This window comes from Streptomyces sp. PTL18, from assembly GCF_059510295.1.
In genome coordinates this window covers 57,672-112,895 of the sequence record NZ_JCAJZO010000019.1, presented here as the reverse complement: position 1 = coordinate 112,895, position 55,224 = coordinate 57,672, and the positions used below count along the sequence as shown (strand labels likewise).

General features: G+C 71.9%; 54 protein-coding genes, 1 tRNA gene and 2 pseudogenes (2 of these 57 running past the window's edge). 28 read left to right on the top strand and 29 right to left on the bottom strand.

The genetic code is table 11. From position 1 onward, the window contains the following. A protein-coding gene (locus AC5WS8_RS28880; RefSeq protein WP_496106428.1) for a PP2C family protein-serine/threonine phosphatase crosses the window boundary here: on the bottom strand, window positions 1-587 show its 5' end (the start). 787 nt of this gene lie to the left of the window's left edge; only the first 587 of its 1,374 coding nucleotides appear in the window; its start codon is at window positions 585-587; the stop codon falls past the left edge of the window. 114 nt (window positions 588-701) lie between these two features. Between AC5WS8_RS28880 and AC5WS8_RS28875 the strand changes: the two genes are divergently transcribed. Next, window positions 702-1,538, top strand: a complete 837-nt coding sequence (locus tag AC5WS8_RS28875; RefSeq protein ID WP_496106427.1) for an SAM-dependent methyltransferase — start codon at window positions 702-704, stop codon at window positions 1,536-1,538. 379 nt (window positions 1,539-1,917) lie between these two features. Continuing rightward, a complete protein-coding gene (locus AC5WS8_RS28870) occupies window positions 1,918-2,370 on the top strand; it encodes a DUF6098 family protein (protein WP_496106426.1) in 453 nt (150 codons plus the stop codon). Window positions 2,371-2,447: 77 nt separating this feature from the next. Here the strand turns inward: AC5WS8_RS28870 and AC5WS8_RS28865 are convergent, their stop codons facing one another. Continuing rightward, window positions 2,448-2,621 (bottom strand): CsbD family protein, encoded by a 174-nt coding sequence (locus AC5WS8_RS28865; protein WP_496106425.1) that lies wholly within the window; start codon window positions 2,619-2,621, stop codon window positions 2,448-2,450. A gap of 203 nt (window positions 2,622-2,824) precedes the next feature. Between AC5WS8_RS28865 and AC5WS8_RS28860 the strand changes: the two genes are divergently transcribed. Further along, complete coding sequence (locus AC5WS8_RS28860) at window positions 2,825-3,703, top strand: SCO6745 family protein (RefSeq protein ID WP_496106424.1); 879 nt, start codon at window positions 2,825-2,827, stop codon at window positions 3,701-3,703. Between the two features lie 25 nt (window positions 3,704-3,728). Here AC5WS8_RS28860 and AC5WS8_RS28855 read toward each other — a convergent pair whose 3' ends face one another. From AC5WS8_RS28855 to AC5WS8_RS28845, 3 genes are all read right to left on the bottom strand, one after another. Then, entirely contained in the window at window positions 3,729-4,196 is a 468-nt protein-coding gene (locus AC5WS8_RS28855) for a hypothetical protein (protein WP_496106423.1), read from the bottom strand. Between the two features lie 97 nt (window positions 4,197-4,293). Beyond that, entirely contained in the window at window positions 4,294-4,860 is a 567-nt protein-coding gene (locus tag AC5WS8_RS28850) for a cysteine hydrolase family protein (RefSeq protein WP_496106422.1), read from the bottom strand. Between the two features lie 87 nt (window positions 4,861-4,947). After that, the gene (locus AC5WS8_RS28845) at window positions 4,948-5,838 is read right to left on the bottom strand and encodes an LLM class F420-dependent oxidoreductase (protein WP_496106421.1); all 891 of its coding nucleotides are present in this window, start codon (window positions 5,836-5,838) and stop codon (window positions 4,948-4,950) included. A 296-nt stretch (window positions 5,839-6,134) separates the two neighbouring features. On the opposite strand from AC5WS8_RS28845, the gene AC5WS8_RS28840 reads away from it, so the two are divergent. Both AC5WS8_RS28840 and AC5WS8_RS28835 read left to right on the top strand, forming a co-directional pair. Next, entirely contained in the window at window positions 6,135-6,974 is an 840-nt protein-coding gene (locus AC5WS8_RS28840) for a universal stress protein (protein ID WP_496106467.1), read from the top strand. 200 nt (window positions 6,975-7,174) lie between these two features. Continuing rightward, window positions 7,175-7,858, top strand: coding sequence for an OsmC family protein (locus tag AC5WS8_RS28835; RefSeq protein WP_496106420.1), 684 nt, complete (start codon window positions 7,175-7,177; stop codon window positions 7,856-7,858). A 334-nt stretch (window positions 7,859-8,192) separates the two neighbouring features. On the opposite strand, the gene AC5WS8_RS28830 is transcribed toward AC5WS8_RS28835, so the two are convergent. After that, window positions 8,193-8,843 carry a DUF4360 domain-containing protein gene (locus AC5WS8_RS28830; RefSeq protein ID WP_496106419.1) on the bottom strand — a complete coding sequence of 217 codons (651 nt, stop codon included), beginning with the start codon at window positions 8,841-8,843 and terminating at the stop codon, window positions 8,193-8,195. A gap of 228 nt (window positions 8,844-9,071) precedes the next feature. After that, on the bottom strand, window positions 9,072-10,088 hold the full coding sequence (locus AC5WS8_RS28825; protein ID WP_496106418.1) for a LacI family DNA-binding transcriptional regulator: 1,017 nt from the start codon (window positions 10,086-10,088) through the stop codon (window positions 9,072-9,074). A 673-nt stretch (window positions 10,089-10,761) separates the two neighbouring features. Here AC5WS8_RS28825 and AC5WS8_RS28820 point away from each other — a divergent pair. The 14 genes and pseudogenes from AC5WS8_RS28820 to AC5WS8_RS28755 all read left to right on the top strand — a co-directional run. Further along, entirely contained in the window at window positions 10,762-12,642 is a 1,881-nt protein-coding gene (locus AC5WS8_RS28820) for a sensor histidine kinase (protein WP_496106417.1), read from the top strand. 56 nt (window positions 12,643-12,698) lie between these two features. Next, window positions 12,699-13,154, top strand: coding sequence for a roadblock/LC7 domain-containing protein (locus AC5WS8_RS28815; RefSeq protein WP_496106416.1), 456 nt, complete (start codon window positions 12,699-12,701; stop codon window positions 13,152-13,154). Beyond that, the gene (locus AC5WS8_RS28810) at window positions 13,151-13,528 is read left to right on the top strand and encodes a DUF742 domain-containing protein (RefSeq protein WP_496106415.1); all 378 of its coding nucleotides are present in this window, start codon (window positions 13,151-13,153) and stop codon (window positions 13,526-13,528) included. Before AC5WS8_RS28815 ends, AC5WS8_RS28810 begins: the two co-directional genes overlap by 4 nt. Further along, window positions 13,506-14,105, top strand: coding sequence for a GTP-binding protein (locus AC5WS8_RS28805; protein ID WP_496106414.1), 600 nt, complete (start codon window positions 13,506-13,508; stop codon window positions 14,103-14,105). The genes AC5WS8_RS28810 and AC5WS8_RS28805 overlap by 23 nt, the downstream gene beginning before the upstream one ends. Continuing rightward, complete coding sequence (locus tag AC5WS8_RS28800; protein WP_496106413.1) at window positions 14,102-14,671, top strand: GAF domain-containing protein; 570 nt, start codon at window positions 14,102-14,104, stop codon at window positions 14,669-14,671. The genes AC5WS8_RS28805 and AC5WS8_RS28800 overlap by 4 nt, the downstream gene beginning before the upstream one ends. Window positions 14,672-14,905: 234 nt before the next feature. Continuing rightward, window positions 14,906-15,934, top strand: a complete 1,029-nt coding sequence (gene tdh / locus AC5WS8_RS28795; protein ID WP_496106412.1) for an L-threonine 3-dehydrogenase — start codon at window positions 14,906-14,908, stop codon at window positions 15,932-15,934. Between the two features lie 36 nt (window positions 15,935-15,970). Further along, on the top strand, window positions 15,971-17,170 hold the full coding sequence (locus AC5WS8_RS28790; RefSeq protein ID WP_496106411.1) for a glycine C-acetyltransferase: 1,200 nt from the start codon (window positions 15,971-15,973) through the stop codon (window positions 17,168-17,170). A 31-nt stretch (window positions 17,171-17,201) separates the two neighbouring features. Next, window positions 17,202-18,104, top strand: a complete 903-nt coding sequence (locus AC5WS8_RS28785) for a LysR family transcriptional regulator (RefSeq protein ID WP_496106410.1) — start codon at window positions 17,202-17,204, stop codon at window positions 18,102-18,104. A gap of 96 nt (window positions 18,105-18,200) precedes the next feature. After that, a complete protein-coding gene (locus tag AC5WS8_RS28780; RefSeq protein WP_496106409.1) occupies window positions 18,201-18,773 on the top strand; it encodes a helix-turn-helix domain-containing protein in 573 nt (190 codons plus the stop codon). Then, a complete protein-coding gene (locus AC5WS8_RS28775) occupies window positions 18,770-19,303 on the top strand; it encodes a GNAT family N-acetyltransferase (protein ID WP_496106408.1) in 534 nt (177 codons plus the stop codon). The genes AC5WS8_RS28780 and AC5WS8_RS28775 overlap by 4 nt, the downstream gene beginning before the upstream one ends. A 42-nt stretch (window positions 19,304-19,345) precedes the next feature. Then, window positions 19,346-19,717 (top strand): MmcQ/YjbR family DNA-binding protein, encoded by a 372-nt coding sequence (locus tag AC5WS8_RS28770; protein WP_496106407.1) that lies wholly within the window; start codon window positions 19,346-19,348, stop codon window positions 19,715-19,717. A 92-nt stretch (window positions 19,718-19,809) separates the two neighbouring features. Further along, window positions 19,810-19,883 (top strand) — tRNA-Pro (locus tag AC5WS8_RS28765). A gap of 157 nt (window positions 19,884-20,040) precedes the next feature. Further along, window positions 20,041-21,159, top strand: coding sequence for a PP2C family protein-serine/threonine phosphatase (locus AC5WS8_RS28760; RefSeq protein ID WP_496106406.1), 1,119 nt, complete (start codon window positions 20,041-20,043; stop codon window positions 21,157-21,159). Window positions 21,160-21,246: 87 nt separating this feature from the next. Next, window positions 21,247-21,806, top strand: a pseudogene (locus AC5WS8_RS28755) (zinc-binding dehydrogenase); the annotation flags it as partial. 45 nt (window positions 21,807-21,851) lie between these two features. Here the strand turns inward: AC5WS8_RS28755 and AC5WS8_RS28750 are convergent. The 9 genes from AC5WS8_RS28750 to AC5WS8_RS28710 all read right to left on the bottom strand — a co-directional run bounded on the left by AC5WS8_RS28750 (window position 21,852) and on the right by AC5WS8_RS28710 (window position 32,303). Further along, window positions 21,852-23,168: an MptA/MptB family glycosyltransferase gene (locus AC5WS8_RS28750; protein WP_496106405.1), complete on the bottom strand. Its 1,317-nt coding sequence runs from the start codon at window positions 23,166-23,168 to the stop codon at window positions 21,852-21,854. 225 nt (window positions 23,169-23,393) lie between these two features. Beyond that, the gene (locus AC5WS8_RS28745) at window positions 23,394-24,605 is read right to left on the bottom strand and encodes an amidohydrolase family protein (protein ID WP_496106404.1); all 1,212 of its coding nucleotides are present in this window, start codon (window positions 24,603-24,605) and stop codon (window positions 23,394-23,396) included. 109 nt (window positions 24,606-24,714) lie between these two features. Continuing rightward, window positions 24,715-26,118: a glutamine synthetase family protein gene (locus AC5WS8_RS28740; RefSeq protein WP_496106403.1), complete on the bottom strand. Its 1,404-nt coding sequence runs from the start codon at window positions 26,116-26,118 to the stop codon at window positions 24,715-24,717. A 423-nt stretch (window positions 26,119-26,541) separates the two neighbouring features. Then, entirely contained in the window at window positions 26,542-27,300 is a 759-nt protein-coding gene (locus AC5WS8_RS28735; protein ID WP_496106402.1) for a GntR family transcriptional regulator, read from the bottom strand. A 91-nt stretch (window positions 27,301-27,391) separates the two neighbouring features. Continuing rightward, complete coding sequence (locus tag AC5WS8_RS28730; protein ID WP_496106401.1) at window positions 27,392-28,393, bottom strand: proline racemase family protein; 1,002 nt, start codon at window positions 28,391-28,393, stop codon at window positions 27,392-27,394. Between the two features lie 136 nt (window positions 28,394-28,529). Continuing rightward, a complete protein-coding gene (locus tag AC5WS8_RS28725; RefSeq protein WP_496106400.1) occupies window positions 28,530-29,426 on the bottom strand; it encodes a dihydrodipicolinate synthase family protein in 897 nt (298 codons plus the stop codon). A gap of 33 nt (window positions 29,427-29,459) precedes the next feature. Further along, the gene (locus AC5WS8_RS28720) at window positions 29,460-30,866 is read right to left on the bottom strand and encodes an FAD-dependent oxidoreductase (RefSeq protein ID WP_496106399.1); all 1,407 of its coding nucleotides are present in this window, start codon (window positions 30,864-30,866) and stop codon (window positions 29,460-29,462) included. After that, the gene (locus tag AC5WS8_RS28715; RefSeq protein ID WP_496106398.1) at window positions 30,856-31,155 is read right to left on the bottom strand and encodes a (2Fe-2S)-binding protein; all 300 of its coding nucleotides are present in this window, start codon (window positions 31,153-31,155) and stop codon (window positions 30,856-30,858) included. The genes AC5WS8_RS28720 and AC5WS8_RS28715 overlap by 11 nt, the downstream gene beginning before the upstream one ends. Continuing rightward, window positions 31,152-32,303: an NAD(P)/FAD-dependent oxidoreductase gene (locus AC5WS8_RS28710; protein WP_496106397.1), complete on the bottom strand. Its 1,152-nt coding sequence runs from the start codon at window positions 32,301-32,303 to the stop codon at window positions 31,152-31,154. The genes AC5WS8_RS28715 and AC5WS8_RS28710 overlap by 4 nt, the downstream gene beginning before the upstream one ends. Before the next feature lie 326 nt (window positions 32,304-32,629). Here AC5WS8_RS28710 and AC5WS8_RS28705 point away from each other — a divergent pair. Continuing rightward, window positions 32,630-32,857: pseudogene (locus tag AC5WS8_RS28705) on the top strand (aldo/keto reductase); the annotation flags it as partial. A 125-nt stretch (window positions 32,858-32,982) separates the two neighbouring features. Here AC5WS8_RS28705 and AC5WS8_RS28700 read toward each other — a convergent pair. The 3 genes from AC5WS8_RS28700 to AC5WS8_RS28690 form a co-directional block, all read right to left on the bottom strand. Further along, window positions 32,983-33,519 (bottom strand): NUDIX hydrolase family protein, encoded by a 537-nt coding sequence (locus AC5WS8_RS28700; RefSeq protein WP_496106396.1) that lies wholly within the window; start codon window positions 33,517-33,519, stop codon window positions 32,983-32,985. A 145-nt stretch (window positions 33,520-33,664) separates the two neighbouring features. Continuing rightward, complete coding sequence (locus AC5WS8_RS28695; protein WP_496106395.1) at window positions 33,665-34,354, bottom strand: response regulator; 690 nt, start codon at window positions 34,352-34,354, stop codon at window positions 33,665-33,667. After that, on the bottom strand, window positions 34,354-36,015 hold the full coding sequence (locus AC5WS8_RS28690; protein WP_496106394.1) for an ATP-binding protein: 1,662 nt from the start codon (window positions 36,013-36,015) through the stop codon (window positions 34,354-34,356). Before AC5WS8_RS28690 ends, AC5WS8_RS28695 begins: the two co-directional genes overlap by 1 nt. Before the next feature lie 286 nt (window positions 36,016-36,301). Between AC5WS8_RS28690 and AC5WS8_RS28685 the strand changes: the two genes are divergently transcribed. The 3 genes from AC5WS8_RS28685 to AC5WS8_RS28675 are packed head-to-tail and all read left to right on the top strand — an operon-like array spanning window position 36,302 to window position 39,197. Further along, window positions 36,302-37,177: an ABC transporter ATP-binding protein gene (locus AC5WS8_RS28685; RefSeq protein WP_496106393.1), complete on the top strand. Its 876-nt coding sequence runs from the start codon at window positions 36,302-36,304 to the stop codon at window positions 37,175-37,177. After that, complete coding sequence (locus AC5WS8_RS28680) at window positions 37,174-38,052, top strand: ABC transporter permease (protein ID WP_496106392.1); 879 nt, start codon at window positions 37,174-37,176, stop codon at window positions 38,050-38,052. Before AC5WS8_RS28685 ends, AC5WS8_RS28680 begins: the two co-directional genes overlap by 4 nt. A 50-nt stretch (window positions 38,053-38,102) precedes the next feature. Next, the gene (locus tag AC5WS8_RS28675; protein WP_496106391.1) at window positions 38,103-39,197 is read left to right on the top strand and encodes an ABC transporter substrate-binding protein; all 1,095 of its coding nucleotides are present in this window, start codon (window positions 38,103-38,105) and stop codon (window positions 39,195-39,197) included. 65 nt (window positions 39,198-39,262) lie between these two features. Here AC5WS8_RS28675 and AC5WS8_RS28670 read toward each other — a convergent pair whose 3' ends face one another. From AC5WS8_RS28670 to AC5WS8_RS28640, 7 genes are all read right to left on the bottom strand, one after another. Beyond that, a complete protein-coding gene (locus tag AC5WS8_RS28670; protein WP_496106390.1) occupies window positions 39,263-40,063 on the bottom strand; it encodes a COG4705 family protein in 801 nt (266 codons plus the stop codon). 184 nt (window positions 40,064-40,247) lie between these two features. Then, complete coding sequence (locus tag AC5WS8_RS28665) at window positions 40,248-40,823, bottom strand: hypothetical protein (RefSeq protein WP_496106389.1); 576 nt, start codon at window positions 40,821-40,823, stop codon at window positions 40,248-40,250. 817 nt (window positions 40,824-41,640) lie between these two features. Then, window positions 41,641-43,860, bottom strand: a complete 2,220-nt coding sequence (locus AC5WS8_RS28660) for an NADP-dependent isocitrate dehydrogenase (protein ID WP_496106388.1) — start codon at window positions 43,858-43,860, stop codon at window positions 41,641-41,643. Window positions 43,861-43,964: 104 nt separating this feature from the next. After that, complete coding sequence (locus tag AC5WS8_RS28655; RefSeq protein WP_496106387.1) at window positions 43,965-44,366, bottom strand: DUF4186 domain-containing protein; 402 nt, start codon at window positions 44,364-44,366, stop codon at window positions 43,965-43,967. Window positions 44,367-44,415: 49 nt separating this feature from the next. Next, entirely contained in the window at window positions 44,416-45,498 is a 1,083-nt protein-coding gene (locus AC5WS8_RS28650; protein WP_496106386.1) for a mechanosensitive ion channel family protein, read from the bottom strand. A gap of 197 nt (window positions 45,499-45,695) precedes the next feature. Then, complete coding sequence (locus AC5WS8_RS28645) at window positions 45,696-46,460, bottom strand: crotonase/enoyl-CoA hydratase family protein (RefSeq protein ID WP_496106385.1); 765 nt, start codon at window positions 46,458-46,460, stop codon at window positions 45,696-45,698. A gap of 73 nt (window positions 46,461-46,533) precedes the next feature. After that, window positions 46,534-47,496, bottom strand: coding sequence for a lysylphosphatidylglycerol synthase transmembrane domain-containing protein (locus tag AC5WS8_RS28640; protein WP_496106384.1), 963 nt, complete (start codon window positions 47,494-47,496; stop codon window positions 46,534-46,536). 144 nt (window positions 47,497-47,640) lie between these two features. Between AC5WS8_RS28640 and AC5WS8_RS28635 the strand changes: the two genes are divergently transcribed. The 5 genes from AC5WS8_RS28635 to AC5WS8_RS28615 all read left to right on the top strand — a co-directional run bounded on the left by AC5WS8_RS28635 (window position 47,641) and on the right by AC5WS8_RS28615 (window position 52,904). Then, window positions 47,641-49,617 (top strand): ABC transporter ATP-binding protein, encoded by a 1,977-nt coding sequence (locus AC5WS8_RS28635; protein ID WP_496106466.1) that lies wholly within the window; start codon window positions 47,641-47,643, stop codon window positions 49,615-49,617. Window positions 49,618-49,807: 190 nt separating this feature from the next. Next, window positions 49,808-51,046 carry a PP2C family protein-serine/threonine phosphatase gene (locus tag AC5WS8_RS28630; protein ID WP_496106383.1) on the top strand — a complete coding sequence of 413 codons (1,239 nt, stop codon included), beginning with the start codon at window positions 49,808-49,810 and terminating at the stop codon, window positions 51,044-51,046. Between the two features lie 138 nt (window positions 51,047-51,184). Further along, window positions 51,185-51,868, top strand: coding sequence for a nucleotidyltransferase family protein (locus AC5WS8_RS28625; protein WP_496106382.1), 684 nt, complete (start codon window positions 51,185-51,187; stop codon window positions 51,866-51,868). Next, a complete protein-coding gene (locus AC5WS8_RS28620; protein WP_496106381.1) occupies window positions 51,865-52,155 on the top strand; it encodes a BON domain-containing protein in 291 nt (96 codons plus the stop codon). The genes AC5WS8_RS28625 and AC5WS8_RS28620 overlap by 4 nt, the downstream gene beginning before the upstream one ends. Beyond that, the gene (locus tag AC5WS8_RS28615; RefSeq protein ID WP_496106380.1) at window positions 52,152-52,904 is read left to right on the top strand and encodes a metallophosphoesterase family protein; all 753 of its coding nucleotides are present in this window, start codon (window positions 52,152-52,154) and stop codon (window positions 52,902-52,904) included. Before AC5WS8_RS28620 ends, AC5WS8_RS28615 begins: the two co-directional genes overlap by 4 nt. A gap of 73 nt (window positions 52,905-52,977) precedes the next feature. On the opposite strand, the gene sbnA is transcribed toward AC5WS8_RS28615, so the two are convergent. The 3 genes in view from sbnA to AC5WS8_RS28600 are tightly spaced (at most 34 nt apart) and all read right to left on the bottom strand, a layout consistent with a single transcriptional unit that may run on beyond the window. Next, window positions 52,978-54,006, bottom strand: a complete 1,029-nt coding sequence (gene sbnA / locus AC5WS8_RS28610; protein ID WP_496106379.1) for a 2,3-diaminopropionate biosynthesis protein SbnA — start codon at window positions 54,004-54,006, stop codon at window positions 52,978-52,980. A 34-nt stretch (window positions 54,007-54,040) separates the two neighbouring features. Next, window positions 54,041-55,108, bottom strand: a complete 1,068-nt coding sequence (sbnB, locus tag AC5WS8_RS28605) for a 2,3-diaminopropionate biosynthesis protein SbnB (protein ID WP_496106378.1) — start codon at window positions 55,106-55,108, stop codon at window positions 54,041-54,043. Next, a protein-coding gene (locus AC5WS8_RS28600; RefSeq protein ID WP_496106377.1) for a TauD/TfdA family dioxygenase crosses the window boundary here: on the bottom strand, window positions 55,105-55,224 show its 3' portion. 885 nt of this gene lie beyond the right edge of the window; only the last 120 of its 1,005 coding nucleotides appear in the window; its start codon lies off the right edge, out of view; its stop codon occupies window positions 55,105-55,107. Before AC5WS8_RS28600 ends, sbnB begins: the two co-directional genes overlap by 4 nt.

Here is a 55,224-nt window from a genome sequence, read left to right as displayed (position 1 = left end):
GCCAGTGACTCGACGGCCGCGGCCTCGCCGGGCCCGAAGGGGGTCCGGTGGGGGCCGCGACTGCCGACGATGAAACCGACGGCGGTGCCGCGCAGATGCAGCGGCACCACAAGGAAGGAAACCGTCTGGAGCAGCCGGTTGATCCGGGACTTGTCGCCGCCGGAGGCGGTCAGGCGTTCGGAGGTGTGGGCGTCGACCGTGTCGAGCAGTTGTGCGCGCCGGGTGGCCAGGGCGCGTGCGTAGGGCGTCTCGCGGGGGAAGACGATCACCTCGCCGACCGGAAGTATGCCCTCCCAGTCCTCCGCCGCGTCGGTGCCCACGCGCAGTGCGAGGCGACGGGCCTCGATCTGCGGCGGGTTCGCGACGGCGTAGGCGTTCTCCTCCACGAGCCAGCGCTGGAGCAGGTAGACCGATGCCGCGTCGCAGAACCCGGGCGTCAGCGCGTGCACGATGTGACTGCCGGTCAGGTGCAGATCGAGCTCGGAGCCGATGACGTCGGCCGCGGGGGAGAAGGGAAGCCGACGGGGCGAGCTCGCGGCCGCCGGTGCTTCGCCGAAGTGGCTGCGTGCTTCGTTCCGCAGGGTCATGCCTTTCCGGGTGGTGGCCGGGTGCGGCCGGGCGGCAGGGGATCACCTCGCCGCATGGTCGTTGGCAAACTATATGATGGGCCATCAAGATCAGCGAAGGGTGGGGGAGTTGCGATGCCGGGTAACGAGGGCCTCCCGCAGGGCGTTGATCCCGACAAGGCGAGCGTCGCCCGGATGTACGACGCCATGCTGGGCGGACAGCACAACTTCACGATCGACCGGGAGGCACTGGCGGCGTTCACCGCCATCGACCCCCAGGTGCGCACCCTGGCGCGAGCCAACCGCGCCTTTCTCCGAAGGGCCGTGCGCTTCCTGATCGAGGCCGGGGTGCGGCAGTTCATCGACCTCGGCTCGGGCATTCCCACCCAGGGCAACGTCCACGAGGTGGCGCAGGAGGCCAGTCCGGGTGCGCGAGTGGTCTACGTGGACAACGACCCGGTGGCCGTGGCACACAGCGCTTCCCTGCTCGCCGACAACCCGCACGCGGACATCGTCGACGCCGACATCCGGCGGCCGCGGGACGTCCTGGCCTCGCCGCAGGTGCGGAGACTGATCGACTTCGAGCAGCCGGTCGCCGTACTGATGATCACGATCCTGCACTTCATCACTCCCGCGGAGGACCCGGCAGGCCTCGTGGCCGCCTTCCGGGACGCCGTTCCCGAGGGCAGCTGGCTGGCGATGAGCCATGCCACGAACCAGGACCGGCCGGACACGGCCGCCGCCGTGGGCAAGCTGTACCGGTCACGGGCGACGTCACCGGTCACCGCGCGCTCCCGCGACGAGATCCTCGCCCTCTTCGACGGCTTCGACCTGGTGGACCCCGGCCTGGTCCACGTACCGCTGTGGCGCCCTGACCCGCACGAACCGGTGCCGGACAGCCCGCGGGAGTTCTGGGTGTACGCAGGCGTCGGCCGCAAGGCCGCCGAGGGAGCTCGTCGGCCGCGTCCCTGACTTCGGTGCACGCGACCACCAGGCGTGCGCGGCAGGGCTCACCCGGAACACGCCGCGGGCGGTTGGGGCACCGGTGAGGTCGGGGGTGCCGCCGCGATCGACGTCGAGCTGACGGACGACGACCTGTGCCCGGGCCGGGTCCCGCCGACGGCGGGCGACCGCTACGACGAGGGGGGACGGCGGCCGCAGTGCTCCGGAGGAGCGGCCGCCGATCTCCGGAACAGCGGCCCTGGACCTTGCGCACCGCCTCAGGGATGGTCCTCCGGCACACGGGTACCCGGGGGTGACCGCCGAGGGGGCAGCGCATCGGTGACGTCGTGGTGGGGAAACGGTGGCGGAGGGGCCACCGGGGTGGGCGACCGTGAGGAGGAGCGACCGTATGAACGCCACGGACGACCTTCCCGTGGTACGGACCCTCGGTGAGCTGGGGGCCCTGGTGGGCCGCGACTCCGACCTGTATGTCCGCTGGTCGCGGGGCCCCTCTTCCGATCTGGGCAACGCGAGGAGCAGGGACGATCTCACCGGTGTCCCGATGCCCGGGCTGTCCGCCAACCCCCTGCGGGTGGAGCCCTGGTGGGCGGGTCGGCCCGTCGAGCTGTGGGTGGCGCGGCGGCTGCACGACTACTCGCACCTGCCCCGCGAGAAGGGGGAAGGCGTGCGCCCCTGGGTGCTGCGGGGGCGGGTCGAGGGGCGCGGACCCGACAACGAGCCGCTCGTGTGCGACGTGGAGCCGGTCGGCTGGGTCGACGAGAAGGTCATCAGGGAGGCCGAGACCGAGGTCGACCGTCAGTCCGGTTCCTGGGGGCCGCTGCGTCGCGACGACGGACGCTGAGCGGTGGGGGCGGGCCGACGCCGGACGTGCGGCGGGGCCCCGGTCGACCGGGGCCCCGCCCATGGGCGCCTCGCGCGTCAGCGCTTGAAGATGTCCTTCGCCTTCTCCTTCATCTGGCGCATGTCGCCCTTGGACTTCTTGCCTCGCCCTTCGGCCGTCGCGGACTCATTGCCGAGCGCGCGGCCGAACCTCTCCTTGATCTTGCCCTTGGCCTGTTCGAACTTCGCCTTGGCCTTCTCTTCTCCAGCCACCGTTGCTCCTCCACGTCGCATGCCGACTGGGGGTCACTCACCACGTCGAGTGATCGGTGGCGCGGCCCCCAAACATGGTCGGGCCGATCGGCACCCCCTGCGCGTCCCCTGCCGTTCCCCTGTGACGGCTGCGACGATGTGTGCTATGACAGCTGTCATAATCGGCCCGACCGGGTACGGGGACGACGAGTCGAGGGGGCAGGGTGGGTGAGGTTTCCTCCCGGCTGATGTGGGAGCTCCTGGAGCCGGTGCACGACCTCGTGTACTTCACCCCTGAGGCGCGGCAGACGGCCGACGAGGCCGGGATGCGCGGCTTCTGGATGGGCTACTTCGCTCTGCGCGCCGCACCGCTCGGACCTGTTTCCGCTGCGGCCGTCACCAGCAGCTTCTATGTCTTCCACCCCGACCGGGTGGCGCGGGCGCTGCCCGACGCCTGGCGGTACGCGACGCCGTCGGACCTGCTGGCGGCCAGGGAGCGGGCGGTGGACCGCGCCATGCGGCGGCTGTACGGGGAGGAAGCCGTGCAGAGCACGCCGATGGCCCGGGCCGCCGATCTCGCCTGGGACGCGGCGGAGGCGGCCGACACCGCCGGGCGGGTGCTCGGCGCGGCCAACCAGGCCCTGGAACGGCCGGCCCAGCCGCATGTGCGGCTCTGGCAGGCGGCGACGACGCTTCGTGAACACCGGGGTGACGGACATGTCGCGGTGTTGGTGAGCCGCGGCATCGGTCCGGTCGAGGCGATGGTGCTCAAGGCCGCTGCGGGCGAGTCGGACGGCGCGTTGCTGCGTGCGGGCCGGAAATGGGACGCCGCCACCTGGCAGGACACCGAGGCGGTGCTGCGGGAACGCGGGTGGATCGACGGCGACGGGCGCCTGACCGCCGCCGGAACGGCCGAGCGCCACGCTGTCGAAGCGGCGACCGACGCCGTCGCGGGGGCGCCGTGGCGGGCGCTCGGACACGACGCCACCACACGACTGGCGGAACTGCTCGCCCCACTGGCCCGGAAGGTGCTGACCTCGGGAGTGATCCCGTCCGGCAACCCGGTGGGGCTCACCGCCGTCCGGTGGCGCGACCCGGCATGAGCGGGGACACGCGGTCCCGGCGCGATCAGTCCCAGAGGGTGTAGGTGACCATGCGTCCGGACCCCTCCGGCCTGCCGTCGGTGTAGGTCAGGCTCATCCGGGTGTAGTGCTGCAGCTGCGGGTGCTTCTTCCAGGGCTGCGGGTGGTCGAGCCGCACGGTGACGGGATACGAGCGGAACGTGCCCGCCGCGCAGTAGGGCTTGCAGTCGTTGACCATGTTGACGGCTTCGGCCGCCGCCGAGCTCGCCCCCCACTGCGACCAGTGGACCGAGGACAGGAGGCTGTTGCCGTCCCCGCAGGCGATCATGAAGGCGCCGGGGCGCACTTCCGGTTGCCGGAAGCAGTCGACGACGACGGGGTTCCCGGACTGCCGTTGCGCGGTGGGCGCGGCCGGCGGCGCCGTGGCCGGAGCCGCGGACGCCGTTCCCATGACCGCTGCCAGCGATGCCACGGCACCGAGCAGGACCGCCTTGGTGACTGTGTGATTGCGCATGTCCGCTCCCGCCCGTCTGTCTCGGGTGTCTCCGGACTCCCGTGCCACGCTACGACCGTGCCCGGGGGTCGCACCACTTCTACCCGGTACGCCGGATTCATCCCTCATCGGCCGGTGCGAATGTCACCTCCGCCGTGCCGACCGTTCCGCCGTGGCGCCCGGGAGCGCTGTGCCAGTTCCAGTAGAGGTTGGTGTGCGCGATCACCTGCTCGGGGGACGGCGCGCCGTACTCCGTCAGGTCCTCCGTCGTGTGCGCGTCACCCACCAGGGTCACGTCGTAGCCGCGGACGAACGCGCCGTGGAGTGTGGAGCGTATGCACCCGTCGGTCTGGGCACCGGTGACGACGAGCCGGCCCACTGCGCGCTCGGCGAGCACCGTCTCCAGCTCGGTGTCCTCGAACGAGTCGCCGTAGAGCTTGTGGACCAGGGGCTCGTCGTCCCGGCGTACCAGCTCCGGCACGTACTCCCAGCTCTCGCTGTCCCGCTTCAGCCGGTCGTCGGAGTGCTGCACCCAGACCACGGGCACGTCCCGTTCGCGGGCCCTGTCGACCAGCGTGCCGATGTTCGCGACCACACTGTCGCGGCGGGGGGTGCCCGCCATCACCCCGTTCTGGACGTCGATCACGAGCAGCGCGGTGTTGGGTCGATCGGGAAGGGTCGTCATGGGGACTCCGTCGTCTCGTCCGGGTCGGGGATCCTGTGCCGAGGACCACAGTAGGACGGACCAACGGGCCCCGGCTCGCGCCTCGGGTCAGCCCAGCAGGGCGGCCAGGCGGCGCCAGGCCGCCCGGGGAAGGGAGTCCCGGGGCCGGCCGTCGACCACCTGGACGGCCACATGATCCGCGCCCGCCGTCAGATGGGCCTCGATCCGCTCCCGGACCCGGTCGTCGTCACCCCAGGCGAACAACGCGTCGACCAACCGGTCGCTGCCGCCGCCCGCGAAGTCGTCCTCGGTGAAGCCGAACCGGGCGAGCGCCCTGGTGTAGTTGGGCAGCCCGAGGTAGACGGCGAGAGCGTCGCGAGCCGTCGCGCGGGCGCGGTCCGGGTCGGTCTCCAGAACCACCTTCGTCTCGGGAGCCAGCAACGGGCCGTCACCGAGGACCGCCCGGGCCTCGGCCGTGTGGTCGGTGGTCACCAGGTACGGGTGCGCGCCGGCCGCGCGGTGGCGGGACAGCTCCAGCATCTTCGGCCCCAGCGCGGCCAGCACCCGGCGCCCGGCCGGTACCCCGGCGGCGTCGAGGGCGTCCAGATAGCCGACCATGGCCGAGTACGGGCGGCGGTACTGGGCCGCCAGCCTCGCATGGCTCGCACCGAGGCCGAGCAGGAAGCGCCCCGGGTGGGTCCGCTCCAGCTCCGCGACGCTCGCCGCGGTGTCGTCGGCCTCGTACTGCCAGATGCTCTGGATGCCGGTCGCCACGACGAGCCGCGAGGTCGCCTCGACCAGCGGCACCGCGTGGCGCACCGCGCTGCTGCCGCCCAGCCAGACCGCGCCGAAGCCGAGTTCCTCCAGCTCGGCGGCGGCGTCGGCCAGTTCGCCGCGCCGGGCCGGATCCTCCGCGCGCAGCCCGGCACTCCAGACGCCGTACCGCCCGACGGTCTCCTTCAGCACGCCCACGTCCTCAGTGCTGGTGACGTCGCTCATCGGTCCCGATCCCTCCGTACCCGGCCGGTACGCTGCCCGCGCACCTCTTGATCACAGCAGAGCCGATTGATCACAGCAGAGCCCAACGGCCGCCCGCCGCGCCGTATTCCATGCCCCGTCCCCCGCGGATCCGCGGGGACTTCGCAGGGCCGCCCCGGCACGGTGGCGGGCCGAAGGTCCCCGACCCGGGGCCGAAGGTCCCCCACGAGGGGCCGAAGCGCCCCTCTCACCGCTCCGCGGCCGGTGTGACGGTGAAAGCGAGTCGTACCGGAGTGGGACGAAGGGCGGTGAGCATCATGGAGGCGCCTCTGGTGGTGGGCGTCGACGGATCGCAGTGCAGCCTCGTGGCGGTGGACTGGGCGACCGACGAGGCGGCCCGGCACGGGCTGCCCGTGCGGCTCCTGTACGCCTCCGCCGGTGACGAGGAGGACGTGCCCCCGGACGTTGCGGACGTCGTCGCCACCGCCACGCAACGCGTCCGGCGGCGCAACCCGGAGGTCGAGGTGACCGCCGAGGTCCTGCCCGAGGACCCGGTGGACGCGTTGCTGCGCGCGGCGCACCACGCGTCGGCCGTCGTGATGGGCAGCCGCGGCCGCGGGCGGTTGACGGGGCTGCTCCTCGGGTCGATCAGCCTCACCGTCGCGGGCCGTGCCCGTGGGCCGGTGATCGTTGTGCGCGGCGACAGGGCCGGCCTGGAGGGCACCCACGACCGGGTCCTGCTGGGGGCGGGGGAGCCGGGCACGAGCGGCGCGGCGGTGCGGTTCGCCCTGCGCGAGGCCGAGGTGCGGCACTGCGTCCTGGACGTCGTCCGTGTCTGGCGCCGTCCCGCGCACCGGCCGATCGACCACCCCCTGCTGGCCGGGGACCCGGCGCACTGCTGCGAGGAGCAGGCGGTCACCCTGATCGACGCCCTGCTCCAGGACGCCGTGGCCGACCATCCGAACGCCCGGGTGCACCGGTCCGCGGTCGAGGGAACCGCCCGCAGGGTTCTCCTGCACCGCTCGGCCGCCGCGGACCTCCTGGTCATCGGCGTCCGGCGCGGCCACGACCGCCGGGCGCTCCACCTGGGCCGGGCGGCCCACGCACTGCTGCACCGCGCCGAGTGCCCGGTGGCCGTCGTACCGGAATCGCACTGATCAGCGGAGCAGGGACGTTCGGGTCGCTGAGCATGGGCTGTTCGGCCTCAGCGGCAGGGGAGCGGGCGCGGTGCACTGGAGGTGTCGGCACAAGGCGACCGCACCCCGAGGAGACACGGAAGGCGTAGGCCCGGCACATCGAGGTGGAGTACGGCGCGTGGTCGCACCGGCGCCGCGCGCCGAGTTGGGACGGTGACATCGTGAACGCAAGGCAACGGCTCGCGGACGGCGTGCGGACCCGGCGCGGTCGTACGGTCACCGTCTCCGGGTTCACACCCGAGGGCATGCCCCCGAACATGGCGCGTGTCATGCTCGGCATCACCTGTGAACCCCACGATCGCGGCGAGACCCTGGCCTCGCTGACCCCCGAGGAAGCCCGGCGCGTCGCCGGACTGCTGCTGCACCAGGCCGCCGCCTTCGTCCCGCGGGTCCCGGGGCCGCCGGGCCACGCGGACGCCGTGCCGATCGCCGCGGACGCGTACGAAGTCCGCTTGCGCGGACACATACTGGCCGTGGACCAGCCGGTGCCGGACGGCGGCACCGACACGGCGCCCACCCCCGTGGAACTGCTCGTGGCGTCGCTGACCGCGTGCGTCGCGCACTGCGCCGGCCGGTTCCTCGGCCGCCACGACCTCAGCCGTGAGGGGCTGCGGATCGAGACCGACTTCCGTACGGCGACCGGCCGGGCGCCCCGCGTGACCTCGCTCCGCCTGCGGGTGCGCGCGCCCGCGCTCCCCGCCGACCGACGGGACGCCCTCCGGTCGGCGGTGTCCCGCTGCACGGTCAGGAACACCCTGACCACACCACCGGAGATCGTCATCGCGCTTCCCGACGACGGGATCACCGGGGCTTCGCCGGACGGTCCCGCAGACGGGCGCCGATGACCGTGCCGCCGCAATGACGGGCCTCGGTGAAGACCCGAGGGCGGCAGTCCCCGGCCGGGCCTGACGACGACCTCGGCGCTCGTCCGTGAACGGCCTCGGGCTCCGCCGCAGTGCGACGCAGGTTCGCGGACTTCCGGTCGACCACGTCGCGAGAACCTGGCCACCGGCAGGCTAAGCGTGAGCCCGTGGAAGAAGGACCCGGCGTCGGGTTCCACCGGGACACGGCCGTCCACCGCGCCCACTGCGCCGTGACGCCGGCCCGCCACCGGCCGTGCCGCGGTGACGCCGACGGGCGGGTGGGCGCCGCCGCGCCCACCCGCCCGCCGGCTGTCGTTCAGGAGCGCGGACACTCCTTCCAGGCCATGTGGTACACGGTGCTGATGTCGCCGTCGGTGGAGTCCATGGTCATGAAGCTGACCTTGCCGGGCGCGGACGTGCCCGCGTTGACCCGCAGTTCGGTGTTGATGTTGAAGTTGCGCTGGGCTCCGCAGGGCGCCCAGACGAGCTGGGCCCAGTCGGTGCTGTCGGTGGCCTGCCAGTTGTCGTTGTAGGGGCCGTTGAGGGGGTGGCTGCGGTACGCCGTGTTCGAGGAGCCCTGGAAGTAGTACGAGGCCCGCTGGGTGCCGCTCGCGCCCTGCTGGAGCGAGGCGAAGCCGCGGTAGTCGGCGCTGGCGATGGCGTAGGTGAACCCCTGGGGGACGTGCACGACCAGGTTGAGCTGGCAGTTCTTGCGGAAGGCGATGGGGTCGGAGTTCCCGCCGGCCTGGGCGAGGTAGTCGCTGTAGGTGACCGTGAAGGCGGTGTTGTCCTCCGAGACGGCGACGGCGGTGGTGCCCTGGGGACAGCCGGAGCCGTTGACCGTGGCGACGTCGATGACGATCTTGTCCGGAGGCGGGTCGGTGAAGACGGGCGAGTGGTGCTGCGCCGGAATCGTGGTGGTGAGAAGAGCGGCGATCGCGCCGCTCAGGAGCAGTCCGCCGGCCATGGTTCTCCTTCGCTCGGTGGGGGGTGACATGCGCGCTGAATGGTCATGAGCACGTCAACCAGAGGCGCGCCTGCTCCCGGCTCGTGGAGAAACCATGAGCGAGCTGTGAAGGCCGGGAGCGCTCGCATCGTACGCAGTCGGCCGTCGGCGGGCCAGGTCGATCCCCGGCCATTCGACGAACGGCCACCCCGCGTCTCGTCGGCGGCACCGACCGCGAAGTCGGCAGGGTCAGTGGGGGCGCAGCTCTCCCGAGCCGCGGGGGATCAGCCGGGTGGGTATCTCCGTGGTGCGGGTTCGGGAGCGGTCGCCGTCCAGGCGGGCCAGTGCGATCGTCGCGGCCGCGGCGCCCATGGCCGCCGGGTCCTGCGCGACCACGGTGAGGGCGGGCTCCAGGACCTCGGCGAGCGGTATGTCGTCGAAGCCGACCAGTGCGACGTCCCTGCGGCCGGCCCGGGCGAGGCCCAGCACGGCCCCCATCGAAGCGAAGTTGTTCGCCGCGAACAGCGCCGTCGGCGGGTCCGCCAGGTTCACCAGGCGCTCGGTGTCGGCGGCTGCCGACTGCATGTCGTGGCCGCCGGTCACCAGTGCCCTGTCGTACGGCAGCCCGGCCTCCGCGAGGGCGTCCCGGTAACCCCGCAGGCGCATGCGGCGGGTGTAGGGATGGGCGGGCGTGTTGCCGACGAAGCCGATCCTGCGGTGGCCGTGCGCGATCAGGTGCGCGGTGCCTTCGCGGGCTCCCTGCCGGTTGGAGCTGAGCACGCTGTCGGCGGCCAGGCCGGTGCCGGGACGGTCGAGGAAGACCACCGGCAGCCCCGCGGAGCGCTCGGCCTTGAGGTAACCGTGGTCCGCCTCCACGATCGGCGCCATGAGCAGGGCGCCGACTCGACGCGCCAGGAACGTCCCGACGAGGGAGCGTTCGCGTTCGGCGTCCTGGGCCGAGGAGCCGACGAGCAGGGTGAGACCCCGGCTGTGCGTCACCGACTCGATCCCGCTCACCACCGTGGCGAAGAACGGGTTGCTCATGTCGGGCACGATCAACCCGATGGCGGTGTCGCTGCCGCCGAGGCGGATGTGCCGGGCCATGAGATTGGGCCGGAAGCCCAGCCGTCGCACGGCCTCCATCACCCGCTCACGGGTCTCGGCGGCGACCGGCCCGTCACCGTTGAGCACCCGCGACACCGTCTTGGCGCTGACGCCGACCTGCTCCGCCACATCGCTGAGCGTGGGCCGGCGTGCCACAGTCATGGTCGTATCCCCTCACATGAGGGTGGCGTGAGTCGTCCTCCTCCGCGCCACCCGTGGTGCTGTCGGTTCTCCGAGGGGCCGACCGCCCCGGCGGCCCGCTCGTCGGCAACGACAGTACCTGTGCCGTCGCCCCCGGGCCGAAGCGCACCCGTGATCATCGGCACTCCCCGGGAGTCGCGTACGCGCCCGGGTTGACCGGTGCCGTCCCGCGGTCGGCCGGTGCCGCGCTCGGCGTCGCGGCCGCTGACACTCCGGGTGACGATCCCGGAGGGGCGGTCCGGGGTGCCGGGGTGCGGAAGCCCTCCGGCGGGCCGGCTTTTCGATAGGCGTTCGAGTGGATCCGGGGTGGGGGAGCGGGAAACTCCTCAGTGACTCGCCTTTCCCGTGCGACCGCTTCTGATCAGCTCTGATCGCTTCGATGGCAAGTGAGAATGCATGGCCGAGGCGGTTATCGGTCTGTCGTACGACAGGTCATACCGGAGCGGGAAGCTCTCCGGAGGACTTTGTCAACAGGCCACCCCACGCGCCTCAAGGGTGACTACTCTGAGTGTCCGTCGGGCGACGCAGGGCCGGAACGTCGGCTCTCTCGACCGGCGCCGCGATGGCGCGTGCCCGAGTCGCGCAGACCGCGGGAGCCCCCACGCCCCCGACGCCACCCAGTACGAGGACGCCGATGTCTCACCTTCGCGCACCCGCCGCACGCGAAGACCGCCGCGAGGGCGGGCGCCACGGGCGGCCCGCCGCCCGGGCGGTCCTGCCGCACCCAGAGCTCCGGGTACGACCCCAGCTGCGGCGTCTGGCCGTCCTGCCGCCCCTCGCGGTGGCCCTCGCCGCCTGTGCCGCGGTGCTCTTCACGATCCGCACCACCGGCGCACGCCCCACCCTCGCGCTCTGGGCCGTGCTCGCGGGTTCCCTCGCAGTCACCGCGGTGGGCATCCTGATCGCCGCCGTGGCCGCCGAGCGCACCGCCCGGTCCGTGGCGGGCCGCCTCGACGCGTTGCGCCGCGACAGCGCCCGCGACGCGGCCGACCTGCGCGCCCTCGTCGAGGCGCTGCGCCGCGGCGAGACACCGTCCGCGCGTGCGCCGCGCCGCACACCCGACGCCGACGCCGACGAGTTCGAACAGCTCGCCGCAGAGCTGGCGCGCGCCCACGACGGTGCCGTCGCCGCGGTCGTCCAGGCGGCACAGCTCTCCAGCCGGGCGGACAGCGAACAGAAGCTGGAGGTGTTCCTGAACCTCGCGCGGCGCCTGCAGTCGCTCGTGCACCGGGAGATCTCCATCCTGGACGAGCTCGAGAACGACATCGAGGACCCCGACCTGCTCAAGGGCCTCTTCCACATCGACCACCTCGCCACCCGCATCCGGCGTCACGCCGAGAGCCTCGCCGTGCTCGGCGGCGCCGTCTCACGCCGGCAGTGGAGCAACCCGGTGCCCATGACCGAGGTGCTGCGCTCCGCGACCGCCGAGGTCGAGCAGTACACGCGGGTCAGACTCGTACCGCCGGTCGACGGCACCCTGCGCGGACACGCCGTCGCCGACGTGATCCACCTGCTGGCCGAACTCGTCGAGAACGCCACGGTGTTCTCGCCACCGCACACCCAGGTGCTGCTCCGGGCCGGCCTCGTCACCTCGGGGCTCGCCGTGGAGGTCGAGGACCGCGGGCTCGGCATGCCCCCGACCGAACAGAACAAGATGAACGCCCTGCTCGCCGACCCGGAGCGGTTCAGTGTCGCCGGGCTGCTGGCGGACGGCCGCATCGGCCTCTACGTGGTCTCCCAACTCGCCCGCCGGCACGGCATCCACGTCCGGTTGCAGACCAACATCTACGGGGGTGTGCAGGCGGTCCTCGTCCTGCCGCAGGGGCTGCTCGGCCCGGAACCCGGCGCGGCCGCGACGATGACACCGGTGGCACCGCAGGGCACCGCGGTCCCCACAGGCGGCCGGAGCGCCCGAGGTGCGGTCCGCCCCCGGAGCGGGTCGATCGCAACGAGCGCGCGGGGCACGGCCGTTGCAGCGGCCCCATGGCCCGCCGTCACCGCGGCCGGCCCGCACACCACGCCCGTCGCGCCCCCGCCCCACACCCGTCCCACCCACCCCTCCGCCCCCGCGTCCGAACACCCCGTGCGTCACGAACCCCGCCGGCCGGCACCCGACGGCATCCCGGCCGACCCGCTCCGGACCCCGCTGCCGGTGCGCGACAGCGACACATCACGGCCCACACCCGCCGACGCCCCGCCCGGCATCCGCCCCGCCGACCAGGCGACCCTCGCGGAGAACGCCGCCAGACCGCCGACGCCGCGCGCCGACACGGCGGGATCGGCCCCGGCCAGACCCTCGCTGCCCCGTCGCCGCGCCCAGGAACACCTCGCGCCCCAGCTCCGCGGCGGCCCCACCGCGCCCGTCCGCCAGGAGGCCGACCGGTACACCGGCCACGACCCGGGCCTGATGGCCGCGTTCCGACGGGGCATCGGCCTCGCGGAAGCCCTCCGGGAGCCGAACCCGACCGAGCCCGACCTGACGAACCGTCACAACGTGGGCCACCCGCCCGGATGACCGCCCCGACCCCACCCGCTCCCACAGACCCGCGTACCCCAAGGAGTCGATCCACCATGGCGAGCGAAGCGCCGACCGACCAGGCCCATGACCTCGACTGGCTGATGAGCGGTCTCGTCCAGCGCGTACCGCACACCACGAGCGCGGTCCTCCTCTCCTGCGACGGGCTCGTGAAGGCCGTGCACGGCCTGGACCCGGACAGCGCCGACCACATGGCCGCCCTCGCCTCCGGCCTCTACGCGCTCGGCCGCAGCGCGGGCGTCCGCTTCGGGGACGGCGGTGACGTACGGCAGGTCGTCGTCGAACTCGACTCGGCCCTGCTGTTCGTCACCACCGCCGGCTCCGGCACCTGTCTCGCCGTGCTGGCCGACCGCGAGGCCGACGCGGCGGTCCTCGGCTACGAGATGGCGATGCTCGTCAAGAGCGTGCGACCGTATCTGACGACCGCGCCACGCCGAAACGCCGACCAGCCCGACCAGAGCACCAACCAGCACCGGGCGATGCGGCCTTGAGCGTCACCGCGGCCGGCGACGGCCCCTGGCTCGACGACGCGGCCGGGCGGCTGGTGCGTCCCTTCACGATCAGCAACGGCCGCACCCGCCCGACCGCCGCGCTCGACCTCTTGTCGCAGGTGATGGCCACCGGCTCCACCCCCCTCGGCCTGCTCGGCCCCGAGCACGCCCAGGCGCTCGGCCTGTGCCGCTCGCCCGTCCCGGTCGCCGAGGTCGCCGCCCACCTGAGGCTGCCGGCGGCGGTCACGAAGGTGCTGCTGTCCGACCTCCTCGACTGCGGGGCGCTCACCACCGAGCCCCCCGCACACCACCACAACCCCACCGACCGGTCCCTTCTGGAGGCAGTGCTCGATGGACTACGACGACAGCTCTGACCCCTTCCCCACCGCGCTGAAGATCCTGGTCGCCGGAGGGTTCGGCGTCGGCAAGACGACCTTCGTGGGCGCGGTGAGCGAGATCGCACCACTGAGCACGGAGGAACTGCTCACCACGGCCGGCGCCGCCACCGACCGCCTCGACGGCGTCGAGGGCAAGGTAGAGACGACGGTGGCGATGGACTTCGGCCGTATCACCCTGGATCCGCAGCATGTGCTGTACCTGTTCGGGACGCCCGGACAGGAACGCTTCTGGTTCATGTGGGACGAGCTGTCGGAGGGGGCCCTCGGCGCGGTGATCCTCGCCGACACCCGTCGCCTGGAGGACTGCTTCGCCGCCGTCGACTTCTTCGAGCGCCGCGGCCTCGGATTCATCGTCGCAGCCAACGAGTTCGACGGCGCCCACCGCTACGCGCCCGAGGAGGTGCGCGCCGCCCTCGACCTGCACCCCCGGATTCCCGTCGTGCGCTGCGACGCCCGGATCTCCAGCTCCGGGGTGCAGACCCTGCTCACCCTGGTCCGCCACCTGCTCGCGCACACGCCGGCACCCGCCACGAGCCGCGGAGCCCGCGCATGAGACTGAGCCGACTGCTGCTGACCCCTCAGGACGGGGACGCCCCCGAGCGCGCCCGCAGGCTGCGCCGGCTGGACCTCGGCGAGCGTGCGGAACCGGAGCTCGACTCCTTCGCCGCCCGGCTCGCCGGGCTCGCCGAGGTGCCGTACGCCATGGTCACTTTCGTCCAGGAACACCGGCAGTACTTCGCCGGGCTCCACCAGCCCGACGACCGCCCCCTGACCGCGCCCGCGGACCGGGACGGTGCCGACGGCGAGCCCGTCCGTCATCTGGGCCGTGAGTACGGCTTCTGCCCGCATGTGGTCGTCCGGCGCAAGGCCCTGGTCCTGGAGGACGTCCGCGACTACCCCCGCTTCGCCGGCAACCCGCTCGTCGACGAACTCGGTGTCCGCTCCTATCTCGGCGCCCCGCTCATGGACCCCACGGGCATCGCCCTCGGCACGGTCTGCGCCCTCGACGTGCGACCGCGTCCCTGGGGCCGCGCGGGCCTGGACACCATCAAGTCACTCGCGGCGGAGCTGACCGAACGGATCGCGGGCAGGGAGACCGGTGATATCCAACGTGCCTGACGGCAGGACCCGGCGGTGCGTAGGCGTGCGGGGTGGCGGCCGGCGACGCGGGGGCGTGCGGGGTGGTGGCCGGCGGCGCGGGGCGTGAAGGAAAGCTGCGGTCGCGCTTAAGAAATCCTCGATGGACCGCCGATCCTCGATGCGGCAGATTTCTGAGCGACTTCACATCCCTCCCCCCGGCGCGGGCCCCTTCGGTGCGCCCTGAGCCGGACCTCACTCCCAGGAGCCGTAGCGTTGAAGGCGCTGGTCAAGGACAAGGCGGAACCAGGGCTCCGGCTCATGGACGTTCCGGAGCCCGCCGTCGGCCCCGGTGACGTACTGATCAAGGTGCTGCGGACCGGGATCTGCGGAACCGACCTGCACATCCGTGCCTGGGACGGCTGGGCGCGGCAGGCGATCCGCACGCCCCTGGTCGTCGGGCACGAGTTCGTGGGCGAGGTCGTCGCCACCGGACGGGACGTCACGGACGTGGGCGTCGGCGACCGGGTCAGCGGCGAGGGCCACCTGGTGTGCGGGAAGTGCCGCAACTGCCTGGCCGGACGCCGCCATCTGTGCCGGGCGACCGTCGGGCTCGGCGTCGGGCGGGACGGCGCCTTCGCCGAGTACGTGGTGCTGCCCGCCACGAACGTGTGGGTGCACCGCGTCCCCGTCGACCTCGACGTCGCCGCGATCTTCGACCCGTTCGGCAACGCCGTGCACACCGCCCTGTCCTTCCCGCTGGTCGGTGAGGACGTCCTGATCACGGGTGCCGGCCCGATCGGTCTGATGGCCGCTGCCGTGGCCCGGCACGCGGGCGCCCGCAACGTCGTCGTCACCGACGTCAGTGAGGAGCGCCTGGACCTCGCCCGCAAGATCGGCGCGAGCCTCGCCCTGAATGTCTCCGAGGCGACCATCGCCGACGGTCAGCGCGAACTCGGCCTGCGCGAGGGCTTCGACATCGGCCTGGAGATGTCCGGCCGCCCCGAGGCCATGCGCGACATGATCGCCAACATGACGCACGGCGGCCGCATCGCGATGCTCGGCCTGCCCTCCCAGGAGTTCCCCGTCGACTGGACGCGCGTCGTCACCTCGATGATCACCATCAAGGGCATCTACGGACGCGAGATGTTCGAGACGTGGTACGCGATGTCGGTCCTGCTGGAGGGCGGCCTCGACCTGGCGCCCGTGATCACCGGCCGGTACGACCACCGCGACCACGAGGCGGCGTTCGCCGACGCGGCGAGCGGCCGTGGCGGCAAGATCATCCTCGACTGGACCGCGTAACTCCCTTGCGGCGCAAGCACTTCTAGGAGCCCCTCCATGTTCGACTCCGTGCGCGACGACCTGCGCGCCACCCTCGACGAGATCCGCGCCGCCGGGCTGCACAAGCCCGAGCGCGTGATCGGCACCCCGCAGTCCGCGACCGTCAACGTCACCGCGGGCGGCCGCCCCGGCGAGGTGCTCAACTTCTGCGCCAACAACTACCTCGGCCTCGCCGACCACCCCGAGGTGATCGCCGCCGCCCACGCGGCACTGGACCGCTGGGGCTACGGCATGGCGTCGGTGCGCTTCATCTGCGGGACGCAGGAGGTGCACAAGGAGCTGGAGGCGCGCCTTTCGGCCTTCCTCGGCCAGGAGGACACCATCCTGTACTCCTCCTGCTTCGACGCCAACGGCGGTGTCTTCGAGACCCTGCTCGGCGAGCAGGACGCGGTCATCTCCGACGCCCTCAACCACGCCTCGATCATCGACGGCATCCGTCTGTCGAAGGCCCGCCGCCTCCGTTACGCCAACCGCGATCTCGCCGATCTGGAGCGGCGGTTGAAGGAGGCCACCGAGGGCGGGGCGCGCCGCAGGCTGATCGTCACCGACGGCGTCTTCTCCATGGACGGCTATGTGGCCCCGCTGCGCGAGATCTGCGACCTCGCCGACCGCTACGACGCCATGGTGATGGTGGACGACTCTCACGCCGTCGGCTTCGTCGGCCCCGGCGGCCGTGGCACCCCCGAGCTGCACGGCGTCATGGACCGCGTGGACATCGTCACCGGCACCCTCGGCAAGGCGCTCGGCGGCGCCTCCGGCGGTTACGTCGCCGCCCGCGCCGAGATCGTCGCCCTGTTGCGCCAGCGCTCCCGGCCGTACCTGTTCTCCAACACCCTCGCCCCGGTGATCGCCGCGGCCTCCCTCAAGGTGCTCGGCCTGCTGGAGTCGGCGGGCGACCTGCGCGAGAAGCTGAACGAGAACACGGCGCTCTTCCGCCGCCGGATGACCGAGGAGGGCTTCGACGTCCTTCCGGGCGACCACCCGATCGCCCCGGTCATGATCGGTGACGCCGCGAAGGCCGGACGCATGGCCGAGCTGCTCCTGGAACGCGGCGTGTACGTCATCGGCTTCTCCTACCCCGTGGTCCCGCAGGGCCAGGCCCGGATCCGGGTGCAGCTGTCCGCGGCGCACTCCACGGACGACGTCCACCGCGCGGTCGACGCGTTCGTGGCGGCGCGGGCGGAACTGGACGTCTGAGGCGCCCCGGAGTCTTGCGATAATCGTTCGCATGATCGAAGCGCGGCGGCTGCACATCCTCCGTGCGGTGGCCGACCACCGCACGGTGACGGCCGCTGCCGCCGCGCTCTACCTCACTCCCTCCGCGGTCTCCCAGCAGCTCACCGCACTCGAACAGGAAACCGGCCACCGGCTCGTCGAGCGCGGCGCCAAGGGCGTACGGCTGACACCGGCCGGTGAGATCCTGCTCGGCCACACCCACGCCGTGCTGGCCCAGCTGGAGCGCGCCGAGGCCGAGCTGGCGGCCTACGGCGCGGGCTCGGCGGGCACGGTGACGCTCGCCTCCTTCGCCACCGGCATCGGTCTGGTCGTCGCCCCCGCGCTGTCCCGGCTCGCCCGCAGCGCACCCGGCATCCGGGTCCGCGTCCAGGACGCGGAGGGCGACGAGAGCCTGCCCATGGTCCTCGACCGGCAGGTCGACGCGGCGGTCGCCGTGGAGTACCGGGGCGCCCCCGACGCCGACGACCCCAGGCTGACCCACATCCCGCTGTACGCCGAGCCCTTCGACGCCGTCGTACCGGTCAGCCACCGCCTCGCGGACGCCCCCGAGGTCCCGCTCGCCGAGCTGGCCAAGGACCCGTGGATCGGCCCCTACCCCGGCAATCCCTGCCATGACGTGGTGGTCCTGGCCTGCGAGCACGCCGGGTTCCAGCCCCGCCTCGAGCACTCCTCGGACGACTTCCGGGCGGTCGTCGCCCTTGCCTCGGCGGATGCGGGGGTGGCGCTGGTGCCCCGCTCGGCACTGCGCGGTATGGACCTCACCGGTGTGGTGGTGCGTCCGGTCGACGGTGTGGCGCCCACGCGCCGGGTCTTCGCGGCCGTGCGCCGGGGCGCGGAGGAGCATCCACTGATCCGCCCGGTGCTGGACGCGCTCACGGAGGCGGCGGCGAACTGACGGGCGCGGCCCGGCCCGGAGCCAGGGACCCCCAGGAGTCCCCGCGATCCCCGATACCCGCCCATCGTTTCCCATACTTGGGATAGTCTCCCGAATATGGGAAACGACGTCATCGACTCCGTCGACGCCCGGCTCGCGGCCCGTCTCGCCGGGCTGCGGGCCGAACGCGGCTGGTCGCTGGAGGAACTGGCCGAGCGCAGCGGGATCAGCCGCTCGACCCTGTCCCGCGCCGAACGCGCCGAGATCAGCCCCACCGCCGCGCTGCTGAACCGTCTGTGCGCCGTCTACGGCCGCACGATGTCCCGGCTGCTCAGCGAGGTGGAGGCGGAGCCTGCGCAGGTGGTGCGCGCCGCCGGGCAGCCCGTGTGGCAGGACCCGGCGTCCGGCTTCGTGCGGCGGTCGGTGTCCCCTCCGCACCCCGGTCTGCGCGGTGAACTCGTCGAGGGGCGGCTTGCGGCGGGGGCCGACATCGCGTACGACCGGCCGCCCGTGCCCGGGCTCGAACAGCACATCTGGGTCCTCGACGGAGCGCTGCAGGTGACCGCACAGGACGTCGAACACCGTCTCTCCGTCGGCGACTGCCTGCGGATGCGGGTCTGGGGGCCGACGCGGTTCTGCTGCCCGGGGCCCGAGGACGCGCGGTACGCGCTGGTGGTGGTGCTCCCGTGACCGTGATCGACAGACTCGGCGGGTCGGAGGTGCTGGCATGTTCCGGGGAGCTGGCCGATCTGCTGACCGACACCGTCCACGGCGGGGCGTCCATCGGATTCCTCGCGCCGCTGGACCGGACGGAGGCCCTGGCCTGGTGGAAGGCGCGGGCGCGCGCGGTCGACGCGGGCGGCGTCGCTGTGTGGGCGGCCCGGGCGGGGGACCGGGTGACGGGCACGGTGGGCCTCGCCTTCCCGGACAAGCCCAACAGTCGCCACCGGGCCGAGCTGGTCAAACTCATGGTGCACCGCGAGGCCCGCGGCAAGGGCCTCGCGCGCAGGCTGCTGGCCACCGCCGAGCGGGCCGCCGCCGAGGCCGGTGTCACCCTGCTCCACCTGGACACGGAGTCCGGCAGCCCCGCGGAGTCGCTGTACCGGTCCGCGGGCTGGACCAGCGTCGGTTCGATACCGGACTTCGCGGCGACCCCGTCGGGCGTCCTGCAGCCCACGACGATCTTCTACAAGCGCCTGGCGCCGCTTTCCCGAGCGTGACCGGCCGCCCGCTTGTCAGTGGTGTTGGCTACGGTGCGGGACATGCCGGACGCCGAAGACGTACGCCGTATCGCCCTTTCCCTGCCGGAGAGCACGGAGAAGATCGCCTGGAGCATGCCCACGTTCCGGGTCGCGGGGAAGATGTTCGCCACGCTGCCCGAGGACGAGTCGTCCATGGCGGTGCGGTGTCCCAAGGAGGAGCGGGACGAACTGGTCCTGGCGGAGCCCGGGAAGTTCTGGGTCGCCGGCCATGAGGCACAGTTCGCCTGGATCCGGGTGCGCCTCGCCGCCCTGGAGGACGTGACCGAGCTGCGCGACATCCTCGCCGACTCCTGGCGTCAGGCGGCCCCGCCCCGCCTCCTCGACCACCATCCGGACCTGGGTCTCCCGGCGGGGGAGGGGTGCGGCGAGTGAGCGGCGCGCAAAGGGATGCGCGACCACAGCCCTGAGTGCGGTATTGTTTCTGTGCGCGTTCGGCCAGGGGAAACCCCAGGTCAGGCGGGCAACGGGACGTGGCGCAGCTTGGTAGCGCACTTGACTGGGGGTCAAGGGGTCGCAGGTTCAAATCCTGTCGTCCCGACAGTGATGTCGGGTGTTTTCGCAGCCAGGGGGCCCTCTTGGGAGGGCCCCCTGGCTGCATGGGCAGGGGCGGCCGACAGGCCCTCTGCCACTTCCGCCACCGTGCACGGTGGCACATCTCGACCCGATGTCCGCTTTGTCCCTATAGGATGCAGTTTGTGATCAGGTCGGGACGGCTCCGACGCCGCCGCCCTTTGTTCGGTGGCCGGCGGGACACCGTACTGCTGTCGCCGGTGATCCTCACCGTCCTCGTCGCCAGTCTGGCATTCGCCACACCGAGACAGATCGCCTTCAGCCGCCTGCTGCCTGCGGCGCCCGCGCTCGCCGCCGCGCTGTGGCCCGTGCTTCCGACGGTCCTGCTGGGGGCGTTCTGCCTGCTGGTGATGATCGGGCTCAGCTTCGTCTACTCCGATCTGGGGACGCCGTACACGGCCGCTGCGATCGTCGCGGTCACGTTGGCCGCCGCGTATGCGAGCCATCTCAGGCTTCAGCGGGAGGAGGCACTCTTCCAAGTCCGGCTCGTCGCCGACGCAGCCCAGAAGGTGCTGCTGCGGCCGCTGCCGCGCCGCATCCAGCACATCGAAATCGAGTCGCTGTATCTGGCTGCCCAGGAGCAGGCTCGGATCGGAGGTGACTTCTACGAGGCGATCGACACACCGTACGGGGTCCGGCTGCTCATCGGTGACGTGCGGGGCAAGGGGCTGTCGGCGGTGGGGGAGGCCTCCGCGGTGATCAACTGCTTCAGGGAGAACGCGTACGACCAGCCCGATCTGATGGGCATCATTCGTCGCCTGGAGGCCAGTCTGGCGCGCTACAGTGCCGATACGCCCGTCCAGGACAGGCCGGAGCATTTCGCCACCGCTCTCCTCGCCGAGATCCCTTACGACGGCGGGCACGTCAGGATCCTCAATTGCGGGCACCCGCCACCGCTGCTCGTGCGGCGCGGGGAGATCCACATCCACGAGCCCACCCTTCCCTCCCCGCCCCTCAACCTCGCGCCTCTCCTCGGAAGCCACTACTACGTCGATACCGTCGCCTTCTCCTCGGGCGACCAGATGCTGCTCTACACCGACGGCGTAACGGAGACCCGGGATCGCGCCGGCATTTTCTTCCCGCTGCCGGAGTGGATGCGGCAGCACGGCCCGGCGCCGCCCCGTGAACTACTGGACCGGCTCCATCGGGACCTGCTCCACTACAGCGGCGGAAGACTCGAGGACGACATCGCGGCCCTCGCGGTGCGCTGCCGGCGCACCGGGGCTCAGGAGCACTCCGCATGAGTGGTGGGCACGCACCTCGCCGCATGGCTTCGGGCCGGGGCTCCTTGTAGGTCGGTGATCAGGGGAGCGGGGCACGGTGGAATCAATGAGGTCGGGCCCGGCTCCACCGCCGTCGTCGTCCGTGACGGCGCGGCGGGCCGGCCCGGCGCCATCGCGGCCGAGGAGCTGGGGGCCGACCGGATCGTCGCCGTGCGCCGGCACCCCTCCCGGCAGGAGCCGGCCCGGGAGTTCGGTGCCACCGACACCGACACCGACACCGACACCGTCACCGAGCGCGGCGAGGAAGGCATCGCCCGCGTCAATGAGCCGACCGACGGGGTCGGCGCCGACAGCGTGCCGGCGTGCGTGGGCACGCGGGAGCCGTCGCTCCAGGCGCTGCGTTCCACCCGTCCGGGCGGCAACGTCGGATTCGTCGGAGTCCCGCACGACGTGGCCTTCGACGGCCGGGAGCTGTTCTTCTCCCACCTCGGCCTGCGCGGCGGCCCGGCTCCGTACCCGGCTGCCTGCCCGAACTGATCCAGCGGGTCCTCGACGGCCGCATCAACCCCGGCAGGGTCTTCGATCTCACCCTGCCCCTGGAGCAGGTCGCCGACGGCTGCCGGGCCATGGACGAGCGCCGCGCCGTCAAGACCCTCCTCAAGCCCTGACACGTCAGCCGGACCCTCGCGGGGCCCTGACCGTCCCCTTCTGGTTCACAGGGTCCAGCCGTGACCGCCGCTGTTGTGGGACAGAGCCAGAACGGCGGTGGCCGCGACGAGGTAACGGGTGAGGTGGCCTTGGCGGAACAAGGCCGCCGCTGCCCAGGCGAGAGCCGTGTACCAAGGCATCGTCCATGGAGCGGTGAGGACCCAGGCGAAGGCGAGCACGAACGGCACGGCGACGACCGCGGGAGCGTCCGCGGGAACGCGGCGGTGGAGTGCCCAGGCCAGCGCCAGCATCACAAGGGGCCACAGGACACCGGTCGCGTTCGTGGCCGCGTGAGCGCCCACGAACGAGGCGGTGAACTCCTCGAACACCGCCCACAGCGACGGTGTGGAGACCATGTGCGAGGCGGCTGAGAGCGGGGCGAGGGCGTGCAGGCCGTACACGCCGTAGAGGACGGCCGGCGTCAGCGTGGCCGCGCACGTCAGCCGGGCAGCCTGACGCCAGGCGCCTGCACGCAGCAACGCCCAGGCCAGTCCGACGCCGAGCAGGGCGGCACTTATCTTGACACCGCAGGCCAGGCCGACCAGCCCCCCGGCGATCAGGTCGTGGCGCCATCGGGTGGCCCTGCGGACGAGGTGGATCGCGCACACGGTCAGGCACGCGATGATGGTGTCCAGGTGCCCGCCCGCCACCAGCACACCGATCAGGAGCGGGTTGGCGATCCACAGCAGGCAGGCCCGGACCGGATCGTCGGACGTACGGATCAGCAGATAGCCCGTGCCCAGGAACGCGGCTGCGTTGGCCAGCATCAGTGCCCATATCGTCAGCCACGGCCGATCACCGCCGAGGAACGCCGCAGCGGCCTGCCACCACGTGGCGACCGGCCCGTACACGGACGGGGTGTGCCGCCACCCCTCGCTCACCAGATGGGCGTAGGCGCCTCCCAGTTCCGCGGGGGTCGTCACGTACGGGTCGCCGCCGAGCGCGGCGATACGGCCGTATGCGGCGTAGCTCGCCATGTCGGAGGAGCCGACCGGGGTGAGGTTGGCGACGACGAGCACGGCGAGCGCGCCGGTGCCGAACAGGTGCCACGGGCGTGGCCTCCAGCCCCGCTCGTGCGCGTGGAGCAGCCCGAACGTGCCGAGACACGACAGCACGATGGCCGCGTAGGTCACCGCCGCGGACATGGTGCCGGGCATGGCGGGCAGCCGAAGCCAGGTGATCGGTGCCCTGAGCGTGTTGTGGTTCGGCGCGCTCGCGCCGACCAGCCCGAACAGCGCGATGCCTGCCCCGGCCGTCCATACGGCTGCGCGCGGCCCGAACCGGCCGGCGACCGTCGGCGCCGGGAACGGAATTGTTCGCATCCGACCCGCGGAATGCGGAGCCCACTCGTTGTTCTCGGTCGTCACGGTCACTCGCTGGTCGGTGTCGGTTGGGTTCGTCCGGGCTTGAGGCGGTGGAAGAAATCGCAGGCTAAGCCACGCGGCCACCGAGATCCACAACCGGCTCGGGCTTGGAGCCTTGCAGTGGTACGCCGACGAATCAAGCCCGGGAGCCGGCATGGTCGGCCAGTCGTCACCGTAGGAATCTCACCGGGGCAGCCCGTACACACGGCAGGCGTTGTCGCCGCCCGTCCACGCGACGATCCGCCGTGCGTCGGGCAGGCTCAGTTCGTCGGCGTCCACCCGGTCCTGGAGCAGTTCTCCCAGGCCCCGCCGGAAGGCAAGTGCGCCGAGCCGGTAGAACTCGGGGACCCCGTAGGCGTCGGAGCTGTACAGGAGTTTGCGGAACGGGGTGATCTCGAGAGCCTCCTCCAGGACCGCCCGGGCGCGGACCGGCCCGACATGATGCAGCGTCAGCCCGACATCGAGATACACCTGTTCGAACACGGTGGCCAGGTAGGCAGCCTGACGTTGGTAGGGCCAGCAGTGCAGGAGCAGCACGGCGATCGTCCCCGAGGTGAGGTGCAGCCAGTCGGTCAAATGTGTGGGGTCCACCTGGTGCATCCTGATGTCGTTGTCCCCGAAGCCGGTGTGCAGTTGCAGGGGCAGCCCGAGGTCCACCGCCGTCCAGAGCAGATGCCGTACGAGGACGGGATCGTTCAGCCGGGGGCGAGCGTGAGTGGCCGCATCGGCTCCGTCAGCGGTGCGGCTGCCGGTTCTCGCCGGGGCCAGCCAGCGCCGTGCCGCCTCGGTGACATCCGCGTCCGAGGGCCGGCCGGGATCCAGGTCGAATCCGGTGCGGTACGCGGCGACGGACTTCACCGCCACCGCGCCCCGCTCCTCGACGGCTTTCCGCACGGCGGCGACGAACACGGAGGCGTACTCGTCCGGCTCCACTCCCTCGGCTGCCACCGCCTCCGCGACGGCCTCCAGACGTACGACCTCGTACGCGGCAGCCGCGGCACGCCCCGTGGCGGCGACGAGCTCCGCGGGTGCCGTGAGGCGGTGCGGGGTGAATCCGGTGTCCACACAGAACACCTCCGTCCCGGCAGCGGCGATGAACCTCCGGTTCACCTCGCGCCATCCCAACTCGGCCCGCCGTGCCAGGTAGTCCGCGGCGGGAGCGTGCCGCGGCAGGTCCAGCAGGGGAGCACAGTGGCGGCGGATCGCCACGCCGACGGGGCTGTCGAAGGGCGAGATGCCGCTGCCGGGCCATACGTCCCCTTCGGTGATCAGCGAGTGGAACTCCTCCGGAGTCGGATCGGCGCTGAGGACGCCATGACAGTGGTGATCCACGAGGGGCACACCGGCGATGGCCTCGTGGACCGGCCCGGTGGCGGGCGATGGTGAGCTGCTCACGGCTGGGCGGCCTCCTGGGGTGGTCGGTGGGCGTCCGCTGTCCCGCCTCCGGCCGGCGTTTCGCGGCGCTGCTCCGCAGCGCTGAGGGCTTCTCAGCGGTTCTCAGGTCTCAGTACTTCCACCGGTACGCCGCCGCCACGAGCTCGTCGTCGAGCCCGGCCACGGCGGCGATCTCCCCGAGGCGTACCGCGATCACCGCGTCCGCCAGGACCGGCCCCAGTGCGGCGCGAAGCCGCTCGTCCTCGCGAAACGCCCCGACGGCCTCGTCCAGCGACGCCGGCAGCCGGTGCACGCCCCGGGCCTGCGCCTCCTCGGCACTGAACCGTGCGGGGTCTCCGGTGACCTCCCGGGGCAGCTCGGAGGACGACTCCAGGCCGTCCAGCCCGGCGGCGACGAGGCAACCGAGCGCGAGATACGGGTTGGCGGCCAGGTCGACCGGCTTCACCTCCAGGTTCGCCGCCCGTCCGCGCAGCCCCGCCGTGCCGGTGATGACCCGCACGGCGCATTCGCGGGTCTCGTGGCCCCACACGCCGAAGACCCCCGCCCACTGCGAGGGTCTGAGCCGCAGGTAGCTCGCCGGGCTCGGGGCGGTCACCGCCGTGAGGGCCGGCAAGTGGGCGAGCAGGCCGGCGGCGAACGACTCGGCCTCGGCGGTCATGCCGTAGTGGCGCTCGCCGTGTGCGTGCAGATTGGCCCCGTCACGCCAGGCGGAGAGATGGACGTGCCCGCCGTTGCCCACTCCTTCCGCGAGGACCGCCGGGGAGAAGGAGACCTTCAGCCCATGGCGCTGGGACACGGCCCGGATGGTCTGCCGTACCAGCACACTCCGGTCGGCCGCGGCCACCGGGTCGAGCGCGCCGACCGAGATCTCGAACTGGCCGGCCGCGTACTCGGGGTGGATCTGTTCGACGTCCACGCCCTGCGCGGCGCAGGCGGCCAGCAACTCGGCGATGTAGTCGCTCAGTTCGACCTGCCGGGTGGCGCCATAGGCCGGACCGCAGGTTGCCGGGACCAACTCGTCCCCTGGCGCGGTCCCCTGCCCGATCGTCCATTCCACCTCGATGGCCGCCTTGAAGGTGAGCCCGTGGACCCGGGCCGCCTCCGTGACGACACGGCGCAGGAAGCTGCGGCCGCACCCCGGGTGCCGTTCCCCCTCCTGGGTGATCCGGTCGACCGGAGCCCAGGCCCAGCCCGGTTGTCCCGACAGCACCACCAGGTGGTCCAGGTCGGGGTACAGGCGAAGATCACCGTCCGGCGAGCCCAGAACGTCGGTGGAGACGATGGAGTCGTTCGCCAGGAAGGTGTCGAACACCGGCGACATGCCCACTCCCCAGGCGGCCGCCGACGCCAGCCGGGTCGTCGGGACGGTCTTCACCCGGCCGATGCCCGCGGTGTCGACGTACGCCAGGACGACTCCGTGCACGCCCCGTGCGGACAGCTCCGCCTCCAGCGCGGTGGCCCGCTCGACATCACCCGGGCGCCCGCCGGGGACAGGGTCGGCAAGGGTGGTCATGCGTCCTCCTCGGCGCGTGGCGCCCCAGCGCCCCCGCACCAGGTCGTGTTGGCGATGTACCCGGCCCAGGATGGCACCGCGACGGGGTTCAGGGGGCCGGCCGTGAGATTGCCAGGAGTGTCGCACCGCCGAGGACGGGAACGGCGGCGGATGCGCGAAGTCTTGACATCTTCTGTCCGACTGCGCGGACGGGACACCGACGTGATGACAGCGCAGTCATGGGGGACACCGACCTCGGCCCGGTCTCCTCCGGCCAGGGCCAGAAGGGCGGAGTGAGGCTTCCGGGGACGATCGCTGCCCGGGACGAGGTTCAGGATCGCTGTGGTTTCCGACGACCCGTCGCTGACGCGGGACTCGGCCACCGTCGGAGGTGCGGCCCCCAGCAGTGATCCCCCGGAGTCGGACCGGGCCGCGCTGACATGGTCAGTCGCCGGCCGGGCCGCGCGGGCGTGGTCGGTCCCCGGCTCGGTCCTGGTCACCGTTCCGGTCTCGGCCGTGGGCCGCCCACAGGCCGCGGACATGCCCGAGGTGGCGGGTCATCACCGTCCGTACGGCTTCCTCGTCCCGTTCCAGGAGGGCGTCGAGGAGTTCGAGGTGCTCCTGGGCGGAGGCGAGCAGCCGGCCCGCCTCGACGAGCGTGGTCAGCCCATACAGGCGCGACCGCTTGCGCAGGTCGCCGACCACATCGACGAGGTGCGCGTTGCCGGCGAGGGCCAGCAGGCCGAGATGGAAGCGCGTGTCGGCCTCGACGTAGGCGATGAGGTCCCCGGCCGCCGCGGCGGCGACGATCTCCCGGGCGGCCGGACGCAGGGCCTCCAGCGAGACCCGATCGGCGGTCGCGGCCAGCGCCGCGGTGGTGGGGATCTCGACGAGGGAGCGGATGTGGGTGTATTCGTCGAGCTGCTTCTCGGAGACCTCGGTGACCCGGAAGCCCTTGTTGGGGACGGTGTCGACCAGGCCCTCCTTGACCAGGTCGAGCATGGCCTCGCGCACCGGCGTCGCCGAGACGCCGAAGCGGGCGGCGAGCGTCGGCGCGGAGTACACCTCGCCGGGGCGCAGCTCGCCCGCGATCAGCGCGGCCCGCAGGGCGTCGGCGACCCGCTCGCGGTAACTGCTCCTTCTGCCGCCCAGCGCGGGCAGGGCGGGAGCGGGGGAGGGCGAGCTGGGGCGCGGGGCGGCCATGGTGGTTCTGTCTCCTCGATGCTGTGCAATGTCACGCGGCACCAGTGTTCCAGTGCTCCGGCACTCCCGTGCGGGGGAGCGGTGGGCGGGCCTACAGCACGAACCCCGCCGGGAAGGGGTCCTCCGGGTCCAGAAGGTACTGTGCCGTGCCGGTCACCCACGCCCGCCCGGTGAAGCTGGGCAGCACCGCGGGGCGGCCGGCGACCTCGGTGGTCCCGAGCAGGCGCCCCGTGAACCGCGTCCCGATGAAGGACTCGTTCACGAAATCGGTGTGCAGGGGAAGTTCGCGGCGCGCGTGCAGCTGCGCCATGCGCGCGCTGGTGCCCGTACCGCACGGGGAGCGGTCGAACCAGCCCGGGTGGATGACCATGGCGTGCCGGGACAGCCGGGCGGTGGCGCCCGGCGCGTACAGATGGACGTGGTGGCAGCCGCGGATCGTGGGGTCCTCGGGGTGGACGGGCTCCTCCTCGGCGTTGATCGCCTCCATCAGCGCGAGCCCCGCCGCCAGGATGTCGTCCTTGCGGCCTCGCTCGAACGGCAGTCCGAACTCGGCCAGCGGCAGGATCGCGTAGAAGTTGCCACCGTACGCGAGGTCGTAGGTCACCGTGCGCCCGTCGGGCAGGGTGGCCTTGCGGTCCAGGCCCGCGCAGAAGGACGGCACGTTCCTGAGCGTGACCGCTTTCGCGGTGCCGCCCTCCACCGCGACCTCTGCGACGACGAGCCCCGCCGGGGTGTCCAGGCGGATGGTGGTCACCGGCTCGACCACCTCGACCATGCCCGTCTCGACCAGCACGGTCGCCACCCCGATCGTGCCGTGCCCGCACATCGGCAGATAGCCGGAGACCTCGATGTAGACCACGCCCCAGTCACAGTCGGTGCGGGTGGGCGGCTGGAGGATCGCGCCGCTCATCGCGGCGTGCCCGCGCGGCTCGTTCATCAGCAACTGCTTGACGTCGTCGCGGTGTTCACGGAACCACAGGCGGCGCTCGTTCATGGTGGCGCCGGGGATGGTGCCGATGCCGCCGGTGATCACGCGGGTGGGCATGCCCTCGGTGTGGGAGTCGACGGCGTGCAGGACGAGTGTGCTGCGCATGACTGCTCCTTATCGACGCTCGGTTCGCCTCCGGGGCGCGAGGAGCCTGATGCGGGGGCCGACCGTGCTCAACCCTTCGGGCCCGCGCGCTCGGCTCTCGACACCGGCGCGCCCCTTCGGCTCACTCGCGGCCCGCTCAGGCAAGGCCTGCAGCCACGGCCTTCTCCGTGGCGGCGCGCACGGCGGCCTCCTGCTCGGGCGGCAGCGGCATGCGCGGCGGGCGTACGGGACCGCCGTACCGGCCCACGACGTCCATCGACAACTTGATGGCCTGCACGAACTCCACGCGGGAGTCCCAGCGCAGCAGCGGGTGCAACTGCCGGTACAACGGCAGCGCGGTGTCGAGGTCGCCCGCGACCGCGGCACGGTACAGCTGCACCGAGGCGCGCGGGAGGGCGTTGGGGTAGCCGGCCACCCAGCCCTTGGCGCCGGAGACCGCGAGTTCCAGCAGGACGTCGTCGGCACCGATCAACAGGTCGATCTCGGGGGCGAGTTCGGCGAGGCGATAGGCGCGTCGGGGGTCGCCCGAGAACTCCTTGACCGCATGGACGAACCCCTCGCCGTACAGCCTGGCGAGCAGTTCGGGCACGAGGTCGACCTTGGTGTCCACCGGGTTGTTGTACGCCACCACGGGCAGTCCTGCCTTCGCGACCTCCTCGTAGTGCGCGAGCACGGACCGCTCGTCGGCACGGTAGGCGTTCGGCGGAAGCAGCATCACCGACGCACAGCCCGCGTCGCGTGCCTGCTCGGCCCAGCGGCGGGCCTCCGCCGAGCCGTACGCGGAGACCCCGGGCATCACCCGGGCCCCGCCGATCGCGGCCACGGCGGTCTCCACGACCCTGGCCCGCTCCTCGGGAGTGAGCACCTGGTACTCGCCGAGCGAGCCGTTCGGCACGACACCGTCGCAGCCGTTCTCCACCAGCCAGGCGCAGTGGTCGGCGAATTTGGCGTGGTCGACGGCGAGTTCACCGGTGAGCGGCAGCGCGGTGGCGACGAGAACGCCGCGCCAAGGGCGGTGCTGCGGGACGGTCATACGCGGTACCCCATCTCGATGACGTGTGACATGTTACTGGTGGTCGTCTTGCCGACGGTCCTCTCCGGGCTCCCCGGCCAGCACCCCGAGCGGCACCGGCCGCGCGAACGGTCCGAGGGCCGCTGTCTCCGCGCACCCGGCGATCCCGGCGACCCCGGGGCCGCACATCCGGCCCTGGCACCAGCCCATCCCGGCCCGGGTCAGCAGCTTCACCGTCCGCAGATCACCTGCGCCCAACTCCGCGACGGCCTCCCGTACGGCCCCGGCGCGCACCTCCTCGCAGCGGCACACCACGGTGTCGTCGGTGACCTGTTCGGCCCAGCGGGCCGGCGGCGCGTACGCGGTGCCGAGCGCCGCGGAGAACCCGCGCAGCCCCACCCGGCTCCGCACGGCACGCTCCCACGCCCGCGGATCGGGCACGGCACCGGCGAGCCGCGCGGCGACGGACCGTCCGGCGATGTGCCCCTCGGCGAGGGCGAGCGCCGCGCCACCGATCCCGGTGGCCTCACCCGCCGCCCACACCCCGGGCACGCCGGTGCGCTGTTCGTCGTCGACGGCGATGTGCCCCCCGTCGACACGGCAGCCGAGGGTTGCGGCGAGGTCGGTGTGCGGAAGCATCCCATGCCCGATGGCGAGGGTGTCACAGGGGACACGGCGGGCGGTGCCGGGCCGGATCCGTCCTGCGGCGTCGAGCGCGGCGACGGTCACCGCCTCCAGCCGGTCGGTGCCCTGTGCCTCGATCACGGTGTGCCGGGTCAGGACCCGCACCCGGTGCCGCAGCAGCCCGGCCGCGTACGCCGCCGCCTCCACCGCTTTGCCGGGCCGCGCGGCCAGGGCTCCGGCGCACCGTACCAAGGCCCTCGGGTCGGCCGACTCCACGAGTGCGGCGACCGTCACTCCCGCCGTCGCGAGCCCGGTCGCGACCGGCAGCAGCAGCGGCCCGGTCCCCGCCACGACCGCCCTGCGCCCCGGCACCACCAGTGAGCCCTTGAGCATGGCCTGGGCGCCCCCGGCGGTGACGACCCCGGGCAGCGTCCAGCCGGGGAAGGGCAGCACCCGCTCGTAGCCGCCGGTCGCCAGCAGCACGGCGCGGGCCCGCACGGTGACGGGCCGCTCCTGCTCGGGCCCGAGCAGCGCGTGCACCTCGAACTCCGCGGACTCCTTCTCGACACCCCACACATGGTGGTCCGCCAGGTGGCTGACGCGTCCGGCCGCGAGGTGCCGGTCGAGTCCTTCGCGCAGCCGCAGCCAGGTGCGCCACTGGTGGTGCAGGGCCCGCGCGCGCCGCGCGCCGAGTGCGGCGGCGGGCTGCCGGTAGAACTGGCCGCCCGCCTCGGTGGCCGCGTCGACAACCGTGACGCGGACGCCGTGTGCCGCCGCCGCGAGCGCCGCGGCGAGCCCCGCCGGGCCCGCGCCGATCACCGCCAGGTCAGTCCGCATGCCCCGTCCCCTCCTGCGTCCGGATCACATCGCCCGGCCTCACCGGCACCAGACAAGCGCGCTGGTTCGGCCGGTCGTTGACCGTGATCAGGCAGTCGAAGCACACGCCGATCCCGCAGAAGACCCCGCGCGGACGGCCCTCGTGCCGGGTCGTGCGCCAGGAGGTGACGCCCGCCGCCCACAGCGCCGCCGCGACCGTCTGGCCGGGCAGTGCCTCGATCTCACGGCCGTCGAACGTCACCGTGAAGCCGGGGCCCGGCCGGGCCCCGGCGACCTTCAGCGGATTCACACGGCCTCCTGTTCGAAACGCTCCGGACGGAACGGCCCGAGGTCCAGCTCGGGTGCCCTGCCGCTCAGCGACCGCGCGATCAACCGCCCGGTTCCGGTGGCGAGTCCGATCCCCGCCCCCTCGTGACCGCAGGCGTGCAGCAGCCCCGGCACCCGGGGATCCGGGCCGAGGGCGGGCAGATGGTCGGGCAGGTACGGCCGGAAGCCGAGATAGGCACGCATCGCCCGTACCCGCGCCAGGAACGGGAACAGCCGGGTCGCGCCCGCCGCCAGCGCGCGTACGACCGGCGGGGAGAACGACCGGTCGAAGCCGACCCGTTCGCGGCTCGCCCCGATCAGGACGGGTCCGGCGGCCGTGCCCTCGACGACCGGTGAGGTCTGCAGGGCCGCCGAGTCGCTGGCCACGTCCGCGACATAGTCGGCGGCGTACACCTTGTGCCGCACCCGGCGCGGCAGCGGCTCGGTGACGAGCACGAAACCGCGCCGGGGGAGGACCGGGAGGTGCACTCCCGCCAGCGCGGCCAGCTCGCCGCCCCAGGTACCGGCGGCGTTCACGACGGCCGGGGCGAGGACGTCGCCGCAGGTCGTGCGCACCCCGCGCACCGTTCCCCGCGGCGTGCGCAGCACCTCCGTCACGGTCCGGCAGGTCAACAGGAGGGCCCCGGACGCCCGTACGAGATGGGCGGCGGCCAGCGTCGGCATCACCTGGCAGTCCTGCGGGTAGAGCACGCCGCCCGCGAGGCCGGGGGACAGGTACGGCTCCAGGTCGTGCAGCCGGTCGGCGGCGACATCCACCGCCTCGACCCCGGCGGCCCGCTGACCGGTTGCGAAGTCCGCCAGGGCGGTGAGCCCTTCGGGGGACGAGGCGACGACGACACCGCCCTTGGGTTCGTACTCGATCTCCGGTCCCAGCTCCGCGGCCAGCTGCGCCCACAACCGCAGTGACAACAGGGCGAGTTCGAGTTCGGGCCCCGGTTCCTTGTCCGAGACGAGCAGATTGCCCTCGCCGGTGCCGGTCGTGCCGCCGGCCACGGGGCCGCGATCCACGAGGACGACGTCCATGCCCTCGCGGGCGGCGTACAGCGCACAGGCGGCGCCCACCATCCCCGCGCCCACGACCACGACATCGCAGCTCAGCCGCTGACTCACGGTCAGTACTATGTCACATGGTTCCATTCGGGGACAGGGGTCGGCGAACACCGCCGTACCTGGAGGCACGAGTTGCCGTCCGCCCCTGGCGGGCCACGGCCCCTGACCGGCGGGCCACGGCCCTTGACTTCAAGCGTGCTCCGAGCTGAAGACTCCCGTTCCAGCCCGACCTGCGGGCCGCGACGGGAGTAAGACCATGAAGTACCGGACGATCGGCACCGATCCGAAGACCCGCCGCCGTGTCAGCGTGCTCGCGCTCGGCGCGATGCTGTTCGGCTCCCGGACGGACGAGAAGACCTCCTTCACGCCCGGACGCCCCGTCGTCCCGGGACTTCGATCACCAGGGCACCCCGGCCCGGCTCGCGGTGCTGCGGGAGGTGGCGCGGGAGACCGGGGCGAGCGTCGACCAGGTCGTGCCGGCCTGGCAGCTCGGCGGCGACCTGCCGGTGCTGCCCCTGGTCGGCGCCTCGTCGGTGGCGCAGCTGGAGGAGAACCTGGCGGCCGTGGACCTCGAACCGACCGCGGAGCAGCGGGCGCGGCTGGACGCGGCGCACCGAGCAGCGACAGCCCCGGTGACGCGACCGCCGGCCAGGCGCCGCCAGACCTCCGGCCGACGGGCGCGTCGCTCAGAAGGGCCGCGTCGCTCAACACGGCCGCGTCACCCAGGACGGGCCGTCGCTCAGGACAGACAGCCGATGTGGGCCAGGGCCTGCTTGAGCAGGACCCCCTGGCCGCCGGGCATCTCGTTCTGGACCACGGCCGACGCGGCCTCCTGGGGGCTGAACCACTCCAGGTCCAGCGCGTCCTGGCGGGGACGGCAGTCACCGGCCACCGGGACGATGTAGGCGAGGGCCACCGAGTGCTGGCGGGGGTCGTGGAACGGGGTGATCCCCAGTGTCGGGAAGTACTCGGCGACGGTGAAGGGCTGCAGGGAGGGCGGGACGCGGGGCAGCGCCACCGGACCGAGGTCCTTCTCCAGGTGGCGCAGGAGGGCGTCCCGGACCCGTTCGTGGTGCAGCACCCGCCCCGAGACGAGGGTGCGGCTGACGGTCCCGTCGGGCCCGATCCGCAGCAACAGTCCGATGCTGGTGACTTCACCGCTGTCGTCGACGCGCACGGGCACGGCTTCCACGTACAGGATCGGCATGCGGGCTCGCGCCAGCTCCAGCTCGTCGGGAGTCAGCCAGCCGGGCGTGGTTTCGGTCGTGTCAGGCATTGCCTGATCGTAAGGTCAACACCCCGGCATCGGCCGCGTGTCCCACCAGGTCAGACGCAAGTCACACTCACGGCATGTCCTCGGCCGTCCGTGCGGACCGCTTTCCCGGACCGGCGAAATCAGGTCGGTGACGGCAGGGCGGCGGTCAGGTGACGATGCGGTACAGGTGCTCCGGACGCCCCGTCGCCCCGTACCGGAGCTCCAGCCGGACCATGCCCTCCTTGACGAGGTAGGACAGGTAGCGCTGCGCCGTCGCCCGGGAGACCCCGGTGAGTTCGGCCGCCTCGGCCGCCGACACGGGACCGGGGGCGGAGCGCAGCGCCTGGTGGACGAGGGTCAGGGTGGGCGCCGAGTGCCCCTTGGCCGGCACCCGCGGGACGGCCGGTGGCCGGGTGGCGCTGAACAGGGCGTCCACGTCGGCCTGGTCGGTCTCGGCGGCCGGTCCCAGCGCGTGCACGCGGTGCTGGAGCTCTTGGTAGGCGGTCAGCCGCCCGGCGAGGTCGGGGGAGCCGAAGGGCTTGACGAGGTATCCCACGGCGCCCAGTTTCATGGCCGTGCGGACCGACTCGATGTCCCGGTCCGCTGTGATCATGAACGCGTCCGGCCGGGAGCCGCCCTCGTCGCCGGTGAGCCGGCGCAGCACGTCGAGCCCGCTGCCGTCCGGCAGGAAGATGTCGAGCAGCAGCAGGTCCGGGTGCAGGGTGCGCACCGCCTCCAGGGCCTCGGTCACGGTCGCCGCCTCGCCGACCACCTCGAAGCCCTTGACCCGGCTCACGTACTCGCTGTGGATGTGGCTCACCCGGAAGTCGTCGTCCACGACCAGGGTTCGGATCATCAGCGGTCGCCTCCCACCGGCAACGCCGTCGTGAACAGTGCGTCCTGCGGCGGTGATGCCGCGTCCGGCAGCGGCAGGACGACGGTGAACACCGCGCCCGGGCCCTCGCTGACCGTGACCGTGCCGCCGTGCCGCTGCACCAGCCGGTGCACCAGGGCGAGTCCCAGGCCGCGCCGGGCCGTGTCCCGCTCGGGACGGGTCGACCAGCCGTCCTCGAAGATCGCCTCGGCGGCGCCCGGCGGGACCCCCGGCCCGGTGTCCGCCACCCGCACGGTCACCTGGTCGAGGTCCTCGGTGAGGGTGAGCCGCACCTCGCGGCCGGTGGCCGGAGGAGGCCCGTCGCCCGCCGCGTCGACCGCGTTGTCCAGCAGGTTGCCGACGATCGTCAGCAACCGGCGCAGATGCGGCGGGTCCTGGCCGAGCGCGGAGTCGTCGTCGAGCACGATCCGCACCCCGCGTTCGGCGGCGACCGTGGTCTTCGCCACGATCAGCCCGACCATCAGCGAGTTCCCGATCCGTCTGCGCACCGACTCGGACAGTGCCTGCCCCGCACCGGCCGACCCGAGGGCGAACTCGTAGGCCGCGTCGTGGTCGCCGATGTCCAGCAGCCCGGCCAGGGTGTGCATCCGGTTGGTGAACTCGTGCTGCTGGGCCCGCAGCGCGTCGGTGAGCCCGCGTACGGAGTCCAGCTCGCGCAGCAGCCCGATCAGCTCGGTGCGGTCGCGCACGGTCACCACCGCGCCGAGTTCACGGCCGCGCAGCCGGACCGGCATGCGGTTGACGACGAGGCAGTGCTCGTCGGTCAGGACGCTGACGTCGGTGCCGGTCAGGGTGCCGTCCAGCGCCCGGCGCAGCCGGCCGTCGGGCAGCATCTCCTCGAGGGTGCTGCCGAGCGCGTTGCCGAGCCCGAGCAGCCGCCGGGCCTCGTCGTTCACCACGGTGACCCTGCCGTCCGTGTCGAAGGCGACCACGCCCTCCCGGATGCCGTGCAGCATCGCCTCGCGGTCCTGGAACAGCCCTGCGATCTCCTCCAGTTCGAGACCGAAGGTGGTCCGCTTCAGCCGCCGCGCCAGCAGATACGCGGCCGCCGAACCGAGCGCGGTGGCGATCGCGGCGTACAGGCCGAAGGTGGGCAGCTCGCGCCAGAGCTCGCCGAGCACGTACCGCTCCGGGAGCCCCGCCGACACCTCGCCGACCAGCTTGCCCGACGGCCCGTACAAGGGGGCCTTGGCATTGGCCGACCGCCCGGTGGCGCCCTGGTCGCTGCCGACGCGCGGACGGCCGTCCAGTACCTCGATCGGCTCGTCGACCGGCTCGCCGATGAGCTGCGGCATGGGGTGCGAGTGACGGACGCCGCGCAGGTCGAGCACGACGACGTACGACGCCCCGGACGCCCTGCGGATCCGTTCGGCGACGGCCTGCACCACACCGTGGTCGGTGCCGTCCGCCATGGCCTGACGGATCTGCGGCTCGGCGCCGGTGGTCCGCGCGATGGCCAGTGCCCGCTGCTCGTAGGAACGGTCGAGCTCGCCCCGCTGGGCGAACGCGAACAGCACGAAGCCGATCACGCCGGTGAGGCCGAGGATGAACAACTGGTTGGCGAGGATCCGAGCGGACAGCTTCCCTCTGCCGCTGCGGGCGATCCAGGTACGGATGGGCATCACAGGCGCCTCTTTGCCCCCGTCCTACGTCGTGCCGGGTACGGTCCCTGCGCCGGACCCGTGTGGCGCGATTGTGCCTGATGGCCGAAATTCTGCCCACCCCCGTTTCACTGAGCAGAACGAGCAGAACCCCGGGTTACGCGGCTATCGCGGGATACCTGTGAAACAGCGACGTAACACCGGGTGGCCCCTAGCGTCTGCCTTCACCCGCTCCCGACGAGGTGCGGAACTCGACCCGACGAGGTGTGGATCTCGCCCCTCGAGGCGTGGAAGGAGACGGCCCCCCATGGCTTCGCGAAACGATGTCGCGAAAAGCCCGATCACCGGTACGGCGACCGCAGGCGCAGCAGCGCGTGAGGATGCGCGCATCGAGATCTCCGGGCTCACCAAGCGATTCCTGACCCCTGCCGGTGAGGTGTTCACGGCGCTCCAAGACGTGTCGTTCACCGTGGAGCCGGGCCAGTTCTGCGCGGTGGTCGGCCCCACCGGCTGCGGCAAGTCGACCACATTGAGCATGGTGTCCGGGCTCGACCGGCCCAGCGAGGGCTCGGTCGAGGTGGGCGGCCGTGAGGTGGACGGCATCACCGACGGCGTCAGCTTCATGTTCCAGGCCGATGCGCTGCTGCCCTGGAAGACCGTCCTCGGCAATGTGCTGATGGGCCCGATCTTCCGTGGCGTGCCCAAGCAGCGGGCACAGGAGCAGGCTCGTGACTGGCTGCGTCGGGTCGGCCTCTCGGGGTTCGAGGACCGTTATCCGCACCAGCTCTCCGGCGGTATGCGCAAGCGCGTGGCGATGGCCGCGGCCCTGATCAACGAACCCAAGATCCTGATCATGGACGAGCCGTTCGGCGCCCTCGACGTGCAGACCAAGGCGATCATGTCGACCGAACTGCTCGGCCTGTGGGAACAGATCCGGCCGTCCGTCATCTTCATCACCCATGACCTCGACGAGGCCGTGGCACTCGCCGACCGCGTCGTCGTGATGACGTCGAGCCCCGGGTCGGTCAAGGCGGTCTTCGACATCGACCTGCCGCGCCCGCGCGGATCGGTCCAGGAGATCCGCTTCCAACCCCGCTTCATCGAACTGCAGCACCAGATCTGGGAAACGCTGCGCGACGAGGTCGAGCGCGCGTACGCACGCACCGCAGGAGGCACGGCATGAGCACGACGTCCACCGCTTCCGCCACGCCGGTCACGGACGGCGGGCAGGCCTCGGCGGCGGCCGCCGCCAAGCGTGCCGTCCGGCGGCGTGTCGCATCGGTGTGGGCGGGCCGCGTCGGTCTCGCGGTCCTCGTCATCGGGGGCTGGCAGGCGTTCACCACCTGGGGCATCGTCGACAAGTTCTTCTTCGGACAGCCGTCGGGCATCTGGAAGCGCCTCATCGAGCTCTTCCAGAACGGCACCGAGACCGGTTCCTTCTACGCGAACATCTGGACCACCATCCAGGAAGCGCTCGTCGGCTTCGCCGTCGGCACCGTCGCGGGCGTCGTCCTCGGTGTCGCCCTCGGACAGAGCCGCTTCCTGTCCGAGGTACTCGGCCCCTACATCAAGATCGTCAACGCCATCCCGCGCATCGTCCTCGGCTCGATCTTCATCGTCGCCTTCGGTATCGGCCTGACACCGAAGATCCTGCTCGCCGCCGTGCTGGTGTTCTTCATCGTCTTCTTCAACGCCTTCCAGGGCGTCCGCGAGGTCGACCGGAACGTCCTCGCCAACGCCAGGGTGCTCGGCGCCTCCAAGATCCAGATCACCCAGCACGTCATCGTGCCCTCGGCGCTGACGTGGATCATCGCCAGCCTGCACAGCGCGTTCGGCTTCGCCATCGTCGGCGCGCTCGTCGGCGAGGTGCTCGGCGCGCAGAAGGGCCTCGGCCTGGTCATCAAGACCGCACAGGACCAGTTCGACCCCGACGGCGTGTTCGCGACGATGCTCGTCATCGCGGTCATCGTGCTCGGCGCGGAGTGGCTGATCAGCAAACTCGAACACCGGCTGCTGTCCTGGCGCCCGCCGTCCCCCTCCGAGGCGAACAGCCTCTGATCCCCCTCGTCACCCGCTGCCTCTGAAAGTCCCGGAAGGAAAGGACCACCATGCTCAAGAGAGCCCTCACCGCGTCCCTCGTCACCGTCCTCGCCCTCGGCGCCGCCACCGCGTGTTCCAGCAGCTCCGGCAGCTCCGGCAGCTCCGGTTCGAGCGGCTCCGGCAGCACCCCGACCGTCAAGCTGATGGTCGGCGGTATCGACAAGCAGATCTACCTGCCCTACCAGCTGGCTCAGAACCTGGGCTTCTACAAGAAGTACGGCGTCAACGTCGAGCTCAGCACCGAGCAGAACGGCGGTATCGGCGCAGAGGACGCCATGATCTCGGGGCAGGTGGACATGGCGGGCGCCTGGTACAACCACACGATCGAGTTCCAGGCGAAGGGCAAGGCGGTCGAGGACGTCGTGCAGCTGTCCGGAGCACCGGGCGAGCGCGAGATGTGCACCAAGAAGTCCGGCGTCCACTCGGCAGCCGACTTCAAGGGCAAGACCCTCGGTGTGACCGACCTGGGTTCGGGCACCGACACCCTCACCCAGTTCATGGCCGCCAAGAAGGGCGTCAAGGTCGGCCAGTTCCACCGCATCGGGGTCGGCGCGGGCTCCACCGCCGTCGCCGCCCTGCAGAACGGCAAGATCGACTGCGTGATGACGACGCAGCCGACGGTCGCTGCGATCGAGAAGAAGGGCATCGGCACCTCGGCGATCGACCTGGCCACCACGAGCGGCGCCACGGCGGCGTTGGGCGGTGCCTTCCCGGCGGCCGGCGTGCTCGCCCGCACCGACTGGGTGAACGCGCACAAGGACGCGGTGCAGAAGGTCGTCGACGCGCTCGTGGCCACCATGCACTGGATCAACACGCACAGCGCGGCCGACATCGCCGACAAGCTGCCGCAGTCGTTCGTGCAGAACCAGCTGGTCACCAAGGCCGACTACATCAAGGCCCTGACCGAGGACAAGGGTCAGTTCCTCCCGGACGGCATCATGCCGGCCGGCGGTCCGAAGACCTCCCTGGCGACGGAGCAGCTGGTCGGCAACGTGAAGGGTTCGGTGGACCTCAGCAAGACGTTCACCAACGACTTCGCCATCCAGGCCAACAAGACCGAGGGCTTCAAGACCACCACGACCCCCGCGGGGGCGAACGGCTGAGCCCCCGGCACCGACACGATGCCGCCCCGCCTGTCCGCAACAGCGGCGGGCGGGGCAGTGCCATGTCACACGGCGGCCGGGTCGCTCCGCACATCGCGCCGCGAGACCGCCAGAAAGGCGACGAAGCCGAGGATCGCGACCGTCCACGAGAGGGTGACCGGGCCGAGGCCCCAGCCCAGGCCGCCGCGGCTGTGGGGAAGGGCCATCCAGTCGGCGATCGACGCGCCGAGGGGGCGGGTGACGACGTACGCGGACCAGAACGCGGCCACCGCGCCCAGCAGCCCCCCGCGATGGGCGACCGCGGGCACACAGATCGCGACGGCGTACAGGACGACGGACCCCAGGTAACCGAGGCCGATCGTGGCACTCAGGTCGCCGGCGGCCGTGCCGAGCGCGAACGTGGCGAGCACGGCCGCCCAGTAGAACGCCTCGCGGCGCCGGGTGGAGATGCTGTGGATCGACAGGGTCCGCTCGCTCGCGTACCACAGGGCGAACACGGCGGCCAGCGTCACCAGGAACAGCGGCGTCGAGAGGGCGTAGGGCACGCCGAGACCCACGTGCAGAACGTCGGCTGCCATCGTGCCGAACACACTGACCATGACGATGGCGGTCCAGTACACCCAGGCCACATACCGGCGGACGGCGAACTGCAGGACCAGGGACCCGAGCAGGGCGACGGCGCCGAGACCGACTGCCGGGATCGGGCCGAGCAGATGGGCCAGGTAGTCGGAGGCGGTCTCGCCCATTCCCGTGGTCAGAACCTTGATGATCCAGAAGTAGACGGTGACTTCCGGCACCTTGTTCGCCATCCCACGTATCCGGGCGGAGGTGCGGGGTCGGTCATCAAGGACGTGCTCAGTGCTCATGGCACGCACGATGACATGAGGGACTGCTGCTTCCACAGACCCCTTTGCCATTGTTTTGGATCTTCTGGTGCAGGCGTTGCCGCGGAGGTTCGCAAACCGCTGAGCCGACCCTCCCATGGGGGAGGGTCGGCTCAGCGGTTTGCGATGCTGCCCCCCGCGATTGATGCCGCGCGACGGACAGGCGCTACAGAGACCGGCTGATCACGCCCGGAGGCCTGGGGGTGAGCTCGGCGAAGTCGGTGCACGCCCCGAGTGGTTCCGTCGCCGGGCAACTGGCCTCCAATACCCTGCCGTTCGCAGTCAGCACGGTCACATAGACCACGTCGGCACGACTCGACAATGTCGCGTCGATCACGTTGCTCGGACCCACAGCCTGCCAGCCGCCGATGACGATCGGGTTTCCACTCGGCGGAGTCTCCCTGACCGTCAGGACGTACGTCTGCCCGTTGCAGACCACCGAGACGAACTTGTCCGGATCCTGAACTGTCGAGTCGATGTCGAAGCAGCCCGCGGCGGGCGGCCTGGGGTTGGGGCACCTGTCCTTGTCGTGGTCGCCGCGGGGAGTGCCCGCGCGGTGCTCGCAGTCGTCGCCGCCGAGCGCCGCGTTCCTGTGTGCCGTCTCGCCGCGTCCGACGGCCGCAGCCGGAGTGGCCAGTCCGACCGCCATCACGAGCGCGAGCGAGGCGAGCTTTCCGGCCTTCCTGTACCCCGCACGCGCCGGCGGTCCGAAGGAGAGAGGCTTGCTGCCTTCAAGGCTCATCTATGTGCTCCTTGCTTGGAAGGTTCCGGGTGGTTCCCCGAATCCGAAAGGGAGCTTCACCCGCTCACGCGGAGACCCTCCGCACGCCCTGCCGTGCGGGCCCCGTATATCAGCAAGTCGGACCACCGGGAGTGCCCCCGGTCGGGGGAGCCGACCCCCGGCGAGGCGTGTCGCTCCCCCACTGCGGACCCCCTCTTGAAGCGCCAGGAGCGGGATCGGCACTCCAAGTCCGGCAATCCCTGCTGCCGGCCTCCCGCCGTCACCTCGATCTGCTGCGCGTCTGCAGCGCGAGCAGCCCCCGGGGCTGAACCGGCGGAGCCGGGCCGCGCCCCCGTCACCCCGCGCCGGGAGTGCCGTCTGCCCGTCGGCCGTCCCCCCACCCCGTCGCGTCCCGGACTCCCGGCAGAGACATGTCCGCCCATGCCCTGACCGCCCTCCCGTCCGCGCGGCAACTCCCGGCCTTCCGCCCGCGGCCGGATCGGCTGTGACGCGCGCAGCGGCCACGACGCCGTACCGCGCCGCCACCGTCTCCACCTGCCCCCGGCCCGTCCGCACCGGCTGCGGATCGCCGTCACACACAGCCTGCTCGGCCTCGACGACGTCTGTCCCCTCTGCCGGGGACCGGAAGCCGCCGGCGCGGCGGTGCAGATCCTGGACTGGTCCGCGCACGTCCACACCTGGCCTCGCCCACCCCGACGAGGCGTGCGACGCGCGCGGGCGGCGTCGTGAAAGCCGCGCTGCGCAACGGCACCGCCCCCGACCGGGACGGGTCCCGGTCGGGGGCGGTGGGGTCGGGAGGGGCTTGAGGCCCCTTCGGTCAGCTCAGGGACGCCAGCGCCTCGTTCCAGGTCGCCGACGGGCGCATGACCTCGGCCGCCTTCGCCGGGTCGGGCTGGTAGTAGCCGCCGATGTCGGCCGGCTTGCCCTGGACGGCGATCAGCTCCTCGACGATCTTCTGCTCGTTGACGGAGAGCGTCTCGGCGAGCGGGGCGAACGCCTTGGCGAGCTCCGCGTCGTCGGTCTGGCCGGCCAGCTCCTGCGCCCAGTACAGGGACAGGTAGAAGTGGCTGCCGCGGTTGTCGATGCCGCCGACGCGACGGGTCGGGGACTTGTCCTCGTTGAGGAAGGTCGCCGTGGCGCGGTCCAGGGTGTCGGCCAGGACCTGGGCCCGCCGGTTGCCGGTGACCTTCGCGTACTGCTCCAAGGACGGGACCAGGGCGAAGAACTCACCGAGGGAGTCCCAGCGCAGGTAGTTCTCCTTGACCAGCTGCTGGACGTGCTTCGGGGCGGAACCGCCGGCGCCGGTCTCGAACAGGCCGCCACCCGCCATCAGCGGGACGACGGACAGCATCTTGGCGCTGGTGCCCAGCTCCAGGATCGGGAACAGGTCGGTCAGGTAGTCGCGCAGCACGTTGCCGGTGACGGAGATGGTGTTCTCGCCGCGGCGGATGCGCTCCACGGACAGCTTGGTCGCCTCGACGGGGGAGAGGATCCTGATGTCCAGGCCCTCGGTGTCGTGCTCCGGCAGGTACTGCCTGACCTTCGAGATCAGGTTGGCGTCGTGGGCGCGGGTCTCGTCCAGCCAGAACACCGCCGGGTCGCCGGTGGCGCGGGCGCGGGTGACGGCCAGCTTCACCCAGTCCTTGATCGGGGCGTCCTTGGTCTGGCAGGCGCGGAAGATGTCACCGGCGGAGACGGTCTGCTCGATGACGACGTTGCCGTTGCCGTCGACCAGGCGGACCGTGCCGGTCGTCGGGATCTCGAAGGTCTTGTCGTGGCTGCCGTACTCCTCGGCCTTCTGCGCCATGAGACCGACGTTCGGGACCGAGCCCATGGTGGCCGGGTCGTAGGCGCCGTTGGCCTTGCAGTCCTCGATCACGGCCTGGTAGACGCCCGAGTAGCTGGAGTCCGGCAGGACCGCGAGGGTGTCGTGCTCCTGGCCGTCCGCGCCCCACATGTGGCCGGAGGTGCGGATCATGGCGGGCATGGAGGCGTCGACGATCACGTCGGACGGGACGTGCAGGTTGGTGATGCCCTTGTCGGAGTCGACCATGGCCAGGTCCGGGCCCTCGGCCAGCTCGGCGTCGAAGGAGGCCTTGATCTCCTCGCCGTTCGGCAGGGCCTGAAGGCCCTTGTAGATGCCGCCCAGACCGTCGTTCGGGGTCAGACCGGCCGCGGCGAACGTCTCGCCGTACTTCGCGAACGTCTTCGGGAAGAAGGCGCGCACCACGTGACCGAAGATGATCGGGTCGGAGACCTTCATCATCGTGGCCTTCAGGTGCACGGAGAACAGGACGCCCTCCTCCTTGGCCTTGGCGACCTGCGCCGTGAGGAACTCGCGCAGGGCGGCGACGCGCATCACGGAGGCGTCGACGACCTCGCCCTCGAGGACCGGCACGGACTCGCGCAGCACGGTCGTGGAGCCGTCGTCGCCCTTCAGCTCGATGCGGAGCGACCCGGCCTCGGAGATCACCACGGACTTCTCGGTGGAGCGGAAGTCGTCCACGCCCATGGTCGCCACGCCGGTCTTGGACTCGGACGTCCAGGCACCCATGCGGTGCGGGTGGGTCTTGGCGTAGTTCTTCACCGAGGCGGGAGCCCGGCGGTCGGAGTTGCCCTCGCGCAGGACCGGGTTCACGGCGGAGCCCTTGATCTTGTCGTACCGGGCGCGGATCTCCCGCTCCTCGTCGGTCTTCGGCTCGTCCGGGTACTCCGGCAGCGCGTAGCCCTGGGCCTGGAGCTCGGCGATGGCCGCCTTCAGCTGGGGTACGGACGCCGAGACGTTCGGCAGCTTGATGATGTTGGCCGCCGGGGTCTTGGCCAGCTCGCCCAGCTCGGTGAGGTCGTCGTTGATCCGCTGGTCCTCGGCCAGGTACTCCGGGAAGACCGCGAGGATGCGCCCGGCCAGCGAGATGTCACGGGTCTCGACGGCGACACCCGCCTTCCCGGCGTAGGCCTTGACCACCGGCAGGAAGGAATACGTCGCCAGGGCCGGGGCCTCGTCAGTGTGCGTGTAGATGATGGTCGAGTCAGTCACCGGGTGCTCCGCTCCACGTCTGCAACATTGCTCGACATCAAGATATCTCGTACGCGGACCCCGTTCGACAGTGGCCCGCGCCACGGACGCCCCGGTGCAAGGTCTCAGGACGCCGCCGCCACCTCCCGCTCGATCCACCGGCAGATCACGTCCACCACATACGTGTGCTCCGCCCGGCTCAGTTCCCGCCCCTCTGGGATCCCGTGCCAGCGCCGGAGGCAGGAGCGGCAGCAGGTCGCGGTGGCGTGCTGGGCCACGAAGACCGGGTGGCCCCGGTAGGGCGTCTGCTTGCCGTCCTTGTACGGTTCGGCCGGCGCCAGGCGCCTGGCGACGAGGTCGTAGGCGTGCCACCGGATCGTGGCGGGACCCCTCAGCCGGGCGGTGGCCAGGTCGCGCCCGCGCAGGTGGAACCGCGCGCGGAACGGATGGCGCGCGACGGCGTCCAGCCTCTCGTCGAGCGAGCGGGACGCCGAAGCCGGAGTCGGGGATTCTGGGGAGGACGTCATGCTCTTCCGAGCATAGGACCGCCGACTCCCCGGCTCCTGCCCAGCCGCCCTAACCGGCCTCGGTCAGCCTGTCCTCGCCGCTGCGCTGCGGCGGTATGACGACCGAGCCCTGCTGGAGCGCCACCGCCCGTGTCGGCGCCGGGATACGGATGCCCTCGGCCCGGTACCGCCTGTGCAGGCGCTTGATGAACTCGTGCTTGATCCGGTACTGGTCGCTGAACTCGCCGACGCCGAGGATCACCGTGAAACCGATGCGGGAGTCGCCGAAGGTGTGGAAGCGGACGGCCGGTTCGTGGTCCGGGACCGCTCCGGTGATCTCCGCCATCACCTCGGCGACGACCTCGGTGGTGACCTTCTCGACGTGCTCCAGGTCGCTGTCGTAGGCGACGCCGACCTGGACGAGCACGGTCAGCTGCTGCTCGGGACGGGTGTAGTTGGTCATGTTCGTCCTGGCGAGCTGGCCGTTGGGGACCACGACCAGGTTGTTGGAGAGCTGGCGGACGGTCGTCTGCCGCCAGTTGATGTCCACGACATAACCCTCCTCGCCGCTGCTCAGCCGGATGTAGTCGCCGGGCTGGACCGTCTTGGAGGCGAGGATGTGGATGCCCGCGAAGAGGTTCGCGAGGGTGTCCTGGAGGGCCAGGGCGACCGCCAGACCTCCGACGCCCAGGGCGGTGAGCAGCGGTGCGATGGAGACGCCGAGCGTCTGCAGCACCACGAGGAAGCCGATGGCCAGGACCAGTATCCGCGTGATGTTGACGAAGATCGTGGCGGATCCTGCGACGCCGGAGCGGGACTGTGTGACCGTCTGCACCAGGCCGGCGATCACCCGGGCCGCCGAGAGGGTGACCACGAAGATGAGCAGCACGGTCAGGCTCTGGTCGACGTGACGCTGGACCGTCGGTGTCAGTGGCAGCACCGCGGCGGCGGCCGCCGCGCCGCCCGCGATCGCCGCCCACGGCACCACCGTGCGCAGCGCGTCCACGATGACGTCGTCTCCGTTCCAGCGGGTGCGCTTGGCGTGGCTGGCCAGCCGGCGCAGCAGCGTGCGCGACGAGAACGCCGCCAGGAACCCCGCGGCCAGCGCGATCCCGCCGAGGACGAGGTCGTCGAGGGTCACCGCGCGGTTCACCGGTCACCTCCCGCACAGGAGAAGAGGCCCCAGGGCCGGAAGTGAGGAATCGTCACCTTGCCACCTGCTCGCATCTCGGACTGCTCGATCACCCCGGACCGGCGTTCGCCGTCCGGGGTGAGGATTCATCCTGCCGCATGGTGCTGACGTTCCCTCACCGGGAGGGCGGGAAGCGGACATTTACGTGCGCGCGGCGGTCACATGTCCGAGAACGATCCGTGCCGCCCCTCGCCCGCCGCGAAGCGCGCCGCACCCTCCAGCCCCCGGCTCAGTACCTCCATGCCGTACCTGAGTTCGACGCCCAGGGCCGCCCGCTCGTCCAGTCCTTCCTGGTCGAGCACCGAGGCCCGGTCGCCGCGCAGGCAGGCCTGGGGGAAGCGGGCGATCGCCGCGGCCAGTTCCTCCGCCTCGGCGCGGGCGCGCCCGGTCGGGACGACACGGTTGGCGAGCCCCATCTCCTGAGCCTCCCGGGCCGGCACCGGACGGCCGGTGAGGATCATGTCCATCGCCCGGCTGGTGCCGATCAACCGCGGCAACCGGACCGTCCCGCCGTCGATGAGCGGCACGCCCCAGCGGCGGCAGAAGACCCCGAACACCGCGTCCTCCTCGGCCACCCGCAGGTCGCACCAGAGCGCCAGCTCCAGACCTCCGGCCACGGCGTGCCCCGCGACCGCCGCGATCACCGGCTTGGACAGCCTGAGCCGGGTCGGGCCCATGGGACCGTCGCCGCCCTCGGCGACCCGGTTGCCGCGCCCGGTGCCGATCGCCTTCAGGTCGGCACCCGCGCAGAACGTCCCACCCTCGCCCCACAGCACCGCCACCCGCGCCGTCCCGTCCGCCTCGAACTCCCGGAAGGCGTCGGCCAGTGCGCCGGCCGTCGGCCCGTCCACCGCGTTGCGGGCCTCGGGGCGGGAGAGGACGACCGTGAGGACGTGTCCCTGACGTTCGACGCGGACCGGCATCGGCTGCCCCCTTCGGACGGCTCCTGGGCGTGAGAGGTCCCGAGGTTACTCCTGGGTACGGCCGCCGTCCCCGTCAGATCACTCTCAGTCGCACCAGCGCCCCCAGCGTCAGCGCCCCCGGCAGCAGTGGCAGCCACACGGTGATGATCCGGTACGCCAGGACCACCGCCGTCGCCACGGCCGTCGGGCCGCCCGCCGCGACCAGGGCGACCACCAGCGCCGCCTCCACCGAGCCGATGCCGCCCGGGGTGGGGACCGCGGCGACCGCGACCGTTGCCGCCAGGTACGCCACCGCCATGTGCACGGGCGGCACCGGAAGCGACAGCGCCCGGCCCACCGCGGCGAGCCCGGCCGCCTGCAGCGCGGGAAAGGCCAGCGAGCCGCCCCACAGGGCGAGAGCCCGCGCGGGGCGGGTGTGCACCGAGCGGGCCTCGTGGAGCGCCGTGCGCAGGAAGGACCACGCGGCCGTCCGTACCCGTCGCACCAGCAGCAACACCGCCACCGCCGCGCACACCGCCCCGGCCGCCACGAGCAGGAGCGGCCCGGCGGCCGGGGCGGGGACGAGCCCGCCGAGGTGGAGGGCGTCCGGGAAGGCGATCAGCAGCACCAGCAGCAGGCCGACCCGGGTGACCGACTCGGCGAGCAGATACAGCGCGAGCGCCGCCGAGGAGCGGGCGAGCGGCACCCCGCACACCGTCATGAACCGCAGGTTGACCGCGCCGGCGCCGAGGCCCGTGGGCAGCAGGTGGTTCGCGGCGCCCGCCGCGAACTGGGTGGCGAGCAGCCGGCGCGCCGGCAACCGCTGCACCACCGCGCCCTGCCGGGTGAGGGCCGCCGCGACCCAGGTCAGACAGGTGGCCCCGACGGCGGCCACCAGCCAAGGCCACTCGGCCGCCCGAAGACGGCCGAGGCCCTCCGCGAGCACCGAGCGGTGGCGCACCGCGACCACGCTCACGAGGACGAGCGGGAGCAGGCACAGCAGCCGGCGGACCGGAACACGTCTGGGGAGTCCCTGAGGGAGACGCAGAACAGTCACACCGGCAGAGGTTCTCCGCGCCGCACCAACGCGAGGTTGCGCGCGCGAGGACGGCGGCTGACACGCCGGGCAAGGCAGGGGACTACCCGCGCGCCGCTCATTGACCTCAACGAAGGTCGAGGTTCTACCGTCGGTCCTATGAGCATGGAGACCACCGCCTGGCAGCAGCTGCACAGTGTCATGACCGCGCAAGCGGAGCACCGTCCCTTCGCCCGCGCCACGCTGCGCCGCATCGGCGCGTTCGCCCGTCCGCACCGACGGCGCATCGCGCAGTTCGTCGTGGTGAGTGTGCTGACCGCACTGCTCGCCGTCGCCACACCCGTGCTGGCCGGCCACGTCGTCGACGCGATCGTGTCGCACGGCGACCGCGGCACGGTCGTACGACTGTCGGCGTTCATCGCCCTCATCGCGCTCGCCGAGGCGGCGCTCGGACTCCTCGGCCGCTGGCTTTCGGCGACGCTCGGCGAGGGTCTCATACTCGATCTCCGGACGGCTGTGTTCGATCATGTGCAGCGCATGCCGGTCGCGTTCTTCACACGTACTCGTACGGGAGCGCTGGTCAGTCGTCTCAACAACGACGTCATCGGCGCCCAGCGGGCCTTCAGCAACACGCTGTCCGGCGTCGTCGGCAACGTGGTCACGCTGCTGCTCACGCTCGCCGTGATGCTGACCCTGTCCTGGCAGATCACCCTGCTCGCGCTGGTGCTGCTGCCGGTCTTCGTGGTCCCGGCCCGGCGGACCGGCCGCCGCATGGCCCGGTTGCAGCGGGAGGCCGCGGGTCTCAACGCGGCCATGGGCACCCGGATGACCGAGCGGTTCTCCGCGCCCGGCGCGACGCTGGTGAAACTCTTCGGGCGGCCCGCGGAGGAGTCCGCCGAGTTCGCGGCGCGGGCCCGGCGCGTGCGGGACATCGGGGTGCGGACGGCGATGGCGCAGTCCGCGTTCATCACCGCGCTCACGCTCGTCTCGGCGCTGGCGCTCGCCCTGGTCTACGGTCTCGGCGGCTGGTTCGCGCTGCGTGGTGCCCTTCAGGCGGGGTCGGTCGTCTCCCTCGCCCTGCTGCTCACCCGGCTCTACGCCCCGCTCACCTCCCTCGCCGGTGCCCGTGTCGAGGTGATGAGCGCCCTCGTCAGCTTCGAGCGGGTCTTCGAGGTGCTGGACCTCGAGCCGCTCATCGAGGACCGTCCGGACGCCCGGAAGGTCCCCGACGGACCGGTGTCGGTGGAGTTCGAGGGCGTCCGCTTCGCCTACCCGGCGGCCGACAAGGTCTCCCTCGCCTCCCTGGAGGAGGTGGCGGCCCTGGACACGCGCGGCGGCGCCGAGGTGCTGCACGGGGTCTCCTTCCGCGCCGAACCCGGGCAGACCGTCGCCCTCGTGGGCTCCTCCGGTGCCGGGAAGTCCACCATCGCCGCGCTGCTGCCCCGGCTCTACGACGTGGACGAGGGCGCCGTCCGCCTCGGCGGCGTCGACGTCCGTGAGATCGGTGCCGCGTCGCTGCGTGCGACCCTCGGCATGGTGACGCAGGACGGCCACCTGTTCCACGACACGGTCCGCGCCAACCTGTTGCTGGCCCGCCCGGACGCCGCGGAGGAGGAGCTGTGGGAGGTGCTGCGCCGGGCCCGCCTCGAGGACCTCGTGCGCTCCCTGCCCGACGGCCTCGACACCGTCGTCGGCGAGCGCGGCTACCGCCTCTCCGGCGGGGAGCGGCAGCGTCTGACCATCGCGCGCCTGCTGCTGGCCCGGCAGCGCGTCGTCATCCTCGACGAGGCCACCGCCCACCTGGACAACACCTCCGAGGCGGCCGTCCAGGAGGCCCTGACGGAGGCGCTCCAGGGCCGCACGGCCGTCGTCATCGCCCACCGCCTGTCCACCGTGCGGGCCGCCGACCTGATCCTCGTGGTCGAGTCCGGGCGGATCGTGGAGCGGGGCACCCACGAGCAGCTCCTCGCGGCGGGCGGCCGGTACACGGAGCTGTACCGGACCCAGTTCGAGAGGACGGTCCCGCAGCTGGAGTCGCATTCGGAGCGGCAGACGGAGCCGCAGACGGAGCCGCGCGCGGGGACGCGGACGGAGACGGCGGAGCAGAACCGGCCGGACACCGCGGAGGAGGCCGTGGCCTAGGACCCGAGGGCCCCCGCGGAGGAGGCCGTGGCCTAGGACCCGAGGGCCCCCGCGGCCGTGGCACAGGCCCGGAGGGGTCCTGCGCCGCTGATGGCGCCGGCGGTCGCCGTCGCGGTGGGCGCCCGGTCGTCGATGACCGTAGCGTGAAGAGGCGGGCACCAGGGGAGGGGCGGGAAGGGAGACGGTGACGATGTCGGACGTCGACTACGCGGCCCTGTTCGCCGCCACACCGAGCCCCTACCTGGTACTCGGCACCGACCTGGTCATCGTGGAAGTCAACCAGGCGTACCTGGACGCGACCGGCCGGACCCGTCCGGACCTGATCGGACGGCACGTCTTCGACGCCTTCCCTGACAACCCGGACGACCCCGATGCCGACGGCGTGCGGAACCTGAACGCCTCGCTGCACCGGGTCCTGGTCACCCGGCAGCCCGACACCATGGCGCTGCAGAAGTACGACATCCCCATCATGGGCCGCCCCGGGGTCTTCGAGGAGCGGTGGTGGTCACCGATCAACACACCGATCCTCCGGCCGGACGGCAGCGTGGGCTCGATCATCCACCGGGTGGAGGACGTGACCGAGTACGTCCGGACCCACAACTCGCGCAACTGGCAGATGTCGGACAAGCTGAGCGAGCGCGAGGCCCTGGAGGCCGAGCTGTACGCGCGGGCGCGCGAGCTGCAGCGGCTGAACGAGGAGCTGCGCCTGGCCCACCGGCGGGAGCGCCTGGTGGCCCTCACCCTGCAGGAGGCCATGCTCCAGTCCCCCGACCTCGCCCACCACGAGAACGTCGCCGTGCGCTACCTCCCGGCCACCGGCTCGCTGAACGTCTGCGGCGACTGGTACGACCTGGTCGACCTGCCCGGCGAGCGCTTCGCGGTGGCCGTCGGCGACGTCGTCGGCCATGGGCTGGAGGCCGCCGCCGTGATGGGCATGCTCCGCAGCGCGCTGAGCGCGGCCATCCGCGCCCTGGAGCGGCCCGCCCAGGCCCTGGAGGTGCTGGGCCTGTACGCCCGCTCCGTCGAGGGCGCGCTGAACACCACGGCCGTGAAGGTGATGGTGGAGCCCCGCAGCCAACTGCTCATCTACAGCAGCGCGGGTCACCCTCCGCCGGTCCTGGTCCATCAGGACGGCAGCTGCGAGATGCTGGACCGGGCCACCGACCCGCCGCTGGGCGCCCGGCCCCAGCATGTGCCCCGGCCGCAGGCCGGCCAGACCTACACTCCCGGTGACACCCTCGTGCTCTACACCGACGGGCTGATCGAACGCCGCGACCAGAGCATAGAAGCCGGCCTGAACCGGCTGACGGACGTCCTGTGCCGCCAGTGCTCCCCGAGCCCGGAACGCCTCGCCGACACCCTGCTGGCCCGGCTGGGGGTGGCGGGGGGCGCACGCGACGACATCGCCCTGGTCGTCGTCCGGCTGTGACCCCTCGATCCCGGTGGCCCCCAGGAAGGCGGCGCGGACGGTCCGTGTCGGGAAGGGAGTACCGGGTACTCAGACGGGCACGGAGGACCGCCCGGCAGCGGCGGCACGGGCACCGCCCGGAACGGTAATGGAGTGGCCATGACACACCACGGGGAGCCCGCGGCTCCTGCCCGGCGATCGGAGGTGCGTGAACTGCGTCCGGCGACGACGAATTCCGAACGATCCGGTCCGGATCCGGGGGAGCGGGGCCTGCCCCACGACCGCCACCAGGCGATCCTCGAGGCGACCAAACGGGTGGGGGCCGTACTGAAGAGCAAGGGACACAGGTTCGCACTGGCCGGAAGCGTGGCGGTCTACGCACACGGCGGCAGCCAGAACCTTCAGCACGACGCCGACTTCTGCGTGCGGCCCGAGGACGCCGAAGCGGTGGCGGACACGCTGAGCGAAGCCGGTCTGACCGTCTACCGTCCGCCGGAGGACTGGCTGCTCAAGGCCAAGTGCTTCGACCAGGACATCGACGTCATCTTCGAGCTGGCGCACCGCCCCGTGTCCACGGACATGCTCTCCCGGGCACAGGAGCTCTCCGTCGCCTCGGTGCGCATGCCCGTGCTGTCCCCCACCGACCTGCTGTGGAGCCTGATCGCCGCATTCTCCGAGCACCACTGCGACTTCGGCGCGGTCCTGCCCGTGGCCCGCGCCCTGCGCGAGAAGGTCGACTGGGAGCAGGTACGGCGGGACTGCGGCGGCGAACCCATGCCCGCCGCCTTCTTCTTCCTCCTCGAACACCTGAACGTCATCGCCCCGCGCAAGGAGGCACCATGAGCCAGCACGGCTCGGAGCAGGCGCCACCCGGCGCCGCACCCGCTGTGAACACCGAGTACCGCGTCGCCCACCTCCTGGAGCACCTGGCCGGGGGGCACCCCGGTGAACTGGGGGTCCGGGTCGAGGTGCGCGGCGAGGCGGTGCTGCTGACCGGCACGGTCGCCTCCGCTCAGTGCCGCGACGAAATCCTCGGCATGGTCCGCGAGGAGCTGACCGGTATCCCGGTCCACTACGACATCGTCGTCGCGGACACCTCGTCCCCCGACCAGGCGGAGGAGCTCACATGATCCGCGTGGCAGCCGTCGGGGACATCCACATGGGAGCCGACAGTCAGGGAGTGCTGCGGCCGGCGTTCGAGTCCCTGCCCGAGTGTGCCGACCTGCTGCTGCTGGCCGGGGACCTCACCCGCCACGGCACGCCCGAGGAGGCCCGCGTGGTGGCCCGGGAGATCCAGGACCTCGCGGTCCCGGTGGTGGCGGTGCTCGGCAACCACGACCACCACGACGAGCGGCCGGAGGAGGTCACCGCCATCCTCCGGGACGCCGGGGCGCGGGTGCTGGAGGGAGAGGGAACCGTCGTGGAGGCCGGGGACTCACGCGTGGGCGTGGCCGGCACCAAGGGGTTCTGCGGCGGATTCGTCGGCCGCAGCGCGGGGGAGTTCGGTGAGCCGCTGATGAAGGAGTTCGTGCGAACCTCGCGCCGATCGGCCGACGCTCTGCGCAAGGCCCTGGAAGAGCTGGGAGAACAGGGCTGCGACGCCCGGATCGCCCTCACCCACTACTCGCCCGTGCCGGAGACGCTGGCCGGCGAACCCCTGGAGATCTATCCCTTCCTGGGAACCTATCTGCTGGCCGAGGCGATCGACACGGCCGGCGCGGACCTCGCGGTGCACGGACACGCGCACGCCGGCACGGAACACGGCATGACCACCGGCGGCGTCAAGGTGCGCAATGTCGCCCAACCGGTCATCGGGCGGGCCTTCCGCGTCTACCACCTGCGGACGCGGGAGCCGGTGGGCAGCGGCGCCTCGGGCTGAACGCCCGCACGGCCCGCGAAGGCCCGGACCCGGCTCGGCGACCGGACCGGCGGTGCGCCGCTGACGTGCCGGGCTACGACTTCGGCCGGCGGTCCGTCGTCCGCGTCATGCTCGTCGCTCCCCGGCGGGAACCCGTGGTCATCTCCTCGGTGTCGAGTATGTGTTCGCCGTACAGGTCGTGCAGCCAGTTGGCCTGGTAGATGGTGTCGAGGTAGCGCTCACCCATATCCGGTGCGATGGCGACCGCGGTGAGGTCCCGGGTGCCGTGCCGGGCCAGCCAGTCCATGGCGCCGCTGACCACCGTCCCGGTGGAGCCGCCGAACAGGAACCCGCGCCGGGCCAGACGGTGACAGGCACGGATCGTGTCCGCCTCCTCGACCCGGATCACCTCGTCGACATACGACTCGTCGAGCAGCGGCGGGCGCATGCTCATGCCCAGGCCCGGGATCATCCGGCGGCCCGGCTCGCCACCGAAGGCCACCGACCCCACCGCGTCCACCGCGACGATGCGCACCGGTCGGTGCCACTGGCGGAAGTAGCGCGCGCAGCCCATCAGGGTCCCGGTGGTGCCCGCTCCGACGAACAGCACGTCGAGGTGTGGGAACTGGGACGCGATCTCCGGGGCCGTCGTGCGGTGGTGCGCACGCCAGTTGCCCGGGTTGGTGTACTGGCTGAGCCACACGTACCGGTCGTCGTCGGCGCACAGCGCCCGTACGTACTCGATCCGCGCTCCGAGGAACCCGCCGTTGGCGTCCAGGTCGGAGATGATGTGCACCTCGCTGCCCAAGGCCTCCATCAGCAGCCTGGTCGACAGGTTGCAACGGGAGTCCGTCACACACAGAAACCGGTAGCCCTTGCTCGCGGCGATCATGCTGAGCGCCACACCCAGGTTCCCCGACGAGGACTCGACCAGTATCGAATCCGGCGTCAGGAGACCGTCCTTCTCGGCGGCTTCGACCATCTCGGTCGCGGCCTTCAACTTGATCGAACCGGCGAAGTTGAAGCCCTCGCACTTCAGATAGAGGGGTTGGCCGAAGATCGACCGCAGGTCGATGTAGAGCTGGCTCTCGTTGAAGGCATGGGGAGCGGAGATGACAGGCACGGTGGCCTCCTGATGCCGGGGCTGAGGGACGCCTTCAGCCGTAGCGGCGCAGATCGTGGAAGAAGTGGTCGATGAGGTGGAGGTGTCCGGAGCGCGCCACTTCGTCGTAGACGTGCTTGCCGACGGCGAGGTCGAGGACGCCGAGGCCGAACGGCGAGAAGATCACCGTCCGGTCGTCCGGCAGGGTCACCCGTCCGGTCATGACGTCGTCGAGGGTGCCGTCGAGGAAGTCCCGGCCGCCCGTGAGCTGCTCGGTCAGATGGGGGGAGGTGTCGGCTTTGAGACAGTGCTCGACGTCATCGACGACGTTGGCGGACGCGAGCAGGACCTCGGGAGCGAGGTCGCGCAGGGACACGTGCAGGACCAGGGGGTGGTGGGAGAACCAGGCCGGATCGGTGACGTGGGGCTGGCCGGCGACCGTGGCGAAGACGACCAGATCGCTGGAGCGGATCAGCGCCTCGGCGCTGTCGTGCTCGGTGACCTCCCCGCTCGCCTCCGCTTGCCGCAGGTAACCGCGGAAGCCTGCGGTGCTGTCGGCGGACAGGTCGTGCAGGCCGATCGTGTCGAAGGTCCACCCGGTGCCCGCCAGGAAGGTGTGGATGTAGCGGGCGATCAGGCCGGTGCCGAAGAAGCCGACCCGCCTCGGTCGGGACCGGCCGCGGCTGAGCCAGTCGGCCGCCAGCGCCGCGGACGCCGCGGTCCTGGCGGCGCTGATGATGGAACTCTCCAGGCAGGCGAACGGGTAACCGGTCTCGTGGTCGTTGAGGATGAGCACCGCGGAGGCCCGGGGAAGTCCGGAGGAGACGTTGGCCGGGAAGCTGGAGATCCACTTCATGCCGTCCACGCGGTTGGCACCGCCGACGGAGGCCGGCAGCGCGATGATCCGGGAGGCCGGGCGGTCGGGGAATCGCAGGAAGTACGACGGGGGATTGACCGAGTCACCGGCGCCGTGCAGCCGGTAGGTGGCCTCGACCAGGTCCACGATCTGCTGTTCGCGCCCCTCGAGTGCCCGCCGCACCTCGGCGCCGGAGATCACCGCGAAGGTGGGCCCTGCCGGATGGCCGGGCACGGGCTGGGCGGCGGTGGACGACAGGACGGTCATCGCCGGGTCTCCTCAGAGGTCGGACAGCAGTCGGCCAGGCGGCGCGGCTCGGCCATGGCGACCAGCACCTGACGGTCCCCGGTGTAGGCCTCCCTGCTGTGTGCGGTGCGGATGTT

Coding starts and splice junctions, on each gene's coding strand:
- AC5WS8_RS28615 (WP_496106380.1), top strand. CDS start 52,152: ATGATCCGCGTGGCAGCCGTCGGGGACATCCACATGGGAGCCGACAGT.
- AC5WS8_RS28625 (WP_496106382.1), top strand. CDS start 51,185: ATGACACACCACGGGGAGCCCGCGGCTCCTGCCCGGCGATCGGAGGTG.
- AC5WS8_RS28630 (WP_496106383.1), top strand. CDS start 49,808: ATGTCGGACGTCGACTACGCGGCCCTGTTCGCCGCCACACCGAGCCCC.
- AC5WS8_RS28635 (WP_496106466.1), top strand. CDS start 47,641: ATGGAGACCACCGCCTGGCAGCAGCTGCACAGTGTCATGACCGCGCAA.
- sbnB (WP_496106378.1), bottom strand. CDS start 55,108: ATGACCGTCCTGTCGTCCACCGCCGCCCAGCCCGTGCCCGGCCATCCG.
- AC5WS8_RS28695 (WP_496106395.1), bottom strand. CDS start 34,354: ATGATCCGAACCCTGGTCGTGGACGACGACTTCCGGGTGAGCCACATC.
- AC5WS8_RS28790 (WP_496106411.1), top strand. CDS start 15,971: ATGTTCGACTCCGTGCGCGACGACCTGCGCGCCACCCTCGACGAGATC.
- AC5WS8_RS28850 (WP_496106422.1), bottom strand. CDS start 4,860: ATGACGACCCTTCCCGATCGACCCAACACCGCGCTGCTCGTGATCGAC.
- AC5WS8_RS28675 (WP_496106391.1), top strand. CDS start 38,103: ATGCTCAAGAGAGCCCTCACCGCGTCCCTCGTCACCGTCCTCGCCCTC.
- AC5WS8_RS28815 (WP_496106416.1), top strand. CDS start 12,699: ATGGCGAGCGAAGCGCCGACCGACCAGGCCCATGACCTCGACTGGCTG.
- AC5WS8_RS28690 (WP_496106394.1), bottom strand. CDS start 36,015: ATGCCCATCCGTACCTGGATCGCCCGCAGCGGCAGAGGGAAGCTGTCC.
- AC5WS8_RS28875 (WP_496106427.1), top strand. CDS start 702: ATGCCGGGTAACGAGGGCCTCCCGCAGGGCGTTGATCCCGACAAGGCG.
- AC5WS8_RS28870 (WP_496106426.1), top strand. CDS start 1,918: ATGAACGCCACGGACGACCTTCCCGTGGTACGGACCCTCGGTGAGCTG.
- AC5WS8_RS28620 (WP_496106381.1), top strand. CDS start 51,865: ATGAGCCAGCACGGCTCGGAGCAGGCGCCACCCGGCGCCGCACCCGCT.
- AC5WS8_RS28740 (WP_496106403.1), bottom strand. CDS start 26,118: ATGACCACCCTTGCCGACCCTGTCCCCGGCGGGCGCCCGGGTGATGTC.
- AC5WS8_RS28655 (WP_496106387.1), bottom strand. CDS start 44,366: ATGACGTCCTCCCCAGAATCCCCGACTCCGGCTTCGGCGTCCCGCTCG.
- AC5WS8_RS28685 (WP_496106393.1), top strand. CDS start 36,302: ATGGCTTCGCGAAACGATGTCGCGAAAAGCCCGATCACCGGTACGGCG.
- AC5WS8_RS28720 (WP_496106399.1), bottom strand. CDS start 30,866: ATGCGGACTGACCTGGCGGTGATCGGCGCGGGCCCGGCGGGGCTCGCC.
- AC5WS8_RS28855 (WP_496106423.1), bottom strand. CDS start 4,196: ATGCGCAATCACACAGTCACCAAGGCGGTCCTGCTCGGTGCCGTGGCA.
- AC5WS8_RS28845 (WP_496106421.1), bottom strand. CDS start 5,838: ATGAGCGACGTCACCAGCACTGAGGACGTGGGCGTGCTGAAGGAGACC.
- AC5WS8_RS28680 (WP_496106392.1), top strand. CDS start 37,174: ATGAGCACGACGTCCACCGCTTCCGCCACGCCGGTCACGGACGGCGGG.
- AC5WS8_RS28785 (WP_496106410.1), top strand. CDS start 17,202: ATGATCGAAGCGCGGCGGCTGCACATCCTCCGTGCGGTGGCCGACCAC.
- AC5WS8_RS28820 (WP_496106417.1), top strand. CDS start 10,762: ATGTCTCACCTTCGCGCACCCGCCGCACGCGAAGACCGCCGCGAGGGC.
- AC5WS8_RS28670 (WP_496106390.1), bottom strand. CDS start 40,063: ATGAGCACTGAGCACGTCCTTGATGACCGACCCCGCACCTCCGCCCGG.
- AC5WS8_RS28725 (WP_496106400.1), bottom strand. CDS start 29,426: ATGACCGTCCCGCAGCACCGCCCTTGGCGCGGCGTTCTCGTCGCCACC.
- AC5WS8_RS28700 (WP_496106396.1), bottom strand. CDS start 33,519: ATGCCTGACACGACCGAAACCACGCCCGGCTGGCTGACTCCCGACGAG.
- AC5WS8_RS28750 (WP_496106405.1), bottom strand. CDS start 23,168: ATGCGAACAATTCCGTTCCCGGCGCCGACGGTCGCCGGCCGGTTCGGG.
- AC5WS8_RS28840 (WP_496106467.1), top strand. CDS start 6,135: ATGGAGGCGCCTCTGGTGGTGGGCGTCGACGGATCGCAGTGCAGCCTC.
- AC5WS8_RS28665 (WP_496106389.1), bottom strand. CDS start 40,823: ATGAGCCTTGAAGGCAGCAAGCCTCTCTCCTTCGGACCGCCGGCGCGT.
- AC5WS8_RS28825 (WP_496106418.1), bottom strand. CDS start 10,088: ATGACTGTGGCACGCCGGCCCACGCTCAGCGATGTGGCGGAGCAGGTC.
- AC5WS8_RS28805 (WP_496106414.1), top strand. CDS start 13,506: ATGGACTACGACGACAGCTCTGACCCCTTCCCCACCGCGCTGAAGATC.
- AC5WS8_RS28730 (WP_496106401.1), bottom strand. CDS start 28,393: ATGCGCAGCACACTCGTCCTGCACGCCGTCGACTCCCACACCGAGGGC.
- AC5WS8_RS28830 (WP_496106419.1), bottom strand. CDS start 8,843: ATGGCCGGCGGACTGCTCCTGAGCGGCGCGATCGCCGCTCTTCTCACC.
- AC5WS8_RS28735 (WP_496106402.1), bottom strand. CDS start 27,300: ATGGCCGCCCCGCGCCCCAGCTCGCCCTCCCCCGCTCCCGCCCTGCCC.
- AC5WS8_RS28800 (WP_496106413.1), top strand. CDS start 14,102: ATGAGACTGAGCCGACTGCTGCTGACCCCTCAGGACGGGGACGCCCCC.
- AC5WS8_RS28770 (WP_496106407.1), top strand. CDS start 19,346: ATGCCGGACGCCGAAGACGTACGCCGTATCGCCCTTTCCCTGCCGGAG.
- AC5WS8_RS28780 (WP_496106409.1), top strand. CDS start 18,201: ATGGGAAACGACGTCATCGACTCCGTCGACGCCCGGCTCGCGGCCCGT.
- AC5WS8_RS28645 (WP_496106385.1), bottom strand. CDS start 46,460: ATGCCGGTCCGCGTCGAACGTCAGGGACACGTCCTCACGGTCGTCCTC.